Source organism: Mycoplasmopsis pullorum (assembly GCF_001900245.1).
GTDB lineage: Bacteria > Bacillota_I > Bacilli_A > Mycoplasmatales > Metamycoplasmataceae > Mycoplasmopsis > Mycoplasmopsis pullorum.
Genome location: NZ_CP017813.1, coordinates 576,714 through 634,384, shown reverse-complemented (window position 1 = coordinate 634,384; position 57,671 = coordinate 576,714). Strand labels below are relative to the sequence as shown.

Below are 57,671 nucleotides of genomic sequence, written 5' to 3'. Positions count from 1 at the left end.
GTTTTAAAATGTCTTTTTGCATTAGACCTAATGCACCTAAAAATGTGGTTAAATTAACATTTTTGTTTTTATCAATTTTGATTTTAACTGAGTCAACGTTTGAAGAAGTAACCTTGTGAGAGATTTCAATTCATGATCCAATACGCGGTAAAACTTCGACTTTATTGAACAAGTCATCAGATTGTTTGTTACGCACACCACGTCCAAAGTATGCACCTGGTGAACGGATTAATTGGCTAACAATAACTTTTTCTGAACCGTTAATTATAAAACTACCACCTGAAGTCATTAAAGGAATTTCTCCTAAAAGAACTTCGTCTTGTTTAACCTCACCAGTCCCGGTGATTTCACGTTTAAGAGTAATGTAAACACGCGAAGCTAAATTAATTCCCTTCGCTTTACATTTTTTAATTTCTTCACCTTCGCTAGTTGATTTTTTAAATGGTTGTTCAATTCTTAATGATTTTTTAACGTAATTAAGTTTGACTTTTTTATCAGCAGCTTCGATTGGATAGTGTTCTAAAAGAAGCTCCTCGATACCTTCTTTAAGAAAGTTTTCGAAGCTTTCTTTTGCTGTTGATAAAATGTCCATTACTGGTAAAGTTTGTTTAGTAACAGAATAGTCTCTACGTTCTGTAATTGGTCCAAATTTACGTAATTTGTAATTTTTTTGCGCCATTTATTCTCCTTGAAAGTTTATGCATTATTCAACAAAAATAGTAAAAAATACTTTAATGGTTAATAAAGCATATAAATTTTACTAAAAAGTAAATTTTTCATAAATATATTTTTAGAGTTTTTCATAAGATAAAAACTCTATAAAAAGCAAAAAAATCACTTAAAAAGTAAGTGATTTTAAGTTTGAGAAATGAAATTAGTCAATAGAAACTTCAGCACCAGCTTCAACTAATTTAGCTTTAATTTCTTCAGCTTCTTCTGGTTTGATGTTTTCTTTAATTTTAGCAGGTAAAGCATCAACTAATTTTTTAGCATCCATTAAACCGATGTTTAAAATGTCTTTAACTACTTTAATAACAGCAACTTTGTTTGATGCTGAATTTAATGTAACTGTAACTTCTGATTTTTCTTCAGCTGCAGCAGCAGGAGCTGCGGCAACAGCAACAGCAGCCATAGGATCTACACCGAATTCTTCTTTAAGTGCATCAACAAGTTCCATAATTTCTTTAATGTTCATTTCTTTTAATGATTCAATAAATGATTCTTTTGTTAATTTAGCCATAATATTTTTCCTTTCTTTAAGCAAAATTGAATTATTCAGATTTTCCTTCACTTATTAATTTAAGAGAAAGAGCCAATAATTGTAATGGTGACATAAGTGAACGTCCAAGAATAGCAAGTGCTTCGTCGTATGATGGAAGACTAGCAACATCGTTAACACCTTGAGCATCAACAACAACACCTTCGTGTGTACCAGCTTTAACAACCATGATTTTGTTATCAGCAGCAAATTTAACTAATAATTTAGCAGCAGAAACTTGATCATCTTTTGAAAAAGCAAAGATGTTTGGACCAACTAGGTGAGATGATAATTCACCGTAACCTAATTCATCAGCAGCGATTTTAAATAAACGGTTTTTGTAAACCTTAACTTCAACATTCAACTCTTTAGCTTTTTTACGTAATTCAGCAAGTTCAGCAACTGTTAATCCACGATATTCAGCAAAAGCTAAAGCTTGTGAGTTTTGAATTTTTTCTTTAATTTCACTAACTACATGTCTTTTAGCAATTTTAAGACTTGATTCAGCCATATTTTGCCCCCTTTCATTTTCCGTTAATTTTTAGGTGCAACACATCTTAAGAACTATACATTCGGTAACATTTTTAAGCTAAGCAGTTACTGTCTCTATGTATTGCCTGTTAATTATAAAATAAAAAAACTAAAATCCAAACAAATTTTAGTTTTAATTTTTAATTATTTTGAGCTCAGTTTATATTCTTCTAAAATACGAATCGCTTCTTTAGTCACTTCACGTGCATTGAGGTTATTTGTATCGATAATGGCATAATCGATTTTATATTTTTGACACAAGTTGATGAAGTGATCTTGATATGCTTGATGTAAAACTTTAAAGTATTCTTCATTTAAATCTCAGTTTTTAATTTCAACTGCCCGACCACGAGCAAAAAGTCGATCTTTAAAAGTGCTAAAGTCTAAATCAAGATATAAGACAAAGTTTGGTAACTGTTTTTTAGTCACAGCCACTTCAAATGCTTTTTGGTATGCATTGAAAAAACGTGATTGAGCGTTTTCAAAATTTATCATCGCAAAAATGTAATGTTCTAATGAAAAACGATCTAGAAAAATAAAATCACTATTTTTCTTCATTTTTAAATCGTGGAACTCTTCTAAGATTCGATCAACACGGTTAAGATGGTTTTCAACCACAAAACATTGAAAACCAAGTGAAATATTTTTTTTACCTGAATAAAGTCATTTTAAAAATGTATTAAAAACTTCATCATTTTCTTCATATTCATTAAGATATAAACAGTTGTCTTGATAGTGTTTTACTAAATTTTTGGTTAAAGTACTTTTACCACTACTAATCATTCCACTAATACCAATTAGCATTTTCACTCCTTAGTTATCAATAATTTAATTACTTAAATTCAATATCTAAAATTTCAATAGTGTATTTTGTTGGAGCTTCAACTTCAACAATATCACCTCTTGAACTTCCCAACATCGCTTCAGCAAGGGGACTTTCGTTTGAAATTTTGTTTTCAAATGGATTCGCATCATGCGATCCCATGATTGTCACAGTGCTAATTTCATTTGTTTTATCATTTTTAAAAGTAACAGTTGAACCAATCCCGACTTTTTCACGTGAGTTTGTTTCTTCAATTAAAACTGCACGGTCAATAATACTTTCAAGTTCGGCAATTCTACCTTCAACTACACTTTGACGTTCACGTGCAGCATCGTACTCGGCATTTTCCGAAAGGTCACCTTGTGCACGAGCTTCTTTAAGAGCTTCTTGAACTGCAGGACGTTCAACGTTAACTAAGTGTTCGTATTCTTTTTTATATTTTTCTAGTGTTTCGCTAGCTAAAAATATTTTGTTTTCACTAATGTTTTTTCTTGCCATTTTTTTCTCCTTGGATTTGAAAAAAGTAATTTAATTTTACATTATTTGCATATCTTATTTTTTTGAAATGTATAAAAATTTATTTTTGTGTCAAACTATCTCATAATTAACTTTTTCATTATTGAGATATTTCAGAAATTGATTTAATTCGGAACGTTTTTGAAACTTTTGATTAATAACTAGCATTCCATTATGATTCAATTGATTAAAAAAGTTTTTGTAAATTTCCAAATTATCCATTTTGGTGCCGTAAACTAAAACTAAATCAAGTTTTTGGTTACCATATGAAAGTGGTTTGATTGAAACTAATTTCGGATTTTCTTGAGTTACTAAATCATTTCATTTGTCAAAATCAAATTCACTTTCATAATAGAAAAACGGACGTTTACTCATTTCTTGCAGTCCAGCAAAAACATATAAGTCATCATTACTAATGCACAAAATGCTTTGGTAATTATTTAAATAAATAGTGTTTAAATTAAACTCAAAATCTCAATCATCTGTTTTTGACTTTAATGCGTTTTTAAGCTGAATTGGGATTTCACCAATATTTTCGCGAATTTTAAGTAATGTATGATAAGTTTCTTGTTCAGATTTCCGAACTAAATCTTTTTGCATTTTTTTAGCCTTATAAAATAAGATACCGTAAATACCAAAACCGATTATTAATGCGACAAAAATAGAAATAGTTAATGCTGTTCTCATATTTTAAAAATAATAATTTAAAAAGTCTTCCAAAATTAAGACAGCTGCTAACTTATCTTTATGTAGTTTTCTTTTTTGTCGTGTCATTCCAGCTTCAATTAAAACTGATTCGGCGTTTTTAGTTGAATTTTGTTCATTAATTAAAATTACTGGAATATTGAAATTTGATTCACTTAAGTGATTTTCGAGTTTAATTTTAAATTCTTCAACCATGACTGTACGTTCGCTTTTGGTTCCGTTCATACGAAGTGGATAACCTAAAATGATTTTATCAATCGTCTTATATTCAGATAAATATAAGAAAACTTTTTCAATAACTAGATTAAATGCATTCTCAGAAAAACGAAAATTTTCCAAAGGAGATGCAATAATGCACATTTCATCACTAATTGCGAATCCACATGTTCTTGTCCCGAGGTCCAATGCTAGCTTACGCATTTAGTAATTCCTCAAAATTAATTGAATCTAAATTAAATTGGTTAACTTTCCCCATAGATAGGATTGCATTCCCCCCTCCACGGCCGTTAAATAGTTTAAACAATTTTTGAGCGATTTTGTTTGAATCGTGTTTTTTCGATGCGACTGCTAACATTGTTTGATCAGTAACAATCACGACTAAATCTGGATGTGATTCTCTTAATTGAGAAGCTAAAATCTTAACTGCCACAGCATTAGCAACTTCAACGACTAAAAAGTTTTGGTCTGTGTATAGTTCAGTAAAATCATTTGCCGATTTTTCAATCATTTCTTTTTCTAATACTTTTCAGTCATCTCTAACTTTTTCAATGAGAGCTTTAATTTCTTTAATTGAAGTTTCCAAGTCTCCTTTTTGTGGAATTTGAATTTGATAATCTGAACTTAATTTTTGGTTTTTCTCTATATTTTTGTTTAATTCATCGATTAAATTTTGGTATTCATTTTCTAAAAATTCATTAACCAATTTATTTGATGAAATAGCTCTAATTCTAAATACACCGGCAGCTTTTTTCTCTACGTTTGTAATTTTGAAGTTTTCAAGTTTTGATGAATTGCTTAAGTGAGTACCACCACATAAGTCGGCGGTAATACCTTCAAAGTTAACAATCCGAACGTTTTTAGGATCCATGTACTCTGATTCTTCTAAAGTCATTATAGCTCCTAACTCCTTAGCTTCATCAGTAGTCATTTGTAAGTATTGACGATCGACTGCTCTTTGAATGTAACTACGAACTAATTGCTCAATTTTCTCAATTTCTTCTTCAGTTGGTTTAGTGTCCGCAGGTAAATCGAAAGTCAATCTTTCTTCATTATTATCTGAACCCAATTGGACAATTTGTGGTCCTAAAATATTTCTAAGTGCACAGAATAATAAGTGTGTACCACTGTGGTTACGTTCTAATCCCAGTCTAATTACTGGATCTACGTAACATTCAACCACGTCATTAACTTCTAATTGTCCCTTCACCTTGTGAATGTGGTTACCGAATTTGTCTTTAAACACATCTAAAATTTCAATTTTGTTACCGTTTTGTAAAATGTAACCTTTATCATGTCTTTGTCCACCACTTGTTGCATAAAAAGGAGTTTTATCAAGTACTACATAACCAATACCATCAATTGAATCTACTTGTTTTTCAGTATCTAATAAGAATAAAATGTTAGATTCAGAAGTTAATGATTCATAACCAATAAAGTGATCCACTTTACTCTTGACTAAGGTTAATGAGTTAATAACTTTGTCCATTCCGCTAGCTTTTTCACCTTTTGAAGCTTGGATGTGTTTATTCTTAGCTTCTTCAAATTCTGCTCAATTTAAGCTAATTTCGTTTTCTTTTAAAATTTCTTCGGTTAATTCAATTGGAAAGCCGTAGGTTTCAAATAATTTAAAAGCGACTTCGCCAGAAAAAGTTTTTGTGTTTTGGTCGATGTGAGAATTTAGAAGTGTACGTCCATTTTCAATTGTTTTTGAGAATAATTCTTCTTCATCCTTAATCGCATTTGCAACTGGTTCAATATCATATTCATAAGGCAATGTATCTTTAACTACTTGCACTAATTTATAAAGGAAAATAGGTTCTTTAACTCTTAATTGCATTGCTTTATAGACACTTCTTCTAATTAATCGTCTAATGATGTAACCACGTCCAACATTTGAAACTTTGGCACCGTCAGCAATTGCATTTACAACTGTACGCATGTGGTCAGCAATAACCTTAAAATAGGAATTAATGTTTCTTTGTTCATCTTCTTTAGTGAAATAATTGTTAATGTCGTATCTATAATCAGTAAATTCTTCGATTTGATGAATAATAGGTAAAAATAAATCAGTATCAAAGTTAGTAGGTGCATCTTGTAAAATAGACACAATTCTTTCTAAACCAGCACCGGTATCGATATTCTTTTGTTTTAGTTCTGTGTAATTTCCTTCTCCATCTGAATTATAGGTAGAAAAGACAATATTTCAAATTTCAATATAACGATCGTTTTCAATATCGTTTTTTAAAAGTTCAATTCCACGCGAATCATATTTTTCTCCACGATCATAGAAAATTTCGGTATTTGGTCCACATGGTCCAGAACCAACTTCTCAAAAGTTTGTATCTTTAGTACCTGGAATTAAATGATCTTCGCCAAAACCGTGTGACATTCAATAATTCTTAGTTTCTAAATCTTCATAATAATAAGTAAAATACAATTTTTCTTTTGGTAGTTTTAAAACGTTTAATAAATATTCAACTGCAAATTCAATAGCTTCTTTTTTAAAGTAATCACCAATTGAAAAGTTTCCTAACATCTCAAAAAATGTGTGGTGACGAGCAGTAATTCCGACATTTTCAATATCGTTTGTTCTAATTGATTTTTGAGAATTGGTTAATCTTTTGCTAGGTGGTACTTTTTTACCTGAAAAATAATCTTTTAGAGTTGCCACACCAGAGTTAATTCATAGTAGTGAAGGATCATTAACAGGAATTAAGCTTTTTGAAGGTACGATTAAATGCTTTTTGCTTTCGAAAAAATCTAATCAGCTTTGTCTAATTTGTTTTGAGTTCATAAAATCTCCATTTTTTATACATAATTAATTTTTTTATTATCGTTGTAAATTTCTTCGATGATTCCACCACCTAAACATTTATCACCATCATATATTACAACTTGTTGTCCAGGTGTGACTGCTTGACTTTTTTGTGGATAATAAACAATCATTTGGTTATTATCTAATAATTCAATAGATACTGGAATATCTTCTTGACGATATCTAAATTTTGCAGTTAAATTCTTATGATCGTAGTCATTGTTATTAAAATTAACGCTTGATGCTAGTAACTTGTCGCTATATAAAAAATCTTCACGAGAAGCAGGTGCGACATAAATTATATTTTTAAAAACGTCACGTCCACACACATAATATGGTTCACTCATCCCACCTAAATTCAACCCTTTACGTTGTCCGATCGTGTAGTAAAATGATCCCACATGTGTCCCTACTTTCTGATTGGTCACAATGTCCACAATGTCCCCATCTTGTGCCGGAATGTAATTTTGTAAGAACTGTGTAAAGTTACGTTCACCAATAAAACAGATACCAGTTGAGTCTTTTTTCTTTGCTGTGACTAAATCTAAATCAAGTGCAATTTTACGAATTTCGCTTTTTTCTAAGTTTGCTAGTGGCATTAATACTTTGCTTAATTGCTCGTGTGATAGTTGAGCAAGAAAATAAGTTTGATCTTTATTCTGGTCTTTCGCACGATATAAATGACCGTTTTCAACTTTTGCATAGTGTCCCATCGCGATGAAGTCGGCCTTAAGTTCGTTAAATGCATATTTTGCAAAAGCATCAAATTTGATGTACTTGTTACACAAAATGTCTGGATTAGGGGTACGACCTTTCTTGTATTCATCAATGAAATTTTGAAATACATTGTCCCAGTATTCCTTGACAAAATCCACACGGTATAATGGAATATCTAATTTTTGTGCAACAAGTTGAGCGTCCCTATAATCCAATTCTTGGGGACAAACATCTTGTGAAATACTTTCATTACCTAAAATATCATTATTAAGCATACTGTCCCAGTTACGCATGAACAGACCAACAACTTCGTATCCTTGTTCTTTTAATAAATAAGCAGCAACAGAAGAATCGACTCCACCACTCATACCAATTACAACTCTTTTTTTATTCATTTAATATTATTCCTTATCTATTTCTAAATATTTCTGGATTGGTTTATAACTTTTTCGATGCTCGTTTAAAATACCGTTCTCTGTTATTTCTTGCTGATGTTTTTTCGTACCGTATCCCTTATGTGTTCCGAAGGTATATTTAGGATACTTTTTTTCTAAATTTTGCATGTGTCGGTCCCGAGTGACTTTTGCAATGATACTTGCAGCAGCAACTGAAATGGAACATTGATCACCTTTTTTCAAGTTAATTTGATTTGCAGTAACATTTTTCAATTTTTCAAAATCAGTAACTATTAAATCAATTTTATGATTTTTAATTTTTCTAAAAATAGTCTCCATCGCTTGAATTGATGCAGTTTTGGGATTAAGTTGATCGACCAGATGGGATTCAACAAATTCAACAACGATTTCTAAAGCATCTTTTGTGATTTGATCAAACACTTTATCACGTTGTTGGGGACTTAATTTTTTAGAATCATCAATTAAGTCATTTTGATAATTTTTTGGTAAGACCACTCCTGCTACCACTATTGGACCAGCTCAAGCTCCCCTTCCTGCCTCATCAAGTCCCAGAATGTGGTTATTTTCTTTTCAGTAGTCTATATCATAATTAATTTCGAGCATCTAAAACCTTTTTAAAATTCTAATAAATAATTATAAATTTTCTTTAATGAGTTATGGATTTTACCAAATGGATAAGAAGTCCAATTTTTCTTTTGAGTGTCATAATCAACAATGTAATTTACAAATTTTTGATATGGATATTCCCCAGCATTGTTTCTTGAAACTTCTACAATTTCTTGTTCAAACTGTTGGTAACTAGAATTTAAGTTATTGAACAATTCAACTGTATCACTATCGGATTCGTTTAAATATTTGTTTTTGAACCTAGCAATAAAATCTCGAATTTCTGTTCGTGCATTTACGTTCGAATTTTCATTAACTCGAGCATCCACAGTTACATAAACTCACTCTCTCAAAACATTAGCCAAGCTATGAGTGTGGTACTGTTTTAATAATTCTTGATATTCAGAGTCCCCACTGTCGCTGTTAGTCTTTAAATAAGCAGCAATTAATTGATAATTCACTCCGATATCAAAATGGTTATACCATTGTTTTAGGTATGAATGTTTAGTGTCAGGACATTTGCAGTCGTTTTCTTTTCGAAAATCTTTAATGTTTAAGATTTTTTCAATTAAATTATTTTTTTCAATTTCTAGAGATTCAGCGTCAGTTAAAGCTAAATTTAAGTCATTTAAAATAATCGAATATTCATTTACACTTGAATTATTTCAACCACTCTTACGTTCTTTGAGAATTGATAAAATATCTTGATTAATGTAGTCCATTTTATTAATTCACTCATCACGTGTTTCGTTGTTTAATAACTCAGAATATTTTTGTGAATTTTCACTTAATTTATTAATAAAAATACGGTAATTTTGAATTAAATCTAATCCTTTTTGAGCTATTTTAAGATAGTATGTGTCAATATTTTGATATTCATTAGCACTTTTATTATTTAAGAAATCACTAATTTTACTCATTTCTGAAACAATAATTTCTTTTTCGACGTTGATTTTACTTCTGTATTCATTAAATTTCGAGATAACTGTTTTATTAAAACCACCACAACCTGAAGCGGAAAGAATTGTCAAAGGTGTAAGTGAAGAAATTAAGGTTAAACTAATTCATTTTCTTTTTCAATTTTTCATCTTGTGTCCTTGTTAGAAGTTTTAACATTTTTACTTCTTTAATCGTTAAACGACGATACTCACCTTCAGGTATTTTTTCAACAGTTATACCAGCATACTCAACACGTTTTAGTGAAACAACAGTCTTGTCAAAATAATTGAACAATTCTTTAACATGGTGATAAGTCCCGACAGTTAAAGATACCAAATAAGATTTGGTGTCTAGTTTGTAGACACTTTGGATTGATTCGGTACCATTGACTGGGACAGGTTGATTAATTAATTTAAGCTCTTTGTCACTTAGCGGAGTATTTAAACGAACTCTATATCTACGAATTATTTCATATCTAGGATGTGTTAGTTTGTTTGATAAATCGCCATCATTAGTTAGCAATAGTACTCCAGTTGTATCATAATCTAAACGACCAACCGGAAAAATTTTATAAGGAGTATCAATTAAATCAGTAACTAATGTACGATCAAAATTGTCTTTGAGTGTACAAATTGTGTTTTTAGGTTTATTAAGAACAAAATATACTTTTTCTTCACGTGCAATCGGTTTGCTATCAACTAAAATTTGATCCTTAAAACTTGCTTTGTCCCCTAGTTGTGCAACTTTTCCATTAACCTTTACACGTCCAGCTTTAATAATATTTTCAGCTTCACGTCGTGAAGCAATTCCTGCTTGTGAGAGCAGTTTTTGTAATCTTTCATTCATTCTTTACTCCAATATATCTAAATATACTTTTTCTTGTTCTTTACTAAAGATTGTTCCTTTTTCTTTAGTTTCAAAATCATAAACCCTTTTTACAACTGCTTTAAATCCTAAATCTAAATTCTCGTGTGCTAATTCGCGAATTTTTTGAATACCAGGGAACTTTCTACCATCACAAATTTTATCAGAGATATAAAGTATCTTGTCCAGCTCACTCAAGCTAGCATCACCTTTAAAATTTAGTGTTGTATGAATCAAAATAGCGTGTAATACAGATGCATCTGGATATTTATAAACATTTTTTAATCATAAATAACCACATGTCTGATGTAATTCATGTTTTTTAAATTCAGATTGATTTCAACCACATGTTTCAATAAAGTTTCGTGATTCTTCTTCGCTTCATTCTTTAGCTAAATCATGAAATAAACCAGCATAATATGCATCTTTTGCTGAAATATTGTGTGCTTTTGCAAGAGAAGCAGCAAATTCAGCCGCTTTAACACAATGTTTGGCTCGTTTAGCACTTAAAATCTGATGAATAATTTCAAAAGCATATAACTGTTTGGTTCCGATATATTCCATAACTTTTTCATCAACAGAATCTAAATAACCTTTTTTAAATTCTGTTGATGAAAAATCTTCTAACTTATTATTTAATAAAATACCGTTAAATCGCTTAATATTTACTTTATTGACATTTTTATTTCTACGAATAAATGTTAATTTAACAATTTGTGAAAGTTCCTCAATGTCTTTTCATTTTGGTAATTTAGGTAAATTATCCGTTCCAATTAACATGAAAATTTCATCATTTGGAAATTTATTTTTAAAATAACGAGCAGTATCAATTGAAAAACTGGTACCTCCGCGATTAATTTCAAAATTAGAAATTTCACACTTATCTGGTAAAACCAATTTAATCATTTCAACACGATCTTCGTTGCTTGCATATTTGTTTTTCAATTTAAAAGGTGACTTATTTGCAGGGACAAAGAATAATTTATCTAAATTTAATTCTTTAATAGCTTGTTGTGCTACTCTAATGTGTCCCTTGTGGATTGGATCAAATGAACCACCAAAGATTCCTATTTTCATTTTTTCTCCTTATTCTTCAAAAAAATCATCTTCTAAAAAGAAATTTTGAACGTTTTTTTGTTTATTTTTGCTCTTTAATTCAGATAATCGAGTCACATTTCCGATTCCGACTTGTTGAGCGACTGATGCTAATATATCACTAATTTTATTCCTATCTTTTTGAAAATTATCAAAAAGATTTAATTGTTTATTAATAATGTTGATGTTCTGTAAATTTGTGACTCGCACACCGACACCTAAAAAATTATCATCAAAATAAAGTTCACTTAAGATTGGTAAAGCATGTTTATAAATATCATTCGCTTCATAAATAAAATGATCAATTTTATGTTGTTTAATTTGTCACTTTTTCTCAAAAGAACGCACCAATACAACAACAACGTCCCCAGCCAAGTTACGATTTTTTAGACGCAAAGAAACTTTGTCACACAAATCTTTTAAAATTTGAGTTGTCCCCTCTCAGGAATAAAAAAATTCTGGATCCATTGTTACTTCATGTCCAATGCTTTTAAATTCATGCAGTGAATTATCCACAACCGCACGTCCATAACCATTAATATCGTCAAGCAATTTGTTTCCATGTGCTCCTAAAATATTATTGATTTTTTCAAAACTAATGTTTTTTTGGTACAAATCTGAATATTTGTAATAACCATGTTCGTTCAATTTTTGAGCGGTTTTGTTACCAATTCCGTGTACCTTATTAAGGTCTAAATTGCCAAATTTAGTTAAGATTTGATCAAAACTGGTGTATTCTAAACCAAAAGGTTTAAAGCAGTTGGTGGTCATTTTAGCAAGAAATTTAGTATGTGAAATCCCAATGGTACAAGGAATATCAAATTTCTTTAATATATGTTGCTGAATTTTTTTTGCTAACTGAATCGCCCCCTGGGTATCGCTTACAATTTCACTTACGTCCAAGTAAAATTCATCAATTGAAGCTACTTCGATTTTTTTACAATAATTTTGAGCAACAAAATTAAAAATTTGACTCGATAAATTTCTGTACTCTTTAAAATGTGGTTCTACAATAACCACATCTGGGACAATTTGACGCACGTGGTAGACTTTATCTGTTATCTTAATACCTTTGTTTTTTAGTTCGTAACTTACTGAAGTGACGGCACCTTTAATTGAATTAGCAGCAATACCAACAGGTTTGTTTTTTAATTTAGGATTTAATTTACGTTCAACACTAACAAAGTACGAATCAAAATCAACATGAAAAATAAATTTATTAGATAAGTTTTGATTTAATTTCATTTGCAGAAACTAATGCACAATTTACTCGATTAAGATGAGTTTTGACATTGTAAAATACTCATAAATCACTAATTTGTGACAATTCTTCATCATTTAATTCTCTTTGTTGGTTTACAAAAATTTGAAACAATTCAATAATTTTTAATGCTTCTTCAAAACTCTTGTTTTGAATTAAGTCGAATAAGATTTTTGTTGATGCTAAAAAAATTGCACAACCTTTTGCATTAAAATCAATTTTACTAATGTGTTCGTCTTGAGTAGTAATTTCGTACATTAATGTGTCCGCACAAGAATCTGAATAAACTGTAGTTGGTTGATTTAAAATTGTTTTATTTTTTAATACATAACTATAGTTATTCATAATAATTTCTCGTGCTTGATTGGGATTAAAATGCATAAAAATCACCACCTTCCTTAAGTTCTTTTATTAATTTATCAATATCTTCGAAAGTATTATAAATTCCAAGTGAAATTCTTAAAAAAGAATGTTGTGATTGAATATTGCGTAAGTATGGAGCACAAAAAATACCGGCAATTGTATAAATATTTTTAGTCCCTAAATATGTTGCGACATCTTGAGCGTTAACGTTTTTGACATTAATTAAAGTGATGCTGTCCCCGGGGGCAGTGTAAATTTCAACATTCTCTATTTTCTTTAATTCTTGATGCAAATATAAACTTAATTCTTTTAATATTTCTTGCGTTTGTTCGTAACCTACAGTATTTAAGAAATCCAATGATGAATTAAACATAAATATTCCAGCTAAGTTTTGTGTACCGGGTTCATAAATTTGAATCCCTTTTTTAGGTGTCCAATTAGCATTTTGATCAATTGCACTAAGTGTCCCACCACCGTACTCGACAGGTTTAATTTGTGCAAGTAATTGTTTTTTAATTGCTAAAACTCCTAAACCGGTTGGTCCATATAATTTATTGGTACTAAATACCAAAGCATGTGCATATTTTAAGGATGATTTTTCATGTGCAATGGATTGAGCTGCATCATTTATGAGTAAAGCATCATTTTCTAAACATTTTTGATAAATTTTCTTGATATCAAAATTAACATTAAAATTGTTAGTCTCTTGTGCAAGTGCAACGATTTTAACCTTTGGATTGATGTCTTTTTCAATATTTTCAGAAAAAATGATTTTCGCTTTCTTAGCTTTTGCAAGTTCAATTCAAGGAATCATGTTTGAACTGTGATTGTACGAACTTAACAAAATCACATCATCTGTATTCACAATTGGCCCTAACATTTGAGCTAAAGTGTTTAAAGATTGAGTGGTCCCGCTAGTAAAAATTATTTCGTCATTTTGAGCATCAATTAAATCTGCTGTTTTTTGTCTGGTTTCGTGTACTTTTTGATTGATAAAGTTACCAAGTGGAGTGTCTTGTGTACGTGAAGAAATTGAAAAATTTGTATAAAACTCATTTGAACTATCAATTGCACATTGGGGTTTAAGAACTAAAGCTGCCGAATCAAAATAAGTTATGTTTTTAAGTATTGGAAATTGACTTCGAATTTTAGAATTATCCATAATTAATATTGACCTTTCTAGTTTAGAATTTTTAACAACTTGATAATGTACTCATTATGATTAGGTGTATTTTCAATATTCTTTAAGAATTTATAATAGTATTTTCTTTTCACATGGTCTAAATCAATATGGTCATATTTTGTTTTTGACTTAAAATAAGGATTGTTACGAAAAACACGACTATAAATTTTCCGTTTGTAAAACTTCTTATAAACTTGTAAAATAAAAAAAATAAAAAAGTTTTTTAATAGTTCTTCATTTTCTTTGTTTGAAAACACTTTGATCGACTCTCGAATTGATATGTTTCAGCTTCGTTTGGAATTGATTTTAAGATTTTTTTGGAAAGTTTTATAATCAATTACTGCTAAATTGTTAATTTGAAAGAAATTTTGTGATAACTCAAAAGCCTTATGATATCAAGAAGTTTTGAAATTATAAATTGTCAAATAATAAATACGTTTTATTTTTTTAAAGAATTTCGAATTACGAAAATAATAAAATGTATTTTTTTTATTTTTGTTGTTTAGCAAGTTCTTTTGATTCATAAATTACCAATAATTTATAGATGTTTTGTAAAACAGCATTTACAAATTTAGCATATTTATTCACTTCCAATGATTCTGGGATAAAGAAACTTTTAACCATTTCGATTGCTTCATTAATTACTATTTTTGGTTGTGAAATTCTGAAAAACTCAACACAAGCAACCAATAAAATTGCACGAACAACTGGATCAATTCTATCTCATGGTCAATTTTGGTCACAAAATTTAATAATTAAATTTTGGAAAAATTGTTGGTTATTTTCGAGATATTTTAAAAATTCAATTTGTTCACGATCTAAAAAATCAAATTCTTCAAAAGCTCTTAAGTGGTTAACTTTTTCATTAAACAACATAAAACTATAAACAACTTGAACAAGCTCTTTTCTTAGTTTTCTTCTATTTTTCAATTTTGGTGCGTTAGACATAATGTCTCCTTAATATTTATTTTGATAATTCGATACGTAATATTGGTCTCTTAAAATTGCGAAAGGTACCATTAGAGGGGCTAAAATTAGTACATAAATAGGAATAGTAAAAAGTGATTTAAACATAAAGCGGTACATTCAAATTAAATAATCAGTCCCTATTGTTTTGAATCTACGTGGTTCTTTCATTGAATTAATGTAATTATAAAAAGTAATGTATGCATATGGTCCGTAAATTCAGCGGAAAACGACAATTATTAATACAACAATTGAGATTGAAATAGCAATATAATTCAACTTCTTATTTTGTTTTTTATGAGCAAAAAATGATAATAAACAAACAGAAATAGTCAGAAGTGTGAATAATATGAAAAAGATGATCAAAACTCAATAACTAACTTTTGTAAAAACAAAAGTCTTTGAAATTGTAATCAAGGTACTTTTTTCAAAATCGATTAAACTGATTTGTTTTGCTAATACCACAGCGAAAAGCAAGGTTGATAGCACCATAACAATTGATGGTAAAAGTAATTTGATTCATTTATATTTTGAGCGAAGTAAGCTAAAGAAAATAAATGCACACAAAGTAACTAAAAGCGGTGTAATAGCATAGACTCAGTGATAAGTTCCGATTGTTCCGGAGATAAACAGACTCAGAAAATCACACAGAAAAGCAGTAATCATTGCAGGTATTAAAGTAAGAAAAAAAGCGACAATAATATAAAAAATATATTCGAAACTGATGTTAATTATTCTTAAAGGAGTAAAAGTTAAAATTGCTTTTAATATCAAATACATCGCTATTAAAAAGGAAGATAAAATGATATCTGATATTGAAAAAGACACAGAATTAATTAAGATTCGATAAAAATTATTTTTTCGCCTTTTCTGTTCAAAAAAATTGTTCAAAATTTCATTAGGTTTGTTTAAAAAATTAAAAAATCGAGACATATTATTTTCCTTTCAAAGAACGAATTTATTTATATTAATTAATTTTATCAAACATTCAACTAAGCGAATAAGAAAATAAAAAGAAACGCGCATTTTTTACGCATTTCTTAAATTATTCGAATTTGTCTTTTTTGATAAACAACTCTTGAAGTTGTTCAGGTGCAATTGAGCTCGGTGCTTCGGTAAAGACGTCTTGATTTTTTGCGTTTTTTGGAAACGGAATAACATCACGAATAGTTTTATTGTTTGATAAAATCATCACTAAACGGTCCATACCTAAACCAATCCCACAGTGTGGTGGAATACCATAATCAAATGCTTTTAAGAAGAAACCGAATTTTTCTTGTTGTTGTTTAGCGTCCATACCAATTAGATTGAACATTCTTTCTTGAATTTGTTTGTCGTAAATTCTGGCTGAGCCAGAACCTAATTCAAAACCATTAAGAACTAAGTCATAGCTTTTTGCACGAATTTTTTCACGTGGTAAAGTTTCTAATTCTTCTAAAGTATTATCAAATTGAGTAAATGGATGGTGTGCAGCTTGTCAACTATCATTTTCTTCATCATATTCAAACATTGGTCAATTTACGATTCATGAGAAATTGTACTCGTCACGAGCTCAGTTATATCAACTATTTAATTCAACACGCAAAGCACCTAATGCTTGAGAAGCGTTTTCATATTTATCTGCAACTATTAAATAGGTACCTGATTGATAATTTTTGGATTTTAATAATTCTTCAACTGCTTCAGGAACTTTGTTTGCGAAGTTAGTTGATTGAATTTGTTGATCATAAGTAAAGTAAAATAGTGATTTTACTTTGTTTTTCTTAGCGATTTCTTCTAATTTCTTAAATTCTGATTTTGAAATAATTTCATCAATGTGAAGTAGTCTTTTTGATGGTTTGTCTTTAATAATATTAAAGTCGCTATTAGCACAAAAGAAATCAATATCATCAATTGTTTTATCAAATCTTAAATCTGGTTTGTCACTACCATATAAACGAATACAGTCGTCAAAATTTAATCTTTGAAAAGGAATTTGAATTTCAATCCCAATTTTACGCATAAAGTGTTGAAACATTTTTTCGATAATTTCTTGGAATTTTTCAACACTTAAGAAACTAACCTCGATGTCTAATTGTGTAAATTCAGGTTGACGGTCTTTTCTTGAATCTTCATCACGGAAACATCTAGCAAATTGGTAGTAACGTTCAAATCCAGATACCATTAATAATTGTTTAAATAATTGTGGAGATTGTGGTAATGCTCAAAATTGATCATAGTTACGTGTTGGAACTAAAAAGTCACGTGCCCCCTCTGGGGTCGCTTTAGCCAAAATAGGGGTTTCTAATTCTAAAAAGTCATTTGATTGTAGGAATTCACGCATCCCTTGAAAAATTTGGTTCTTTAGAATAATTCCTTTTTGCATAATTGGTCTTCTTAAGTCTAAGAAACGATATTTTAATCTTAAATCTTCTTTGACTTCAATGTCATCACGAATTGAAAAAGGTAATTCATTAGCGGTTGAGAGTACTTTGTATTCTTGAACAATAACTTCAATGTCCCCGGTGTTTAAGTTGGGATTTTTATCTTTACGTTCTGCGACTAAACCTGTAACTTCTAAGACTGATTCTTTTGAAAAATGAATTTGCTCTTTGAAAACTAGTTGAGTTACCCCGTAACGGTCCCGCAAGTCCACAAAGTTCAATTCTCCGAATTTTCTTTTATTTGCGACTCAACCATAAAGTGTCACAGTTTCCCCAATGTTGGTTAATCTAAGTTGGTTATTATTAATTGATTTATTCATATAATTATTCCTCATCATCAAGTTCTGACATTTTTTCTTCTTCTAAAGCTTCAGATTTATATTGGAAAACTTCTAAAAAGTCTATAGCGCTGTATAATAATTCTTTATCTTCTAAAGTTTCATCATTTAGATTAATTTTAGTTTTTTTATCATTAACTAAATTGTGAATAACAGCAAAATCGCCTTGGTCATAAATTCAGAACATTGGATTAATCTTTTTAACAATATCGAAAGCTTTGTTTTTTTTCTTTTTACTGTATTCAAAAATAATTGGATATCTAACGTTGTTATCAGCATAATTAATTGATTCAACATTTGCCATGAAAACATGTAGATCTATATATAAATTAAATAAAGAATTTTTATTTTTTTCATCTTCAAAACTAATGTAAAATGAACATTCACGTTCATAACTACTTAATTTTTTATAAAATGTTTGATCATCTTGTAAAATGTCGATGATACGGTCAATCCCAATTCCAAAACCAATACTTGAAACTTGTGGTCCACCAATTTCAGCGATTAAGTTCGAATATCTACCACCACCAATAACGGCTGACTTAGCACTCTTTTTGTTTTGCACTTCGAATTCGAATACTATTTCATCATAATAATCAAGTCCCCGCACTAAAGACAAATCAATCTCGAAATCGATATTTTGTTCATTCAATAATTCGATTAAAGAATTAAAATAATCATAACTTTCTTGCGAAAGATAATCAGAAATTCGTGGAGCTTTTTTCATGAATTCTAATTTAGAATCGACTTTGTCATCCAAAATACGCAATACTTTTTTATCTTTTAATCTTTGTTGAGAGTTTTCTGATAATTCAGATTTATGTTTGATTAAAAAGTCGTAAAGAGCTTTTTCATAATTCTCACGAGAATCTTTATCACCAATTGAATTGATTTTTAAAGATACTGAAAGACCTTTACGATAGTTATATAAAAACTCATGAGCCAATTTAATCACCTCAAAATCTTTGTAAGGATCTTTTTCACCAATAAATTCAATTCCAGCTTGGTAAAATTGTCTATAACGACCTTTTTGAGGTTGTTCGTAACGAAACATCGGACCAAAGTAAGCGAATTTTTGGAATTGAGCAGCATATGAGAATCATTTATTTTCTACATAAGCGCGTACAAACGAAGCTGTCCCCTCTGGTCTTAAAACGATTGAACGATCACCTTTATCTAAAAATTCATACATTTCTTTGTTTGCGATTTCGCTATTTTCTACTGCTCTTTTAAACAAGCTAGCACTTTCAAGAATAGGGGTTTCAACCATTCTATATCCAGCATTAACCACTATTTTTCTAAATTTTTCGTACATTTGATTTTTTACAGATTCACGTGAAAAATCATAGTCAATTGTACCTTTAACTTTGTTAAACATAAATTATTCTTCGTCCTCTCATTGGAATTCGTAACCGTAAATTCTGACAGTGTCCCCTGGGGCAATGTCGTTTTTAATTAATTCGTCCCAAACACCGATTTTTTTCAAAATATTATTAAAACGCAATAAGTTGTCGTAACTGTTTAATGGAATTTTGTGATACAACTCTTCAACTTTTTTACCAGTAATTTCAAAGTGTCCCCGGTATGGGATTGAAATTTCGTAGTCCGGTTCGTATTCAATAGTAATTTCAGGATCTTCTTGTTCTTCAACTGGTGTAGCTTTATTTTCAATAATTGCATTTCATAATGCATCTTTTACAGAATTAATATTTTCTTTATTGATTGCAGAAATCTTAATTACTTTTAAATCTGGATATTTTTGACTAAATTCTTCAAAATGCTTTTCAAAACTTGGTAAATCGCTCTTATTTGCAATGATAACTTGTGTTTTTTTCTCAAGTTTTAAATCATAGTTTTTTAATTCATTATTAATTACTTCATAATCTTCAATTGGATTCTTTTCTTCTGATCCAAAATCAATAATGTGAGCAATAACACGACAACGTTCAATGTGTTTTAAAAATTGAATTCCCAAACCTTTACCTAAACTAGCACCCTTAATTAATCCCGGTAAATCGGCTACAGTGAATGAATTTTCATGGTATTCAACCATTCCTAATTGTGGTACTAATGTAGTAAAATCATAATCGGCAATTTTTGCTTTTGCATTAGAAATTACAGATAAAAAAGTACTTTTTCCCGCACTTGGTTTTCCTACAACACCAACATCAGATAGAATTTTTAGAACAATTCTTGCTTCGTATTTTTCCCCAGGTAAACCATTTTCACAAATACGTGGAGCAGTATTACGTGAAGTTTTGAATTTTGTATTTCCACGTCCACCTTTACCACCGGCTGCAACTAGATAAGGTTTGTTTTCTTCAATAATATCAGCGACCAATTTGTTTTTGTTATAAACTAAAGTACCAACTGGTACCTTAATGTAAGTATCTTCGGCGTTGGCACCATATAAGTTTTTTGGTCCACCTTTAATACCGTCTTTTGCAGTAATATGTTTGCTTTTGTAAAAGCTTAATAAAGTGTTTTTTCCCGGATCAGCAACGAAATAAATATTACCACCGCGACCACCATCTCCACCATCAGGTCCACCTTTGTCCACATGCGCTTCGCGACGGAAAGAAATCATTCCATCACCACCTTTTCCAGCCTTTAATTGTATATAAACTTCATCAATAAAACGTGCCATATTTCTCCTATTTTAATAAGTATATAAATTATATAAAAAAGTATTTTTTTATTAAGTATGTAATTGAATTTTTGATATGACAAGTCTTTTTAAAATGAAAAATAAACTATTCAGATTATGACTCTGATTTAAGTTTATTTAACACATTTTGAAGTAAATAATAGTCTTTTCAACTTTGTTTAATATCTTGATTTTCTCAGTCGATAACTCTTTCAAGCTTATCATCAAATAGCTCATCAATTTGTTTTACATTTGTAACAATATTAAATAATCTTTCTTCTGTAAATTTTTCTTTACGAGTGAATTTCATAACCTCATTAACTTTGAAAGTCAAGAATTTGAAAAAGAAAGAATTTAATAAACATAAAAGAACAAAACCATCAATTTGATTTAGATTTTCAAAATAATTTGGTTTTAATAATAGATTCAATTCAAAGAATATTAAATCATCTTTAGCTTGATTTTTTCTTGAGTATCAATATGCAATTTTTAAATCATCAACATCTTTAATATTGCTCTCATAAACATAAAGACCGTCACACTTTTTATCTTGTTCAATTAATGTAAGTTCATTATTATTTTTTGTTAAATCAAAATTTGTATTTTCGAGATTTTTACAGTAATTGTCAATTATTTTCTTTCTAAATTCTCTATTTTTTTGAATTTGCAAAGGAAGAAAAGCAACGATTTTGCGGGATAAAATTCCTCGTTCATTTTTCATTAATTCGCTTGTAAAAATTCGTCTAACTTTATTTAACTTCAAAAGTTTTTCGAGATTAACAGTATTTAAAATAGAGTTTTTAAATTCTTCGTTTGCAAAATTTAATCTATAAGAAAGGATATAATTTCATCCTTTTTCTTGAACTAATTTAATATTTTCTGGTTTTAATAATTTTCGATCACCTACTATAGTAACATCTTGAATTTTAAATATTTCTTGAGTTTGAGAAATAAAATACATTAAATCGTTAAAACTGTAGCTTGTACGATCGAAAATTTTATAATTCACAGGAATGTTGTTTTCGTTTGTCGCAACAACAATAATTTTATTTTCCTGATTATATGAAAAATTCTCTTCGAAGTTTAATTTTTCTATTATTGGTTCGCTAAACGTTTGAAAATCAGTAACTTGTGTTTCATATCAGAATATATTCAGTTGACTTTTTTGTTTATTTGCGAGAAAAGTATTTAACCTTCTTAATATTTCATCTTTGTTTTTAAAAAGATAATCAAAAAGTTTGAATAAAGAAAGATAAGAATCTGTTTTATTATTATGAATTTGAGGAATTTTAGAACGATTAGAGAAATTAATTTGTTTTTGAACAAACAAATTAATTTGATTTTTCATAGCTGTATTTATGTTATTTAGCTTCAGTTGTTCAGGATCATTAAAAATGTCAAAATGATTCAAAAAGTCACAAACCAATTGAAATCCAATATGCTTTTCATAATATTGATAAAGAATTACATCATTATTTAAAAATTTCTCTTTTACCAATTTTAAAAGCTCGTCAACTTCTACTGATATTGGTATATGTCTAACAAATTTTCTAATTTTTTTAACTGCATCTTTTTGATATTTTTCAAACGTATGAGCGTAACCTAAACCAGTTCTAACAGAAAATTTAGGACCTTTTTATCTTAAATATCCAATTTGAATGTATTTACCTCTTTTTAAATTAGAAATAGTTAAAATTCAAAATCTTCTTTTTCTTCTCTTAATCTTTTTCTTTAGCATAACATAAATTTATTATATATAACAAATAAAAAAATAAATTAAATTATGAAATTTCAGTTATAGATACTTTTTCAAAACCCCAACACTCTATATATAGAGTGCTTGGAGTTTTTCAATCATTTTTCGATGAAACAAACCATTTTATTAGGTTTGTTTTTATTTTGTTATTTTTTAGGTCAAATATACCCCCGAAAAAAAATTGATACCGAAATTTATTTAATCTAAAGCAAAAAAATAAAAGGAAAAAACAGTATGCAAAATAAACAAGGTTTTAAGTCAGTTACGGAGCTGATCGAAGACTTCAAAAATGGAGAAATGAAATTTAATGAGAAATTAGAAAAAACCAATTTTTACTTTATCGACCAAATTGCTAACGGAATGCAAAAAGGTCAATTGGTCGTCTTAGGTGGACGGACCGGAACAGGTAAAACGGCGTTAGCTTTAAATATAATCGACAATATTGCAATAAATACAAATGATGATAATGGAATATTTTTATATTTTTCGCTAGAGATGACAAACGCTGAGCTAGTTAATCGGTTAATGTCTAAGAATATGCATGCACCAATATCATCAATTTATCAATGGCGATATAAATTGCGAACCAAACAATTATCACCAGAGCAAGAAAACGAATTCTCAAAATTATTAGAGAAATGTAGACGTGGAAATTTATGGATTATTGACGAAACTTATAATCTTGAGCAAATTGTCCAAGTTATTAAAAATTTTGTGAATCAAAACATCAAAATCAACGGTATTTGTATCGACCATCTTCAAATCTTAAGAACCGAGATAAAATCTAAATCCAAATATGACCAGATAGCTCACATAACGCAAATATTAAAGGAAGAAGCTAAAAAGCTTAATATCAATATCTTTCTACTGTCACAACTTTCTCGTGAAAGCGCAAAAAATAAAAAACAAGAACCAGATTTATATGACTTACGTGAGAGTGGAACCATTGAGCAGGATTCAGATGTAGTTTTTTTAATTTATAACAACGGAGAAAACGAAAACGGTGAACGGTTTTTAAATGTCAAAATCGCGAAAAATCGAAATGGAAAAAGTGGCGACGTTTTCCCTTTATTATTCATGCCGCGTATTAACAAATTTTTAGAACCAATTGGAAAGGATCTTAATGGAAACAACTAAATTAATCAACTCAACAGAATATACTGCTATCAATGCTGTCACCGTCAGAGTTGAGGGTGCAATTAAAAAAATCACCGACGGACTTTATCAAAACGGAGGTGAATGAACAAGAATTTTAATACATAACTTACCAATAAATACAAATAAAAGCACTTACCTTTTTGTGACCTTTAGCGGTAAGGAAGTAGAAAAGTTTAAAAAGCTTAACGCAATTAATGGTGACAAAATTGAAATCTTAGGAACCTTAAATATTTCATATAGTAAGGAAACCGACAAGACATTTATGACGATAATTCATCCTAATATTTTGAAATTTGAACCAGTAAGAGATTCGGACCGTCCAAATACCGCGAAAACATTAGATGAAATTAGCAAGATGATAAACTCCGAATTAAATACGATATTAATTCAAGCTGGACAATTTAATAACGAAATTAATACTAAAGCAATTCGAATTATTAAAGGTGTTGGAGAATTAGGAGACTCCTTTGAAGTCACCGACCAAGCACAATCGATAATAACAAATGTTTTTGAGCATATTGGTAGATGAAATCAATTTTTAAGTGATATTAAAAATACGTATAACGTCTCAAGTTTTCAAATCAACTATAAACCTACATATCCAAAATTATTAAGAGATTTCGTGAATTCAGTTAAATTAATTACTGATTATATGAGATTTAACCTACGTGAAAAAGTTGAGCCTTTGGATTCTATTTTGAACGCTTTTATTTCGTTAATGAATGTCTATTATAAATATCACTTTAATCTAATCAGATATATTGAAACTAATAGCAACGAATTTATATTCACTAAGGAAGTTAATTTTAACGAACCGCAAGAGTTAACATATGAACAAGCGAACCAAGAAATTAAAAAAATACCTTACGACGAAGCTTTATTATCTCCGCAAAAAGGTAGGGGACCGATTCAAGTGGAAAAATTTAACGTAAAGGAATCTAGCGATTTAGATTTAACAAATTTATAAAATGCCTAAAATCGAACTTTTAGAACCCCCTATCTTTACAGAAGAAACTTTATATAAAGCGGTACACTATACCGACAGCGACAAAAACCCAATGTTTGAAGCTTTTAAATCTGACTCGTTTTATGAGATTCATACAGGAGCAAAAGGAGTCTCTAAATCTTTTAGTGGTGCAATTATTACTATTTATCGTTTAGTTAATGAAAAAATATTTTGTTCTGTTTGGTGCCGTAATCAATATAACCATATTAAAAATACTTTGCGGCCAATGTTTAGCAAAGTATTAGACTTTTTAGCTGAAGTTTACGACTTGGATTATCGTCCTTATATCGTCATTACTGAAACGGGATTATATTGAAATTATGACGATGGTGGAGCTGGTAGATGTGTTTTATTCCAAAACTTTGAAAAAACACAAGCATTTCAAGGAATTACATTACCAAAAAATTCATTCCGTTTTGGTGAATTAGTAATTGATGAGCCAATTGAAGACCCTAACGATTCGGGAAAAACCACCTTTCAACTTCGTGAGTTATATGAACTTCAAGAAGAAAAAATACCACTCTTAATGGCTAACACAATTTTAAGAAACCCAGCACCGGACGGGTTTAAATTAAAAATTAAATTCTTTTATAACATTTTTACCACTGACCATTTCCTAATTAATAATTTTCATATACACGCTATTCCTTTTGTTAATGAAAGCGGACAAATCAATAATGATGTAATTAATGAGTTGACTGAAAAAACTTTTATACAAAAAGATTTAGAAACCTTTGAAGAGAATTTAGGTCTAATCGTTTCAATGTATAGTAAATTTTTCATCCCAAAAAAGGAAATTTCAAACGTGCAGCTCAAACAATTCGAAGCACTTAAACAAAAGAATTATCGTTTATGAGTTATAACCGTTGCTGGTTTTGCATTCAAAGACCCCAAAAATCAAGATAACTTTTATTTAAGACCTTATATTTATAATGAGTCTGGACAACTAACCGAAAATATCGAGTTAGTTAGTGAAGCAGATTTCGAAAACGCTTTATTAAACGGAACGATAAACGGTATTTTTGACGGTTTTGATCCCGGTAAAAGCGACAACGCGAGTTGAGTGCGTGTCGCTATTGATGAAGATGCGAATATTTGAATTATTGACGGGGTTGAAGACCTTAAAAAATTATTTAAGACCAAACCGAGCAGAAACGACATAAATAAGGTTTTAATTCAATTAATGAACGAAAGTAACCAAAGAATTAAAGAAGTTTTAAACCGTCCAATGCGGGTTATAAATTGAGATTTTAATAATACGAATTTTAATTCGTTAGTTTTAACAGATAACGACATAATTATGGAAATGTTAAACATTGAACTAGAACGTCAAAATAATAATGATATTAGTGCTTTGATGGCTATACGAAAAGATACCAAAAGCGAAACCTTTGGAATTCTAAACCGTCAAGAGTGGATAAAATCTATCTTATTAAATAAATTGATAAAGGTAGTTCCAACGCAGCAAACATTAAAATTATTTGACAATTTAGCCAATCAATTTATACCACCAAACGAAAAGAAAAGGGACGAAACTGTTAACCCTAAAATATACGACTTTATCAATGCATTTGAAAATGCATGCTCATATATTTATAAAATCCAATTATTTAAGATTTATGAAAATCTAGAAAGGGAATAATATGTCACTTAATTCAGCAGATATATACGTGAGATTCATGAGCGAATTGAAAGGTCACGCCCCACGTGACGGGTTATATAAAGATGGTAAATATACCAAACCAGACTCAAAAACACAATTTTTAGAAGACGGTGCTAATGTTCAAGTTATTAGTTTAGCAACTGATACTCCAAAAGTCACGGTATTAGACAATGAACAACTAACGCAACAGTTACGTGACTTTTTAGATCAACAAGGGTTTTTGGAGTTAATCCAAAAAATGGAATACAAGTTATATAAGCAAGGTATTCAAGCATTAGGTATCCGTCAAAATGGCCGTATTGTTCTTGCAAATGTAGTGCGTTATGAAACTGATGAAAATAATGAATTAACTAAATTAACTGTACATATCGAAAATGATGATAATAACAATCCAAGCGATTTAGAAAATTTTGAAGAATGGGATGTATCAGATAAAAGCGATAAGATTAATAAAAGAGTTCTTATTAAATCAAAAAACGAAGTGCATGATTTAGAAAAAATAACCGGTCAAAAATACGAATACAAACAATCTAAAAAAATCCCTTACGTTATTTTTAAAAATGACGCTAATGCAAGAAGTGATATTCAAAAAGTTAATGATGAGTTTTTTGAATTGTTAAACGTTAAGCTTGAGAGTTTGCTTCTAGATGTATTTTATTCGCTTCCTATTCCAGAAATCATTTCAAACCAAAAAGGAAGTGCAGGAGAAAAGACAACTCGTGCAATGTTTTCATTAGATACTGATCGTTTAATTAAGTCTAGCACATACGAGACTAGAATGACAAACGGAAGCACTTTTGATATTCACCAAGCAAATACGCAAGCACTCCCTATTTTGCAGACAATTGAAAACATTAAAACATGAATTAAAAGCTCATTGCAATCTAAAAAAGATAGTTCTGATTATGGAACGAAAAACATGCATACCGCAGAAGTACAAGGGCTAAATTCAGATTTTGAAGATCTTATTGAAAGTAAAGCGAATTTACGTCAAATTTATTATAAAAAACTGATGCTCTTAATTTGTGAATTTATATTTAACCAAATCGCAAAAATTGATGTAATGGTAGTTGGTTCAAGCAAATGACTTGATGAGCAAGCTAACAAATTGCAAGCTAATCAAAACGGTGTCAACATTACCAACCCTAACGCAGCACAAACTATAAATGAAGCAGGTAAAAAATGAATTTAAAATATGATTCTTCGAAAAATGTAAATCAAACTGGAGTAGAAGAATGATTAACTCAAGATTTTTTTGACGAACATCAAGCCCATCAGGAGATGCCAGTTAGTTCTTTTTCTTTGCGAAGTTGAACAGACCTTACCTTTAAAGAAGATGGTTATAATTTTGCATTTGTTAGACCACAAAATTACGAGGGTTTTACATATAAAAGACACGAAAACGTTTTTATTATTTTGTCTAAAAATTATGAACCAACTTTTAAAACGAATGAGCAAGGGATTCAATCATTAACATATAGTTTGACAATTGAAGCTTTATGTCCATTTGGCATACACGTTGAGAGAAAGAATATTTTTTCTCTTTATATGCCAAGAAAATTTTTTTATGATAATTGAAATGGTTCAAATGTACCTATTGAAGTCCCCCTTAATGCTTTTTTATATGTTTCTAATGCAGAGCCTGTTACTCAAATCGATATGTTAGGTTACGATGAATTGCAAGGTTATGAAGGGTGATACAAGGTCACCTTAAAAACTTTTGACACACTGCCTGAATTACAAAATTTAAAATTAAAACTTTTTATGGTACCGACAATAAATTCAAATTTTGATATTGAATTAATTAAAAAAATAACGTTTGGATTCAAACCAAGTTCACTAATTTCCGCTATAAATATAAGTCAACACGAGTCTGCAGAACTTTATAAACCTTGAGACGATTTAGGGACGACCGAACTTAATCGAAAAAAATTAATTCCAGTTATTGTTAATACATTAAAAAATAATGAAAATTACGATTCTTATTATTTTTGAAGTTTAGACGCGAACAATAACCCTAACATGAATGAAGTTTTACATAATACTAATGCAAGTGACCAAGCTTTTCAGTTAAAAAACTTTTTAGGCCCGAGTGAACTTGCAAGCGAAGTGGAGCAAACAATTTTTAAACTTCTAGAAAATACTCGTCTGTTTCAAAGTGGATTCGCAGGTTTTACCGACGAAGAAAAAGCGACATGATTTTTAAATAACGGAAATATAACAAATTTACAAGATTTAAACGATTGAATTGTAAGAAAAATGCTATCAAAATTAGAATTATTAGAGGAGCGAGATTTATATATAAAGTTTAAACAAGTTATATTAATGCTTTCAAGTCATATAAAAAGTTCATACGCTTTTAAAGGTGGTTTAACTGACGAACATAAAGCAGCTCAATACCTTTATTTAATTGCTTTTTATGAGAAAAATGATTTTAAATTATATACCGCGTCTTCTCTTCTTTCATTGTCAACAAAAGTAACTAGAGGGAAACCGTTATCCAAACGTAATAGAGAAATAATAGAAATGTTAGGAAAAGAAATAAATCCTAATTATGTTTTTGAAGAAACTGAATGAACAAGCGAAAAAATAGATTTTTCTTTTTCTATTGCCCAAACCGCTTTTTTTAATAATGGTACATTTTCGTTCTTAAATTCTTGTTTATCTTTTCCCATTAATAATTGAAATGAAGAACCGCAAAACATTTCGCAAAACCCTTTAGACTTTAACAATTTATCTAAAACATTTAATTACGTTTATTTTCTGCCATTAGAAGCAGAAAAAATTAAAAATCTAACCGGTAAATTAAAAGAAACAAAAACAATAGAGTCTCCTACTGAAGTCAGAAGAATTGTTATAACAAAAAAAGACAAAGTCCAACCAACTGCTGAAGAAGTTAAAAGACTTTTAGCGAGTGGTGATGTTCCGATAAAAGAAGAAGAATTAAAAAAATATGCTTTTTTTGTCAGAAGAGTGAGAATTCAACCATGATACTTATTATCCTATAAGACAACATACTGGTTGAAAATATGTTTTTTTAGTAACTGTTAAAAAAGCATCTAAAAAAATCGGAACCTGACAACTTAACACTATGCCAATTTTTCACAACGCTGCGGGATTTCAAAAATATCTATTAGAAAATGAAGTAATAAACGATCCAAATCGCTACACACACATAAGTTTTGAACCGAATAAATATTTTAAAGAATTAGGAAAAATTGAAATAAAAGGTTTGTGATTAGAAGATGCTTTTATAAGTTTACAAGGTCCTTTTGTTTCTCTAGGTAATGAATGAGCTTTCCCCTTACCAAAAGCAACAAAAGACCACTATAAAATCTATTTTTGATTTTAATCAAATGACGAATTAACGCGTCAAAGAAAGGAAAATTTTTATGTTATTTTTAGAGAAAATAGCAAACAAATTAAATATTGACTATTCAGAATTTTTAAAAGCTTTAGAAATTGAAAACGCACAAGATATCAAAAACGTCCTTAAAGGTTTGGATGTATATGGTTTATTTCAAACAAAGGAAGAACTAGAGAAGTACATTCATTCGAAATTAGCTAACAAGGAAAAAGAAATCCAAAATCTTAATGAACAAAAACGAGACTTAATTAAAAATATTTTTGATACTATCGATTTCAAAAATAAAGATGTTTTTAATGAATTAGATTTTAATGACATTGATATTAAAGATGTAAGAAATTCAATTTTAAAACAAGCTAATAAAAATAGTTGAGACATCAATATTCAAGAAACCCCAACCGAAAAAGTAGAATTAACCAACGAATCACCAAACATTCAAGGAAAGATCATTAACGGGGTTTACGTAAGAAATTAGGAGAAATATGGCAGACATTACACTTAAAAAATTAACAGCGTCGCAATTTCAAGTTGCGAGTGCTGGAACAACCGGAAAAAAATTAACATTAAATGAACAACAAGGAGCATTATTAATGGCGATGGTTTCAGATCGTTCGCTATTAGGAGACTTTACAAAAGGAGTTAGAACCTTAACCACTAACGAATTAGGTATCCAAGTCCAAAGATTGCAAATTCCTGCTATTAGCTTAAAAACTGGTGTAGGAGCAGGAACACCTGGAAAATTTAGAGTATCAGCTCCAGTGGTAGTAAATTGAAACCAACCATTTAAAATGTATGAAGCTTATACAGCGGCGGAGAAAACTTTAGGAAAAGTTGCAGCAGCATCGTCAAAATTAGAATTAATGCTAAAAACTTTCGCGAGAGCTTGTGAACGTTCTGGATTTGAGCAATTAGAGCAAGCTATCAAATCTGAAAATGCAGCGGAAGCGTTTGATTGAACAACCAAACCGGCAAACGAAATCTATTCAAAAATTGTTGATTTAGCTACTGAGATTACTGAGCTTTATGATGCAGAGCAAGGGATTGATTTAATTGATCGTGAAAACATTGTAATTCACGTAAAACCAAGATTATTTGACAAAATTGCACAGGCCGGAATGATTGGAAACCGTGTGGATGTTTCTTATGAATTAGGACAATATGGAGTATCGACAATTGGTGGATATGTTATTAAAGCAAATCCTTTCTTAAGAGATTACGAGGCTATTATTGGAGCGGACTTCGCAGCAGCGGAGGGACGCAAGGTGCTTGCAGCTAATGCGGGTTCTTTAGGTGATTTATCAAACGATGAAGGTGCTTATTTTGAAGGACTTAACGCGTTTGGTGTGATTACTAAAAAGGTTTTAAAAGGTATTTACAAAACAGCAAACAAAACTACATCTAGCGAAAATTATTTAGTAACTGCACCTAAAAATGCACCTGCTATTAATGACCCTGCTTAATTCGAATGATAGTATATAGTGAAACAAAAAGAATATTCCCAAATTTTAACAAACCAACACAAGAAAAGAAAAGACCCGCGAGCTTTTGGACAAGTCTATTCAAAAACATCGCTAGGGTCTTTTTTGACATAGTTATAGAAATTGCTGCGGATGCTATTTTATTTTTTATGCCAATTGGTGGATTTGCTGCACAATTAGCTAAAATCGGAGCAAGATTTGTAAAGGACGTTATATTGGACTTGATTTTTGACAATGAGATTAACGCAAAAAGTATTTTAATGAACCTAGCTTTTGCGGTTGGTTCAAGCATTGGACGTCTTGGTGTTAATACATTAGCTAAAATCAAAAAATACAAATGAGTATCAAAAACATATAAAACATCAAAGGAATTAATTGAATTCTTTAAAAAACCACTTTTAGACAAGATTGTTGACGTAGCAAAAAAGTCTAGTGAGTTTTTTGCTAAAACAAGTAAAACAAGTAGCACAATCATCACAAAGCTCTTTAGCTCCGCAACGATTTCAAAGATTGATAAAGTAGTTAAAAAAGCGGTTCAAATCTATAAGAATCCACTTTCAGTTATTGCGACTGGTCAAGAGTTTGTAACGCAAAAAATTAAAAATAAAGTTCAAGAAGTAGCACAAAAAACTAGAACTAAATTTTTTGTTAAGATGCTTCAAAACAAAAAATTAAATGGTGTTAATTATCAACGCATCAATAAATGAATTACTAAAAGCAATAAAGGGATTATATTACCGCCTAATGGTAGCAGTTGAATTTGGGGTATAAAGCTTTATGACTCTGATTGGTGAGATAATAGCAAATGAGTAGATTTTCGCATTTATTTTAAGGATGAAGCGACTAGCACCGGCAAAAGTAAATTAAGACGAAATGGAACAAAAGCAGGAAAAGCACCAGTAGAAATTATGCGGTGCAGTTTTGATAAATTCCAAAGGTTTCTCAATTCAAAAAGTTGGGGAAAATTTTATCTAAATGAATTCGCTTGGGGTTGGGGAGTTGGAAAGCTAATTCGCGAAAAAAAGGAATTAAGCTTCAAAGATCTTTATGAGTTAGAAGCTGCAAAAATTGACCTTAAGAAACTAGGGATATCTTATGGTGATTCATCTGATAGCGAAAACTTTGAATTATTTGATAAATACGTCAAACAACACCGTACAAGCAGGAATAAAATTGCAAATTTAACCAAAAATAATGGGACTTATAATTTGAGTTTCAAAAATAAATTTAATGAAGTCAAAGCGGGAAAATATAACCGTTTTGCAGTGCGTAGAATTAAAAGGAGATAAACATGTCATTAGATGTAAGAAGATTAAACCCGTCCGATATAGGAATTACTTTAGAAGATTTTAAACAATCACCACACTTTTTAGGTAAAGATAAGTTTAAACCACCTAAGGATTTGCTCGCTCTTTTAAGAAAAGATATTAATTCATTTGAAAATGAATATTTTGAAAAAGTTGCGTCCGCATGTATTTATGCAGCGGATGCGTTAACTAATAATATGATTTCACGTCTTTATTGATTTGCTGGTGGTGGAAGCGGTTTTATTAATTTAATTACCCGACCACGTTATCACTTAATTAAAGAAGCGATATATATGGAAATTAGCTGGAGATGTGTAAGTGGTAAGATTCCCGAAACATATAACCGGACAATATTAGCAACTAATGGAGTGAATATCATTGGTAATGAAAGGGACTTTTTGATTACTGAGCAATTCCTTAGTCCTGTTGCTCTTAGAACACTTTTAAATGCCGGTTTAGAAGACTTTATCTCAACTTTAGACACTGATAAAGTCACCGACCAAGTTGTATTGCTTTCAGATTGAAAAGAGGCAAAAAACTCATTAACTTCATCTATACAATCAAATGCTAGGTCAATTGGCAGCGTTTCAAATGTTGCTAATGAAGCAAAAAGCAAAGCAGATGACGCTGCTAGAGCTGCGGAAAATAATAAAGGAAATATAAACAATAACCGTAGTGAAATAACACGGATTGATAATTTAGCTAATTCAATCAATTCAGATTTACAAGAGACCAAAAATCAAGTTAATACGAATAAAAGAAATATAACAACTAAACAAAATAAATTACCGGATTCAAATGGTGCAAAACTAATAAAAGTAAGCAACGGCACCGTGACATACGAAAGTGTCAATAATACTGAAGACACGAATTTTATTCAAGTTAAAAATAAATTAGCTGAAATGGAAAATAAAGCACAAGAAATTAAAACATCATTAGATCAAAATGTTCAAACCACTCAAGAGATAAAAGGTGATGTTGAGAACTTAAATGCTGAATTAACTGAAGCTAAAGCACGAACCGAAGCAGTTGCAAAAAATTTAGGTCAAAGTAATTTAAGAATACAAGCACTAGAAAGGTCTGGGGTCGGCGCTGGTGGTCGAATTGAGCTTCCTAATTCTAACGGTGCTAAATTAATTAAAGTTGATGATTCAGGGAATGTATCTTATGAAGACGTCCCACAAGTATCACAAACACTGAATCCTGTGGTTAATATTAAAAGTAATGTCAATACCGATATATTTACTGGTCAATATTTCAACGGTTTTCCTGTTTATGTTCTTGTAGACACCTTTAAAATAAATTCATTACCTGTTAACTGATCAATTTCCGACGTGCGTGATTTATTAAATTGACATGTTTGAATTTTAAGAGAGGTATCTCATGATGACCAAGAACATGCACCATCTACAAGGGGTGCAGACATAATAGAAAATATCACTCACATTTGTCCATTTTACAGATTTAAGCCCCAAGCTGAATTTTGAATTCACTTAGACAACAAAAAATATGAGGGTGCAGATTTAAAAATAATGATTTTCTATACATCAACAACCGATGAAGCTATAAGAAATATACCAACTCTTACTGTCAAAGACTACAAAGACTTTTTGCGTGCTGCCGGTAGATATAAAATGTGGGAAAGTTTAAACGACACCGTAAATGAACTACAGGATAAAGTTGAAGAGTTAGAGGACCGAATAAGTTAATTTCCCAAATTAATAACAGGATAAATTATTTATTTAATAGAATAACAACCTTTAATAAAAGCAGATGAGTTACAATTGGTGGAACATCATAAAGACCATTTGATTAAACCCATTAATAAGGGGATGGGGTTATCAGTATTGAAGCGTCACAAAAAAGAAAAGGAGGTAATTTATGAGCGAAGCACTTAAGTTTATCGGAGCTGGTGGCGTAGGTAGTTTATTAGTTTTAATTGCTTTTATTGTTTATTATGCATTAAAGAACCGCAGAATTAATAAGCAAAAGCATCACAATACCAGCATTACCGGTATAGGTAACAGCATAACACTTAAGGAAGCAGAAAAACACACGGATAGCGAAAATTTGTTAACTATTTTAAAAATGTTAAACGAGACAAATAATCGTATTAGTGAAACAAACCAGCAAAACGCGAAATTAATGAAAGCATTCAAAATATATGTCGATAATAACGGGGTGGACTCAAAAATTAAAAAAATTGTTTCTGATATTTTAGAACTTTAGGAGTGATATGCATTCATGATTTAGAGTATTAAGATGATTTTTCGCATTCACCAAAAAAAGCTGTTTAAGTTATATTATTTTTGATGATAAACTTAAAGCACATGAATTCGAATTATTAGAGCAAGCATATTACATGCAACGCAAAAAATTCAGAAAAAAATAAAAATTCTTATTAATTATTATATAATTAATAAGGACTAAGTCCATTCATTAAGTTTCCATTGTTATTTTTTTAGATTATTAGAATATAGTCAAATTAATTTCGTAAAATTCTTTTGCATACAAAAAAACCATTCAAAAAATAATATAAAAGCAACCTTTAAACTAGGTTGCTTTTTCTTTTGTATTCATCTAAATAAGAGATATGGATTTTATTGCTTTCTTTTAATTCCTTTTTATCAGTTACATCTCAGAAAAATCATATATCTAAAGTCGCTAAATTGTCCGGTATTGCAATTAAGGGGATTGCATTATGTTTTTGTGCAAACATTTTAAAACGCGTTAAATACGATTCATCTAGTTTGCTTGTTTTTGGTTTAACTTGGATAAAGAATTTTTGATCCTTATAAGTTGCAAATAAATCAACTTTATAAACGGTATCGATAAGGTCATTCGTAACCTGCACCTTAAACCCTTTTTCACTTAATCGCTTAAATAAGTTTAATTCCCTTTTATAGTTAAAAAATTGACTTTTAAAAATGATTTCCTTGTATTCGTTGATTTGATCTAAAGGAATTTTATTCTTTTCCATTCAACTAACTAAATACCTTTGTGTGCGTGGTCATAAATATAAATCAAATGTATCATATATTACGTATTTGTGAGTCCAAAGCTCTTTTTTTAAACTTGGTATCACATTCAAACCTGGCAGTTTTATTTTTTTCATTTTGCTAAAAAACCTTTTTCTTTAAATCTTTAATAATAGGGTTTAGTTTTTTAAATAAATAATCATGGAATTCAATTTTTTCTCTTAATTCTTGGTTTTCTTTTTCTAGTTGTGCGATTCTTTTTTTTGTGTTTGTCATTGTTTAATCTCTTTCATTTCTTTTTTTAATTGGTTAACTTCTCTTTTTAATTCTCTAGTTTTGTTTCTTAATTCATAAATTTGCTCATCATAAATCGAACTGAGTGTAACAACGTGTTCAATTAGGTTGTCAAGTGACGTTTTAAGCGTCATGGAGACGCTTTGAGCTGGTTGGTTGTGTGTTTGTGCGTCCTTGCTGTTAAAATTGATTTTAAGACCTTTTTTATTCATTTTATACGTATTCCTTAAATAAAACCATTTGTATTATCATAATATTCATCAATTTTGTTTTTTAGCTCTTGAAAATCTAATGTAATAACTTGGTTAAATTCACGTCACATAATTGAGTGGTATTTATCTACTTCGTCACATATTTCGTTATTTGGAATTTCAAAATCTGCTCCGGTAAATAACGGGAATTTAGAAAGAACTTTCTCTAATTGAACATACGAATAAGCAGGAGCAAAAACTGGTGTATTTGTTTGAATATTTTTCAAACTTGAATAAAATTTCACATTATTATTGATCACAACCCAAACGTTTCGAGTTGTCTTAATACTTATATTCTTAAAACGAAAATGTTTTTGAATTTCCTTAATTGCTTTGTGTTCCTTTTTTAGGAATTTCAACCATTTACATTTACCTGTTATAGTCGCTTTAATTTCTTCTATTTGTTTGTTTAATCTTTTGACTTCTTTTTTTAAAAGCGGTTCAAATTCTAAATATAAATAATAATTTTGTGCTAATTCTTTTTCTGTCATGTTTATCCTTTTATAAATTCGCTCTTTTTTGCATATCACTTACAATGTCTAATATTGCTTTTTCAATTTCTGCTCGGTTTTGAGTTACATGATTCTTATATTTATCTCAAACATCAGATGCTGTTAGTTGAACGTATCTATTAACCGATAAGCTGGATTTGTGACCAGTTAATTTAGAAATTTCAAAAATTGAAAAACCATCACGCACCGCATTAGTAATAAATGTTGTTCTAAAACAGTGTAGGGTTTGATGTTCGAATTCAGGTTTATTAAGTTTTTTGCTTAATGTTCGCATTAAGGTTTTGAATCTTATTCCCAATGCATAATATGTAATTTTCTTATTAAAGAAATCTTGAAAATTATGGTTATATTGTTGTGGTATTTCAAAGACTCTTAAGTTACCACCTTTTAGGGCAGAAATGAACGCTTTATATGTTTGCGTTTCTTCATAATAATTAAAATCACTTGCGTTTAAATTAAGCATCTCACGAACACGACAACCATTATGAATTAAGAAATTAAATCAGAATGAATATTCATCTCTACGTCGATTAATGACGTTTTTAATCTCTTCAATTTCATAATCTGTAAAAGCTCTGCGTTTAGTCGGAACTTCTTTAATGTGTTTGAATTTTGATGTTTTAACATCTAAACCGTGTTTATCATGCAAATACACATAAAAACTCTTAAGAATTCTTGTGTATATTCCTTTTGTATTTTGTGCTAAATCTGAGTTTTTAATAGTTTCAATTTGTTCTAAATAGTCTAAATTATCGACATATTTATTTAATATAGTTTTAAAATTCTTTTTGGTAATTGGATTCTCTAATTGATTAATATATTCATTAATTAACTCTGTAATATTTTTTTTTAACATTGTCCACTTTCCCGCAGGGAAAATATTTAAAAAATTTATTTGCAGTTCATTAATTTACACTATAATAATAATGCTCATCTAATGAGCTACAACCCTGCGTCTCACTTAAGGGGTTGTATTTTTTTATACCTTTTTTTATTATGATGTAAGAAACAAAAAAGGAAACTCATAAACGAGTTTCCCAAATTAAGACAAACCATATAAAACCTAATATATAAAATTAGTTTTTTAGTTTGTAACAAAACGGTCTCACTCGTTCCTTACAAAAATATTCTAACACACTTTTTTTAAAACTCCAAAATATTTTTTTAAATTTATGTTTTTGTGCTTATTTTCTCATAGTTAAAATTCTTGATATTTTCAATTCACTAATATTTTAATTATGGTACAATTGATTACTATTATTAATATATATAAGTATTAATATATATTCTTATTATTAATATATTTAATATTAAAAAATAAAAATTTTTATTGGTAAAAAATTTTTATTTTTTTTAATAATTGATAATATATATAAATATTTAAATATTAATTAAATAATCGGAATATATTAATATATTTAATAATTATTATTTAATTTAATTAAAAAACGTAAAAACACCTTTATAGTGCTTTTTACGTTTTTTTTAAATATATTGAATTTTAAATAAAATGATTGTTATTTTATTATTGTAAAATATTAGTGTAAATGAATATTTATGCTTGAGATGTTTTGGAAAGTTATTTTCATAACTTTCCAAAAGGATAGCGGATATGCTCGATATCTCAATTTATTTCGCTTGCTGACGACAAAGCTCAATAAATTTCGATATCTCACAATCCGCACACTTATTCTCATGTTATGAAAATAAAATAAATTTTGGTTTAAATTTTGTCGGAATTGACCAAAACTTTAACACTCTATATATAGAGTGCTTGGACTTTTTCGTTGATTTTTCGATAAAAGAAACAGCATTAAAGTTTCAGAAATTTGGTTATTTTTTTGGTCGAAAAATATGAAAAAGATACATCGTAAAAAAGAATAATAATTTATTTTTTAATAAGGTTGTGCACAATAATAGTATTTTATTAATATGGAAAAATATATTTTACAAAAGAGAAGCAAACCGGAAAGAACCACTCTTTCAATAACATTATATAAAGAGCCTGGTAAAGGGTTAGGAAGCTGAGTTGATTTAAAAGAGATTGTGAAAACAAATACCTGTTGAAAAAACCGTTGTTAAAGTTATTTAGACAGCAGAGACTTGTGAATTTATGATTATTAAAAAACACTTTTAAAACACAAAAATACAATTTTCAAAAAAATAAAAGAATTATCAAAAACAGATAATCATTTAATTTACTTCGATAAAAGAGTTGTTGTTCTTAGTTATGTCGAAGATGATGATTTAGAATGAGATTATGAAGAAAAAATTCAAATAACTATGTCAGTTCATGGTAGCGGAATATCTATTCACTATAAAACACTCGAAGAAAAAATAGTTATACCAAAAAGTTTATAACAATGTCTTAACGAGATGAAAGAACTATATAAATCTAAAGATACCCCGAACATCGTTACTAAAAGAACTTTTAAAGAAATGAGATTAAATTCTCAAACACACCAAAAGGAATGAAAAGATAAAGATGCTTTTATACTTTTAAGAGATACTATTCAAGCTGCACCTGCCTTAACAAAACTCAATATATTGAAATGCATATATTATTGTGTTTCTTAGTTATCGTTGTATTAAAATATTCTTTTTATAAGTTAAATGAGTTTTACAAAAAAAGCAAAGAACAAAAGAGACCGACCAAAAAATTTATGGAAGCATTAAATATGGTAAAAGTTATTGAACAAGCTATTCATTATAAAATTGTAGAAAAATTTGATGTCACTAGAAGTTGCTTAGATCCTGAATTGATGGAAATGTATAATAATTTCAAACACATTGTTGAAAATATGTAACTATAAGCTTAGAATATTAATACTCGTATAAACTACAAAATTTTCTATACATTTTGTCTAAGTTTGACACTTTTAAAACTAAAAAATAGCGAATAACCCTACAAAACAGAGTCCTTCCTGTGTTTCCAAGTTAAAATAATAAAAAAAGCAAATATACCTATAAATAAGACGTATTTGCTTTTTTTATTATTTAAGTTACAATGATAGATTAATTAAATATCCAAAATCTTTGTGTATTTTGTTTAGTTCTTCATGTGATAGATCTGAGTTGTCTGTAATTGTGCTTACAAATTTATAATTAACTCATTTTCTGCTTATTGTTATAAGTCTTAATGCATCTAAAAACATATCCATTGTGAGTTTTTGAATTTCGCCATTATCTTTATAGAATTTTTTTAATTTATAAATTGAGTATTTTATAACAATAAGGGATAAGAAACATAAAAATACATGAGCTTGAATATGTTCATCTTTGTAAACATACATAGGTCTAATTTCAATTGATGATTTTAAAGTTCTAAAACCTCCTTCTACCTTTCATTGCTCTTTATATATTTTGCTCGCTTCTCCAGACCATAAGGAAAATATCAAAATTTATAAAGACTTTTTGGTATGCATGAACTAAATTTATGTATGTAATTTTAATACTAAAAAAATAAATATGCTTTTTTATAGGTATATTTATTTTTGTAACATTTGAAACTTGGAAACTCAAGGTACAAAAGTACAAAACTTAACAAAAAATAAAAAAAGACCCTCAGCGGGCCATGTTCTCTGAAAACTGAATAGTATAATCAAAATTTACTAAAATGAATTGACTTATTATCTCACTTTTAAACCTATCAATTTATTAGTAATGGTCAGCTGAATGTATTACTACACGTACACTTCCATCCTATCAACCTCGTAGTCTACAAGGAATTTCAAGGGAATACTTATCTCTGAGGAGGCTTCCCACTTAGATGCTTTCAGCGGTTATCCTTTCCACACTTAGCTACCCTGCTATGCTTCTGGCGAAACAACAGGAACACCAGCGGTGTGTCCACTCCGGTCCTCTCGTACTAAGAGCAGCTCTCATCAATATTCCAACGCCCACATCAGATAGGGACCGAACTGTCTCACGACGTTCTGAACCCAGCTCGCGTACCGCTTTAATTGGCGAACAGCCAAACCCTTGGAACCGACTCCAGCTCCAGGATGCGATGAGCCGACATCGAGGTGCCAAACCTTGCCGTCGATGTGATCTCTTGGGCAAGATAAGCCTGTTATCCCCAGGGTAACTTTTATCCGTTGAGCGACTGCCGTTCCATGACGTACAGCCGGATCACTAAGTCCTGCTTTCGCACCTGCTCGACTTGTAGGTCTCGCAGTCAAGCACACTTCTACCTTTGCGCTCTGCATACGGTTTCTGACCGTATTGAGTGTACCTTTGAACGCCTCCGTTACCTTTTAGGAGGCGACCGCCCCAGTCAAACTACCCACCACGCACTGTCCTCCCACCGGATAACGGCGGCAAGTTAGAAACTCAACATACCAAGGGTGGTATTTCAAGGTTGACTCCTTTATGACTAGCGTCATAATCTCATAGTCTCCCACCTATCCTACACATGTTAGGCCAAGTTCCAATACGAAGTTGTAGTAAAGCTCCATGGGGTCTTTTCGTCTTGATGCGGGTACCCAGCGTTTTCACTGGGACCATAATTTCACCGAGTCCAATGTTGAGACAGTTGAGAGATCATTGCGCCTTTCGTGCAGGTCAGTATTTAGCCGACAAGGAATTTCGCTACCTTAGGACCGTTATAGTTACGGCCGCCGTTCACCCGGGCTTCATTCCAACGCTTCGCATAAGCTAACGCATCCATTTAACCTTCGGGCACTGGGCAGGCTTCACCCCCTATACATCACCTTGCGGTTTAGCAGAGAGCTGTGTTTTTGATAAACAGTTGCCCCTCAAAATTTACTGTGGCCCATCAAAATGGGCGCCCCTTCTCGCGAACTTACGGGGTCAATTTGCAGAGTTCCTTAACATTGGTTTTCTCGCTCGCCTTAGAATACTCATCTTGGGAACGTGTGTCCGTTCTCGGTACAGGTACCTATAATTTTATAACGCTTAGAAACTTTTCTTGGAAGCATGGAATCACAAAATTCGTGAAATAAATCACTATGCATCACAAATCCCGGTTATACAATGCGCATTTAACTACATTGACCAGTCGTTGCTTACCCCCAAATCCAATAATGGGTATTGTTATCCTTCTCCGTCATTCCATCACTAATTATAGATAGTACAGGAATATTAACCTGTTATCCATCGGATACGCTTTTCAGCCTCTCCTTAGGTCCTGACTAACCCTGGGTGGACGAACCTTCCCCAGGAAACCTTTCCCAATAGGCGTCGTGGATTCTCACCACGAATCGTTACTCATACCGGCATTCTCACTTCCTAACGCTCCACTAATCCTCACGGTTTAGCTTCACCGCCCTAGGAACGCTCCTCTAACGTACAGATGTACCCGTAGCTTCGGTATCGTGTTTGACTCCCGTTACATTATTGGCGCAAGATCTCTTGACTAGTGAGCTATTACGCACTCTTTAAAGGATGGCTGCTTCTAAGCCAACCTCCTAGTTGTTTATGAAATCTCACAACCTTTCTGACTTAACACGATTTTGGGACCTTAGCTGACGATCTGGGTTGTTTCCCTCGCGAGCCGGGACGTTAGCACCCCGGTTCCGACTGCATGATAATACACAATGGTATTCGGAGTTTGATTATAGTCAGTACCGCTAGGCGCGGCCATTCCATATTCAGTGCTCTACCACCAAAGTTTAACATCACACGCTAGCCCTAAAGCTATTTCGAGGAGAACCAGCTATCTCCAAGTTCGATTGGAATTTCTCCACTATTCACAAGTCATCCGGGCACTTTTCAGCGTACTACGGTTCGACCCTCCACTTGGGGTTAGCCAAGCTTCAGTCTGCTCATGAATAGATCACATGGTTTCGGGTATATATCAACATACTAAACGCCCTATTAAGACTCGATTTCTCTGCGGCTCCGTTTTTTTTCCACTTAACCTCGCATGTTAACATAACTCGCCGGTCCATACTGCAAGATGTACGCCATCACCCATTAACGGGCTCTGACTAATTGTAAGTAAATGGTTTCAGAATCTATTTCACTCCCCTCCCGGGGTTCTTTTCACCTTTCCCTCACGGTACTAGTTCACTATCGGTGTCTGGTTAGTATTTAGCCTTACCGGATGGTCCCGGCAGATTCAGACAGGGTTTCACGTGCCCCGCCCTACTCAGGATACAATCAGAAGTCCATACCATTTCGCATACAAGGGTTTCACTTTCTATGCCAGAGTTTCCCAACTCTTTCTGCTATGATATAGATTTGTAACTTCATATAGATTGTCCTACAACCCCAACATTCGTTGGTTTGGGCTCTTCTACGTTCGCTCGCCGCTACTGATAGAATCATTATTTATTTTCTCTTCCTGTTGCTACTAAGATGTTTCAGTTCACAACGTGTCTCGCTCAAGTAACTATTTTATTCATTACAAGGCAACCGAACATTACTTCGGTTAGGTTTCCCCATTCGGAAATCCCCGTTTCGTAGCTCATATCCAGCTCCACGAGGCTTATCGCAGGTAATCACGTCCTTCATCGACTTCCAGACCCAAGGCATCCACCATAAACTCTTACTTATTTAAAAGTACAATATTTTCCTATTGTTGATGTTTATTCAAGACATTTTAATAAATTATTTATTAATTTTAATTAATAATTAACTCGGTATCAAAACAAATAGACATTTGTTTTAATTGATGTCGTTGTTATATTAATTTTATTTAATATACTATTCAGTTTTCAAAGAACATTTTGAGAGATTGTTCTCTCAAAACTAGATATACACTATTGGACTATTTAACAATAGCAACATAACACAAATTTAAAAATAATAGTCAGTAAAAGTCGTTGATAACACTTAAAAGTGTTTTTTTGTACTCCGTAGAAAGGAGGTAATCCATCCCCACGTTCTCGTAGGGATACCTTGTTACGACTTCACCCCAGTCACCAGTCCTGCCTTAGGCAGTTGTCTCCGTGGTTAACAAAACCGACTTCGGGCATTACCAGCTCCCATGGTGTGACGGGCGGTGTGTACAAGACCCGAGAACGTATTCACCGTAGCGTAGCTGATCTACGATTACTAGCGATTCCGACTTCATGTAGTCGAGTTGCAGACTACAATCCGAACTGAGAACGGTTTTTTGAGATTTGCTCCACATCGCTGTCTTGCTTCTCTTTGTACCGTCCATTGTAGCACGTGTGTTGCCCCGCTCGTAAGAGGCATGATGATTTGACGTCGTCCCCACCTTCCTCCCAATTACTCGGGCAGTCTCCTTAGATCATCTAACTAAGGACAAGGGTTGCGCTCGTTGCAGGACTTAACCGAACATCTCACGACACGAGCTGACGACAACCATGCACCATCTGTCATTCCGTTAGCCTCCACTATATCTCTATAGCTTTGCGGAAGATGTCAAGAGCGGGTAAGGTTCTACGCGTATCTTCAAATTAAACCACATGCTCCACCGCTTGTGCGGATCCCCGTCAATTCCTTTAAGTTTCACTCTTGCGAGCATACTACTCAGGCGGATGATTTAATGCGTTAGCTGCGCCGATGAGTTCCCCATCAGCTAATCATCATCGTTTACGGCGTGGACTACCAGGGTATCTAATCCTGTTTGCTCCCCACGCTTTCGTCTCTCAGTGTCAGTGTATGTCCAGTAAGCTGCCTTCGCCAAGTTGGTGTTCTTCCTTATATCTACGCATTTCACCGCTTCACAAGGAATTCCGCTTACCTCTACATAACTCTAGTTTGCCAGTATCCAATGCAATTTGGGGTTGAGCCCCAAGTTTTCACACCAGACTTAACAAACAACCTACAGACGCTTTACGCCCAATAATTCCGGATAACGCTTGCAACCTATGTATTACCGCGGCTGCTGGCACATAGTTAGCCGTTGCTTTCTGACAAGGTACCGTCAAGATCATAGCATTTCCTCTATGATTTTTTCTTCCCTTATAACAGCAGTTTACAACCCGAAGGCCGTCATCCTGCACGCTGTGTCGCTCCATCAGACTTTCGTCCATTGTGGAAAATTCCCTACTGCTGCCTCCCGTAGGAGTCTGGGCCGTATCTCAGTCCCAGTGTGGCGGATCAGTCTCTCAACCCCGCTAAACATCATCGCCTTGGTGAGCCTTTACCTCACCAACAAGCTAATGTTACGCACCCCGATCCTCTAGCGAGGCAAACGCTTCTTTTATATATTAATCATGCGATTAACATAAGTATCCGGTATTAGCGACCATTTCTAGTCGTTATCCCAAACTAAAGGGTACGTTAAGTACGTGTTACTCACCCATTCGCCGCTAAGTTCCGAAGAACTCCGCTCGACATGCATGTATTAGGCACACAGCCAGCGTTCATCCTGAGCCAGGATCAAACTCTCGAAAAAATTGACTGTCATGTTTTGTATATCTAGTTTTCAAAGAACAATTTTGCATCACCTAAAGCGGTTTGCTTAAATATGATAACACAAAGAGAAAAAACACAAAATATTTTTTCTAAAAAATAAAATAAAAATTGTTTTTTTAAACTTTTTATAAAAAAATTAAAATTATTTATATAAGGAGAGTTGAATATGAAATTAAAACCTATGAGCAACACGGCTAGTATTAATATAGTAGACAACAAAAATGTTAATAATTCATTAAATAGGAATCAATTTTTGGACAGAGATCCAAAAGGACAGTTACCTCCAAGCACATTTAGAATAATTAAAAAAGAAAAAAACATCAGAATTATTAGTATTATTTTTTGGTTAGTTGTTTTTTTATCATCTTTATTGGTTGTTTTATTAACTAAATTTATTCCAACTTTAAAACAATATAGCGCAGCTGGTATTTTTATTTTATTTGGTATTTTATTATTTATCAGTTTTATTTTATTAGTTAAAAATTCAATTGATTATACAAGTTGATCGAGAGTCGTGAAAAATTTACGAGAAAGTTTTTCAAGTGGTGACGCGAGTGCTAACGTTTTATTTCATAAAACATATCATAATTTAATAATTAAAAACGTTCGTTTAATGTGATTAGTAATTTTCTTTGAAACTTACTATGGTCTTTTTACTTTAATTACATTTTTACTATATCGTTATTTCATTGCTGATGAAGCAGGTAGTGGAAAAATTGTTGTTGGTTCACCAGAATCACAACTATATTTTACATTCGATGTAAGACAATTCTTAATGAGTTTCTATAATGGATCGCCATTTTTATTTTTAGTCTTTTCAATTATTGCTTTATTATCCGCTATTGGAATATATACATTTGTGTGAATGTATGATCGAAAAAGACAAAATGATTTAATCAACTATATTGGTGAATCTGCTCACGAAATATTTGAAAAAGTCAATCTTTCAAAAGAAAAAGAAAACAAAATGTGACTAAAAATCTATATTTTTACATTTTGTATTTTAGTAATATTGCCGCTATTTTTACTAATTTTATTCATTTGAAAAAATATTATCAGAAGGAAAAAATAATATGAACATTCTTGTCATACTACATAATAATTTTAATGAAACTGAATTAGTTTCGACCATTGCAGTTTTATCTAAAACCAACAAATGCTATTTTACTTATTACAATCCTGATTATAAAATGATTACCGGTTCAAATAATCTAGTAAAAATAGAAACTGTAAACGAAATATCAATAGATGATTATGACGCTGTTTTTATTCCAGGTGGTCCTGGAGCACAATTATTAAGACATGATTCAACTTCTTTATCTATAATTAAGAAATTTAAAAACAAAAAAATATGAGCTATTTGCGACGCTCCAAATGTTCTATATGAACATAAAATAATTTCTGATACTCAAAACTATAGTTCTTTCCCTTCAATTGGGGAAAATAAAAGTTTTGATTCTTGCGGAAAAAATCGTAATGATGATTATGTTTCATTTGACAACTCTATTTTTGAACTCATAACCGGGAAATGTGCTGGAGCTAGTGTTGATTTTAGTCTTAAAATTGTTGAAATTAATTTTGATAAAGAAACTTTTGAAAAAATCAGATACAACTTTTTAACCAAATAGTGAATTGGTGAACGATGTAAACTAATGACATAAAGCAAGTCAGTAACGACTTGCTTTTCATTTTACGAAAGGAGAGAATTATAAGCTCAATTCATCCTGAGCTTCCAACTTTGAAACTCAGGTTATTTAAATTTTATAAGCAATAATTTCCAGATTATTTTATTTCTTATTTTTTAAAAATTTTTCGTTCTTTGACTCGTTTATAGTCGAAATAAATAGAAAAAACTTTTGTTCAATTTTATATAGAATTTTTCATTTATTTAAATGTAAAAAAAGTTGATAAATGGTTTTTAGAAATCGCATCTTTCATCAAACATTTCATAAAATAAAAAAAGAAAGAGTCAAGCGACTCTTTCTTTAACTTTTGTTGTAATAAAAATTACAGCTAAACGAATTTTTAATAGCGTACTTCAAATAAAGGTTCATTTACTTCTACAGATTGCTCAGCATTTAATTCGGAAATAGGTGAAATGTTTAATTTTTCACTGTCTGGTAAAACTAATACCATAATGTCAGAAATTAAATTTTTCTCTTTTAAAACGTCTAAATTTATCTTGGCAATTAAATCTCCAGCATTAATTTTACTTTTTTCATTAACAAACACTTCAAAACCTTTACCATCTAAAGTAACAGTATCAATCCCCATGTGGATTAATATATTACTTTTTTTATCTGAAGAAATTATTCCAATAGCATGTTTTGTAGGAAAAATATTATCGATAGTTCCAGAAATAGGAGAAAAAACCGAAACTACTCCTGAATCTTCATTAAATCTAGTTGCAAAACCTTGTCCCATGCTTTTCGACGCGAAAACCGGATCACTTACATTTTCGAGCGGAACGTATTTTCCTTTAATTGGTGAAACTAGTAAAACTTGACTATTTTGCTGTTTTGATTTAAACAAATTTGAAAAAAATGACATATATGAATCTCCTTATTTACTTATTTTGAGTAAATTATATTATTTTTAAACATTAAATAAAATTAATTGATCAGTTTCATTAACTTGTTCAAAAACACCTAAGTCACGCAATGATTTCATTTGAGTATTATTAACCAATGTTCTTTTTTTGAAATCATTAACTGAAATAAATTCCCTCTCATTACGAGCATCAACTATAGACTTAGCAACACTAATTCCTAGACCATCAATTGTTGAAAATGGTGGAATTAATTTTTTAGCTTCACGATCTACCACTCATTGTGTATCTAATGAACGATGTAAATCAATATTAGAAATAGAAAAACCTCTTGCGTACAACTCTCGAGCAATTTCAAAACATGGAATTAATTTATTTTCCTTAGTTGTTCGATCTTTCATATCTTTATCTAATATTTCTTTAATTCTTTGTTGAATTTTAGTTGCTTTTTTATCATCATTAATCATAGTAGCTATTTCAAAGTTTTCGATTCGAGTTGTTAAATAGGTTGCATAATATTCTAAAGGATAATAAACTTTAAATCAAGCAATTCTTCAAGCCATTAAAACATAAGCTGTCGCGTGAGCTTTAGGGAACATGTATTTAATTTTTTTCATGCTGTCAATGTATCAATCAGGAACAGAATTTTTCACTAACTCTTCTTCTTGTTCAGCACTAATCCCCTTTCCTTTACGCACTTGCTCCATAATCTTAAATGAAAATAATGGATCAATCCCCTTATTAATTAAGTAGTCCATGATGTCATCCCTACAACAAATAACATCTTTTAAAGAGAAATTTTTTTCCTTAATTAATGACTGTGCATTGTTTAATCATACGTTTTCACCATGACTTAAACCTGATAATGATACTAAATCTGCAAAACTTTGAGCATTTGCTTCTTGTAACATCTTGCGAACAAACTGAGTTCCAAATTCGGGGATACCCAGTGCCCCAGTTTTGTCCCCTCCTATGTCCTCTGGTTTCACTCCTAATGCTTCTGTAGAAGTAAAAATAGACATGACTTTAGGATCTTTTTTCGGTATATCTTTTTTTACATTTATCCCTGTTAAGTTCTCTAGCATTCTAATCGCGGTTGGATCCACATGACCTAAAATATCTAGTTTTAAGACATTATCGTGAATTGCATGGAAATCAAAATGTGTGGTTTTTCAATCACTACTTGGTTCCTCTGCAGGGAAATTTACCGGAGTAAAATCCTCTACATCAAATTCCTTTGGAATAATAATTATCCCGCCGGGATGCTGTCCCGTGGTACGCTTTACACCTTCTATTTTTGATGCTAAATACTCCACAAAAGAATCTGAAATTTTTCACTTTTGTTCTTCAACCATTTCTTTAACAAAACGATATGCTGTTTTTGCTGCGACAGTCGAAATTGTCCCAGCTCTAAAGGTGTGTTTCTCCCCAAATAAACGACGCACTTCAGCATGAATAGTTGATTGATATTCCCCAGAAAAGTTTAAATCGATATCCGGTACTTTGTCAGCATTAAAACCTAAAAATGTTTCAAAAGGAATGGTTTGACCGTCTTTATCCATAATTACATCTACACAATTTGGACAATTCTTATCATCTAAATCGAATCCACTTTTAATACTTGGAATATTTGCTAATTCAAAATGTTTACATTTTGGACATATATAATGTGGTTCTAAAGGATTAACTTCTGTAATACCGCTTAGAGTCGCTACTAAAGAAGATCCTACCGATCCACGACTTCCAACTAAATAACCATTATCAACTGATTTTTTAACTAATTTGTGCGAAATTCAATATACAACATCAAAACCGTATTTTAAAATCGGAGTTAATTCTTTTTCAATTCTTTCTTTAACAATTGTCGGTAAATTTTCACCATATTTTTCGTGAGCTGTTTTATAAACCAAATCATGTAAATTTTGTTTTGAATTATCAAAAACCGGTGTATATAAGTCTTTTTTGATAACTTCAATTTCTTCTACCATATCTGCAATCTTATTCGTGTTATTTACAACAACATCCTCAATAATTTTTGAAGATGGTAAAAATGAAAATTGTTGTTTCATTTCCTCTGTTGTTAAATAATTTTGCATTGGAATGCGAATATTATTTTTTCGTTTACGCTCAAAAAGATAGTGTACCTCATTACCTATCCCTTTTGAATGAACTAAAATCTTATGCAAAATTTGATCTTTTTCATCAACATATCTAACATCACCGACAGCAACAGGAATTTTATTTCATTGAACTGCTTTTTTGTATAAATGTAATAATAAATTTTCTATTTCTACTTTAGTAAAATCACCATATTCAATTTTGTGATTGAAATCCTGAACTGGAGGTATTTCAATGTAGTCAAAAAACGGCATTAAACTATCAAGTTCCTGCTCGCTCGAATATAATAAAGCGTCAATTAAATGACCTTTAAGTGCACCAGATCCAATTAATAAATTTGGTGATTTCTTTAGATCACTAAAAAATAATTTCGGTGTATTGTAGTATCTAGTTGTTTGTGCTAAGGTAACCAAATCAAACAATTCTTTTAAACCTTTTTGATTTAAAGCGATAACTGTAACTTCTTTAAGTGATCATTTTGAATATGATTCTGGGGACTTATAATTATATAAGTCTTCAAAAGTATTAATATTAATATTGCTTAACTGTGAAAGTGAAGCTCTTCAAACTTTCCCCAAAACCTCCGCATCATAATCAGCTCTGTGAGCCTCATTTTCATTGTAATCAATTCCTAAATTCTGACAAAATGAACCTAATGAGTGACTTCTTTTATAAGGAAATAAGATTCTAGATACCATTAATGTATCTAAAAATGTAGTGTTTGGTAAAGGGATATTATTTTGATTAAATTTTTCAAAAATAAAGTTTTTATCGAATGAAACGTTGTGAGCAATCGCGACGTTATTATTCAAAATTTCATAAATCCGTTTAAGTCCCTTGTCTAAACTAATCCCCTCTTTTTCTAAAAGTTCGTCATTAATTTTGGTTAACTCATAAGTAAAGGCACTCAATGGTTTTTGAGCTTTAATAAAAAACTGCTCTTTATTAATAATTTCATTATCTTTAATAAAAACAGCCCCAAATTCAATAATCTCATGAACTTTTGGGGACAATCCTGTAGTTTCAATGTCGAAAGCAACATAATCATAGTCCCTTAAGGTTGAATTTGGAAAATTAGATGTAACTGTCCCCAAATTCTCGAAAGTTGTCTTAAAGGAAACACCATAAATTGGTTTGACACCGTGTTTTTTAGAACTACTATAAAATTCAGGAAATCCTTGAACACCGTCAGAATCCACTAATGCAACTCCCTTGTGTCCGAATTTTTTAGCTGCTAAAACAATTTCTTCAGGTTTTAGTAAACCGTCCATAGTATTCATTTTGCTTCTAACAGATAACTCAACTCTTTTCAAATTCGCATTATCTTCGCGAGTTTGCACATCACCATCCGTAATGACAATGGAATCAGCATAAATTTGTTTTGCATTATTATAATTTTTATTTACCGTACCAAAAACTTCAATGTATTTACCAACAGGAATTAAACCATCAGGATTTGGTTCTCTAAAAAAATGTTTAATTTCAATCGCATCAGTATGATCAGTTATACTGTATGTGTAAATATGGAAACCTTTTTGAGTTACAGTATAATCATTTTTAAAAATTAAACCTTTAGTATTAACGAAAAAGTTGTTAGGTATTTCTTCCTCTTCGTTGATTTTGCTAATTTCTAAATTAATATACTCTTTGCTTTTTCGACTTCTAAAATCTCATTTGTTTTGTGCAACTTTTTCTTTAAGTTCATTTTCATTTTTGCTTTGTTCCAAATGCTTCAAGAAATCTATATCTTTATTCATTTCGATTGAAGAAATTTCTTCAATAGTTTGGAGATTTTTTTGTTCAACGCTCATTGAAAAATCAACAAATCCGCTGTTTCGAAGCATCTTGCTAATTTTTGCAACGAATTTATCAATATCTTTGAAATTAGAAATATTAGTTACCAAAGTTCAACTTTGACTTTCATCACTATAAAACAGTTCTGATTCAACTAAAGCATCCTTAAAAATTTTTGAAAAATTGAATAAATAAATAATAAAATCCTTTGTGATTGGTAAACTAGACACACTTACATTTGAATCAGTTTTAAAGCTAATATGTGGTACAATTTGAGGATTTTTTGAACTAATAAAGTTTAAAAAAGCGAACAAATCAGACGGTGTTGGCATCCTTTTTTCGTCAAAAATATAGTCTACATGGTAGTAGTTTTGTCCATCTTTTTCTTCTATTTCCATCTCCTCTTTCATGATAATTGAGGTAAAAGATTCTAAAAATGGTAAGTCAATATTTTGTGCAAAATTGCTAAAGTTTTGATCATTATATGAATATTTTTTAGACGACATAAAATGATTATACACGTAAAAAAAATACTAAATTTGAATTTAAAAAAATTCCATAAAAAATATGGAATTTTTTTAAATTAATTAGTACGCTTTAGCAAATAAAACGTAACGATTTGTTTTTCTATAGCATTGAGGCATTATACATTTGACTGATTTTTTAGGTTTTTTAAGTTTTTTTGGAATACATCTTGCTGTCGCACCTGTTTCTGCTTTAATTTGCATTTCAGCCTCATCTAAACAGCAAAATGGAATAATCACAAATTTATTTTGACTTACAAGTTTTTTGAATTCATCGTAATCATAAGCTCAAACGGTATTTTGTTCCAATCTTGCAAGTGCTGAATCGTATAAATTATTGTGAATGTGCTCTAAAATATTTTTAATGTGGTTTTTAACTTCTTTATAGTTAACCGTAATTTTTTCTAAAGTGTCCCTACGTACGATTGTAACATTATCATTTTCTAAATCACGTGGTCCAATTTCAATTCTAAGTGGTACACCTTGAATTTCACTATTCGCAGCTTTGTACCCAGGCGCTTTGTCAGTTGCATCGATACGGACTCTTCATTTTCTTGATAGAACTGTATTTAAGAATTGTGATACTTTTTTAACTTTAGGATTTTTTTCGGCAAAAAGTTCAATTAAATCAATTTGATAAGGAGCTACACGTGGCGGGATAATTACTCCGCGATTGTCCCCGTGTGTCATGATTATTGCCCCTAATAATCTTGTTGAAACACCTCAAGAAGTTTGGTACACATAAACGTACTCATTATTTGGATCTTTAAATTCAATATCATAGGCCTTTGAAAAATTTTGCGCTAGATAGTGACTTGTCCCAGCTTGTAGAGCACGACCATCTTTCATCATGGCCTCAATTGTATAAGTAGAGCAAGCTCCAGCAAATTTTTCATAAGGAGTTTTTTTACCAACAACAACCGGGATAGCTAAATAGTTTTTGGCAAACTTAGCATAAAGACGAATCATATCCTTGGTTAACTTACGAGCTTCAAAAGGATCGGCGTGAGCGGTGTGTCCCTCTTGTCATAAAAATTCACGACTTCTTAAAAATGGATTTGTTGTTTTTTCTCAACGTACCACATTGGCTCATTGGTTATAAATAATTGGTAAATCTTTATATGATTCAATTTCTTTTTTGAATACGTCCGCAAATAAAACCTCTGATGTAGGTCTAATGAAATAACGTTCACTTAGTTTTTTGTCCCCGACATGAGTAACTGTAGCTAATTCAGGATTGAATCCCTCAACATGGTCACGTTCAATTTCAAATAATGATTCAGGGATTAATAAAGGTAAATAAACATTTTGAATACCTTTTGATCTGAAAATTTCATTCATGTTTTTTTGAATCATTTCTCAAATTCCGAATGAATTAGGTTTAAAAACTAATGTACCTTTTGTAGGTCCATATCCAACTAAATTACCTTGTTTAACAACATCTGTATATCACTTAGCAAAGTCTTCTTCTAATGGAGTTATTTTCTCTAAAGTTTTCATAATTGATATTATACATATAAATAAATAAAAAGTAATAATAATGACTCAAAAATATATTAAATATCTTATTTTTTTAATATTACATTTTAGTAATATTAATTTAATAAAGTGTTATAATTCAACTATGAAAAAATGAAAATTAATTAATTATATTGTTTTAGGTTCTGCTACTGCTTTACCAATAATGATTTCAGCAGCATGTGGACCAACCAAAAAAGAAGAAATAATTGATCCACAACTATTAGAAATTAAACAACTATTTGAAACAGCAGATCAAAATTTGAAAGAAATAATCAATGAATACTTAAATAAATCAAGTTATCTAAATCCAAAAAAACAAGCAAATAAATATAATAATTTTTTAGTTTTATTTTATGGAAAAGACATTGATGAAAATTTAGTTGAGTCACAAAATAACTTAATTTCTTTATATCAAAAGTTAATTCAATTAACAAATGAAATTGAATTTGCAGGAAAAAATGAACTAATTCAGAACTTTAACGAAAAACTAATCGAAGGTAACTATTTACATAATATTAATAGTTTAAATTCACTAATCAACAAATACAATGGTACATATCGCTCAAATTCATTTTTAAAAAATATTATTTCGGATGCATTAAATAATCAACCAGTTTTAGATCAAAAATGACAGGAAAATATTGAAAAATATAAAAACCAAATTGAAATAGATATTTTTCATGCAGAGGAGTTTGAGGACAATCACGAGCACCACGACGATGACGAACATGACCATGAACATGACGAAATAGAAGTGCATGAAGAAGATGATGAGCAACACGGTCATAGTCACGCACTGACAAATTTATTAAGTGAAATTCAAAAAAATAACGAATCACTTTTAAGAAAACAATTTAACAAATCACTTTGACTTGCAAATGTCGAAAACTTAGAAAATATTGATCTAAAAAATCAAATTATTCAAATAATAGAGCAAATTGACAATATTATCAATAATATTGTGGAAAATTCATTTGAAGAAATGATCGATACATTACACGAAAAATCTAAATTGATCGTTGCAAATATTGATAAAATTGCTGAGATTAAAAAAGTTGATTAAAAAATATGCGATGTTTAAACGCATATTTTTTAATTAACTTTCGCTAGAATTTGAGCTGTTGTTTGATTGAAATTCTTTAAATTCGCTAACTGGGACTTTGAACTTACCGTCGTAAACATAAAGAGCGGCCTCGTTTTTTGAAATTCTATAATTAAACTCTACGTTTTGTTCTTTATCATTAATATTAATTGTTTTAACTTCTAATCGATACCCGTCTTTTTCTAAAGAATTTCAGTTAGTGTCCACAGTGTTATATTCAATAAAATTTGATGTATTCACTTTTAATTTTCCATATTCAATGTCTGATCAAGTTTGATATTTATCTTTTGGTTTAAATTTAATCTGATCACTTAAACTGTAAATTTTTTTGACAATTTCATTGTCAACATCTAAAATCTTTTGCGATCCTAAATTCATTTGGACTTTAGCATTATTATTGTCCGTAGTAGCAGCATAAATGTTTGATAAAACATCATATTTCACTTTTAGCGAATTATTCGCATTATCTAATTGTAAGTCTTCATATTTAACTGGGACACTTACACCATCATTAGCTATCCCTTTAAAAGTGAAAATTTTCTTAAGAATTTGAACTTTCTCGTCGGTGCTTTTAAGTGAAAAACTATCTAAAAATTCACCAACATTTAATGTTTTACTTTCCCCAAAACCATTTAAGTTAATTACGATAGTTGGATTTTGTGCAATATAACTAGCAAAAGGTTGTTTTGACTCTAGTTTTTTAAATCCGTCAAGAACATAATATTGAACTTTTTGATCTTTTGAATCATTTTTATTAGTAACTGTCATTTTCAAAATCAATTCACCTTTAAGGTCGTTAGCATATGATATAAACGAAAAAGTATAATCTTGTTTTAAAACATTAATAGGTGTTAAGTTTGCGGTTCTAAGATTAAATAATTTCACACCTTCATTACCAATATCGCTAATAAACAGCATATTTCGTCAATAATTGAACATATCTTGAGCTGTAGCTTTATTTTTAAAAATTAAATCAGTATCAGTGACATAATTTCCTGCATAATCATTTTTTAATGACTCAACTTGTTTTGGATCAACAGAAAAAATAAATGAATCTAGTGAAATTCTAGTTTCAAAATTCATTATTGTTTTATGATCTGAACCATTCTCAATTAACAAATCTTTATTTGTTAAATTTTTTGATCCATATTTATGATATAAAACTGATGAAACAGCTAAAGAAGCAAGAGAAGTTGTTAGAACTCCACTTCATAAAATTAATCTATTTTTAAATTTCATCGAAACTCCTGTTTATTAATGATTTTCAAATATTGAGTCAATATGATTTTGCAAATTCTGTATATTTATATTTTTTTCTGAAGAAACCATGAAATAGCTAACATCACCTATTTTTTGACTTTCTTCTTTAAAAGTTCGCAATAATTTTGACTTCTCTTTTTGATTCAACTTATCAATTTTAGTATAAACTAAACTAAAAACTATATTATTTAATCTTAAATATTCAATTATTTCTCAATCATTTTTAGTTATATTTGTTCTACTATCAATTAATAAAAATAAACATCTTATTTTTGTCGAAAAACGAAGATATTCATCGATCATTAACAACATTTTTTCCTTTTGACCTTTTGAAAGCTTAGCATACCCATATCCAGGTAAGTCGACAAAAACATAACCTTTTTCATTCTCAAAATAATTCAATAATTGAGTACGTCCTGGAGTTTTAGAAACTCTTGCTAATTTACCATTTTGTGTCAAAGCGTTTATTAAACTACTTTTACCAACATTCGATCTGCCTCAAAAACAAACCTCATAACCATGATGATCATATCAATTTTCACGAGAAGAAGACGATTTAACAAATTTATACATTTTTAAGTTTCTCCTTATGTCTTTCTAATGTTGAAGAAAATTTAATATCATCATAATTCGGGATAATTAAAATAGTTTCTAAATCTGGATTTAAAATTTTGTTACCAGCAGCTAATTCCAACTCATATGTGAAATCTTGAATATCACGACCACTGCGAATTATAAAATTAGAGTTTAGCTTTTTTGCTATATTAGCAATAAAATCTTTTTCATTAATTAAAACCTTTACATTTTTGATATTTTGTGTCTGTTTGAACACATTTTGATATCTTTGTTGAATGTTTCCTTGATTGTTTTTGTCAGGATTAATTGAAACTATTACGTACACAAAATCAAAAAGTTTTAAAGCTTTTAATAAAATTTGTTCGTGTCCCTGATGTCACGGATCAAACGAACCGGGATAAATAGCTATTTTACTACTCATATAATTTTAATGCATCTTGTGCGATTAATAATTCTTCATTAGTTCTAATTACATAAACAGGAATTGAACTTTCAGGTGAAGAGATAAGTTTAAAATCATCAATTTTACTGAAATTTAATTCGTTGTCTAATTTAATATTTAAAATATTTAATCTGCTTAAAACATTTTGACGCACATAGGGACTATTTTCCCCAACACCTGCAGTAAAGACGATTGCGTCAATTTTAGGTCCTATTTTATTTAAATAAATAGCTGTGTAATCTGCGATTTTTTGAGAATATAAATCCAATGCAAATTGTGCTTGTTCGTTACCTGAACGAGCAGCCCCTACAATGTCCCTCATATCACTTGAAACACCGGAAACTCCTAAAAGTCCAGATTTTTTATTTAAAATATCGGTAAATTCATTAATGTCAATTCCAGTCGCATTTAAGACAAATTGGTGAATTGATGGATCAATGTCCCCAGATCTTGTCCCCATCATAATACCAGCTAAAGGAGTTAATCCCATTGACGTATCAAATGATAATGAATCTTTAACAGCACATAAACTAGCACCATTTCCGATGTGTAAGTTAACAAAATTGACTTTATCTTTATTTAAAATATTTGATAATTTTTGTGTAATAAAACGGTGTGAAATCCCATGAGCTCCATATTTTTTAATTCCGTATTTTTCACTCAGTTCTCTAGGAATAGGATAGGTTGAATTAACTTTATTAATTGTTGTATGAAAAGCGGTATCAAAATTAGCTGATAATTTAGCATGTGGCATAAATTTTCTGAAAGCATTAATTGCCTGAACTGCTCCAGGATTGTGAAGAGGGGCATACATTGAAACTTTTTCGATCAGTTCAATTTCACGCTCCGACAATTTTGAAGATCTATCAAAATATGGTCCACCTTGGACAATTCTAAAGCCAATATACTCGATTTCATTAACTTCATTAATTACTTGCATTGACATCATCATGTCAATAATCACTTGAACTGCAACTGA

At 30.5% G+C, this 57,671-nt stretch carries 49 protein-coding genes, 2 rRNA genes and 1 pseudogene (2 of these 52 cut by a window edge); 15 read left to right on the top strand and 37 right to left on the bottom strand.

The genetic code is table 4. From position 1 onward, the window contains the following. The 22 genes from rpoB to BLA55_RS02485 all read right to left on the bottom strand — a co-directional run. Nucleotides 1-679: the 5' portion of a DNA-directed RNA polymerase subunit beta gene (rpoB, locus tag BLA55_RS02595; protein WP_073372537.1), read on the bottom strand. It extends 2,927 nt beyond the left edge of the window; 679 of the gene's 3,606 nt are visible here — the first part of the coding sequence; it begins with the start codon at nt 677-679; the stop codon falls past the left edge of the window. 195 nt (nt 680-874) lie between these two features. After that, a complete protein-coding gene (rplL, locus tag BLA55_RS02590) occupies nt 875-1,240 on the bottom strand; it encodes a 50S ribosomal protein L7/L12 (protein ID WP_073372536.1) in 366 nt (121 codons plus the stop codon). Between the two features lie 31 nt (nt 1,241-1,271). Further along, nucleotides 1,272-1,769, bottom strand: coding sequence for a 50S ribosomal protein L10 (rplJ, locus tag BLA55_RS02585; protein ID WP_073372535.1), 498 nt, complete (start codon nt 1,767-1,769; stop codon nt 1,272-1,274). 164 nt (nt 1,770-1,933) lie between these two features. Next, nucleotides 1,934-2,593 carry a deoxynucleoside kinase gene (locus BLA55_RS02580; protein WP_073372534.1) on the bottom strand — a complete coding sequence of 220 codons (660 nt, stop codon included), beginning with the start codon at nt 2,591-2,593 and terminating at the stop codon, nt 1,934-1,936. Nucleotides 2,594-2,621: 28 nt separating this feature from the next. Then, the gene (gene greA, locus BLA55_RS02575; protein WP_073372533.1) at nt 2,622-3,110 is read right to left on the bottom strand and encodes a transcription elongation factor GreA; all 489 of its coding nucleotides are present in this window, start codon (nt 3,108-3,110) and stop codon (nt 2,622-2,624) included. 54 nt (nt 3,111-3,164) lie between these two features. Continuing rightward, nucleotides 3,165-3,815, bottom strand: a complete 651-nt coding sequence (locus tag BLA55_RS02570) for a BC85_0335 family putative methyltransferase (RefSeq protein WP_073372532.1) — start codon at nt 3,813-3,815, stop codon at nt 3,165-3,167. A gap of 3 nt (nt 3,816-3,818) precedes the next feature. Continuing rightward, a complete protein-coding gene (ruvX, locus tag BLA55_RS02565) occupies nt 3,819-4,253 on the bottom strand; it encodes a Holliday junction resolvase RuvX (protein ID WP_073372531.1) in 435 nt (144 codons plus the stop codon). Continuing rightward, nucleotides 4,246-6,846, bottom strand: a complete 2,601-nt coding sequence (alaS, locus tag BLA55_RS02560; RefSeq protein ID WP_073372530.1) for an alanine--tRNA ligase — start codon at nt 6,844-6,846, stop codon at nt 4,246-4,248. The genes ruvX and alaS overlap by 8 nt, the downstream gene beginning before the upstream one ends. 14 nt (nt 6,847-6,860) lie before the next feature. Further along, nucleotides 6,861-7,979 (bottom strand): tRNA 2-thiouridine(34) synthase MnmA, encoded by a 1,119-nt coding sequence (gene mnmA, locus BLA55_RS02555; RefSeq protein ID WP_073372529.1) that lies wholly within the window; start codon nt 7,977-7,979, stop codon nt 6,861-6,863. Between the two features lie 6 nt (nt 7,980-7,985). Beyond that, a complete protein-coding gene (locus tag BLA55_RS02550) occupies nt 7,986-8,603 on the bottom strand; it encodes a ribonuclease HII (protein WP_073372528.1) in 618 nt (205 codons plus the stop codon). 11 nt (nt 8,604-8,614) lie between these two features. Continuing rightward, entirely contained in the window at nt 8,615-9,694 is a 1,080-nt protein-coding gene (locus tag BLA55_RS02545; protein WP_073372527.1) for a hypothetical protein, read from the bottom strand. Further along, entirely contained in the window at nt 9,666-10,391 is a 726-nt protein-coding gene (locus tag BLA55_RS02540; RefSeq protein WP_073372526.1) for a pseudouridine synthase, read from the bottom strand. The genes BLA55_RS02545 and BLA55_RS02540 overlap by 29 nt, the downstream gene beginning before the upstream one ends. A 3-nt stretch (nt 10,392-10,394) precedes the next feature. Beyond that, the gene (locus tag BLA55_RS02535) at nt 10,395-11,486 is read right to left on the bottom strand and encodes a nicotinate-nucleotide adenylyltransferase (protein ID WP_073372525.1); all 1,092 of its coding nucleotides are present in this window, start codon (nt 11,484-11,486) and stop codon (nt 10,395-10,397) included. A 9-nt stretch (nt 11,487-11,495) separates the two neighbouring features. Beyond that, entirely contained in the window at nt 11,496-12,749 is a 1,254-nt protein-coding gene (locus tag BLA55_RS02530; protein ID WP_073372524.1) for a Y-family DNA polymerase, read from the bottom strand. Next, complete coding sequence (locus BLA55_RS02525; RefSeq protein ID WP_167542431.1) at nt 12,724-13,110, bottom strand: iron-sulfur cluster assembly scaffold protein; 387 nt, start codon at nt 13,108-13,110, stop codon at nt 12,724-12,726. The genes BLA55_RS02530 and BLA55_RS02525 overlap by 26 nt, the downstream gene beginning before the upstream one ends. Nucleotides 13,111-13,135: 25 nt before the next feature. Next, complete coding sequence (locus BLA55_RS02520; protein ID WP_073372522.1) at nt 13,136-14,290, bottom strand: aminotransferase class V-fold PLP-dependent enzyme; 1,155 nt, start codon at nt 14,288-14,290, stop codon at nt 13,136-13,138. A 510-nt stretch (nt 14,291-14,800) separates the two neighbouring features. Beyond that, nucleotides 14,801-15,259, bottom strand: a complete 459-nt coding sequence (locus tag BLA55_RS02510; RefSeq protein ID WP_073372520.1) for a transcription antitermination protein NusB — start codon at nt 15,257-15,259, stop codon at nt 14,801-14,803. Between the two features lie 9 nt (nt 15,260-15,268). After that, on the bottom strand, nt 15,269-16,057 hold the full coding sequence (locus BLA55_RS02505) for a hypothetical protein (RefSeq protein WP_157089913.1): 789 nt from the start codon (nt 16,055-16,057) through the stop codon (nt 15,269-15,271). Between the two features lie 265 nt (nt 16,058-16,322). Continuing rightward, the gene (aspS, locus tag BLA55_RS02500) at nt 16,323-18,020 is read right to left on the bottom strand and encodes an aspartate--tRNA ligase (protein WP_073372518.1); all 1,698 of its coding nucleotides are present in this window, start codon (nt 18,018-18,020) and stop codon (nt 16,323-16,325) included. A 4-nt stretch (nt 18,021-18,024) separates the two neighbouring features. Further along, on the bottom strand, nt 18,025-19,416 hold the full coding sequence (gene hisS, locus BLA55_RS02495) for a histidine--tRNA ligase (RefSeq protein ID WP_073372517.1): 1,392 nt from the start codon (nt 19,414-19,416) through the stop codon (nt 18,025-18,027). 3 nt (nt 19,417-19,419) lie between these two features. After that, nucleotides 19,420-20,685 (bottom strand): GTPase ObgE, encoded by a 1,266-nt coding sequence (gene obgE, locus BLA55_RS02490; RefSeq protein WP_073372516.1) that lies wholly within the window; start codon nt 20,683-20,685, stop codon nt 19,420-19,422. A gap of 115 nt (nt 20,686-20,800) precedes the next feature. Beyond that, on the bottom strand, nt 20,801-22,183 hold the full coding sequence (locus tag BLA55_RS02485) for a transposase (protein WP_073372515.1): 1,383 nt from the start codon (nt 22,181-22,183) through the stop codon (nt 20,801-20,803). Between the two features lie 492 nt (nt 22,184-22,675). Between BLA55_RS02485 and BLA55_RS02480 the strand changes: the two genes are divergently transcribed. From BLA55_RS02480 to BLA55_RS02430, 11 genes are all read left to right on the top strand, one after another. Next, complete coding sequence (locus BLA55_RS02480) at nt 22,676-23,578, top strand: DnaB-like helicase C-terminal domain-containing protein (protein WP_073372514.1); 903 nt, start codon at nt 22,676-22,678, stop codon at nt 23,576-23,578. Next, a complete protein-coding gene (locus tag BLA55_RS02475; RefSeq protein WP_073372513.1) occupies nt 23,565-24,566 on the top strand; it encodes a hypothetical protein in 1,002 nt (333 codons plus the stop codon). Before BLA55_RS02480 ends, BLA55_RS02475 begins: the two co-directional genes overlap by 14 nt. Before the next feature lies 1 nt (nt 24,567). Next, nucleotides 24,568-26,247 (top strand): hypothetical protein, encoded by a 1,680-nt coding sequence (locus BLA55_RS02470; protein WP_073372512.1) that lies wholly within the window; start codon nt 24,568-24,570, stop codon nt 26,245-26,247. Nucleotides 26,248-26,284: 37 nt separating this feature from the next. Further along, the gene (locus tag BLA55_RS02465) at nt 26,285-27,460 is read left to right on the top strand and encodes a hypothetical protein (protein WP_157089912.1); all 1,176 of its coding nucleotides are present in this window, start codon (nt 26,285-26,287) and stop codon (nt 27,458-27,460) included. Continuing rightward, nucleotides 27,451-29,319: a hypothetical protein gene (locus BLA55_RS02460; RefSeq protein ID WP_073372510.1), complete on the top strand. Its 1,869-nt coding sequence runs from the start codon at nt 27,451-27,453 to the stop codon at nt 29,317-29,319. The genes BLA55_RS02465 and BLA55_RS02460 overlap by 10 nt, the downstream gene beginning before the upstream one ends. A 40-nt stretch (nt 29,320-29,359) precedes the next feature. Then, on the top strand, nt 29,360-29,620 hold the full coding sequence (locus BLA55_RS02455; protein WP_073372509.1) for a hypothetical protein: 261 nt from the start codon (nt 29,360-29,362) through the stop codon (nt 29,618-29,620). 40 nt (nt 29,621-29,660) lie between these two features. Next, complete coding sequence (locus tag BLA55_RS02450; RefSeq protein WP_073372508.1) at nt 29,661-30,110, top strand: hypothetical protein; 450 nt, start codon at nt 29,661-29,663, stop codon at nt 30,108-30,110. Between the two features lie 7 nt (nt 30,111-30,117). Beyond that, nucleotides 30,118-31,095, top strand: coding sequence for a hypothetical protein (locus BLA55_RS02445; RefSeq protein WP_073372507.1), 978 nt, complete (start codon nt 30,118-30,120; stop codon nt 31,093-31,095). A gap of 5 nt (nt 31,096-31,100) precedes the next feature. Beyond that, nucleotides 31,101-32,402, top strand: coding sequence for a hypothetical protein (locus BLA55_RS02440; protein WP_157089910.1), 1,302 nt, complete (start codon nt 31,101-31,103; stop codon nt 32,400-32,402). Nucleotides 32,403-32,404: 2 nt separating this feature from the next. Further along, the gene (locus BLA55_RS02435) at nt 32,405-34,129 is read left to right on the top strand and encodes a coiled-coil domain-containing protein (protein ID WP_073372505.1); all 1,725 of its coding nucleotides are present in this window, start codon (nt 32,405-32,407) and stop codon (nt 34,127-34,129) included. Nucleotides 34,130-34,301: 172 nt separating this feature from the next. Beyond that, nucleotides 34,302-34,649 carry a hypothetical protein gene (locus BLA55_RS02430; protein ID WP_073372504.1) on the top strand — a complete coding sequence of 116 codons (348 nt, stop codon included), beginning with the start codon at nt 34,302-34,304 and terminating at the stop codon, nt 34,647-34,649. Between the two features lie 319 nt (nt 34,650-34,968). Here the strand turns inward: BLA55_RS02430 and BLA55_RS02425 are convergent, their stop codons facing one another. From BLA55_RS02425 to BLA55_RS02410, 5 genes are all read right to left on the bottom strand, one after another. Then, nucleotides 34,969-35,400, bottom strand: a complete 432-nt coding sequence (locus BLA55_RS02425) for a PDDEXK family nuclease (protein ID WP_073372503.1) — start codon at nt 35,398-35,400, stop codon at nt 34,969-34,971. A 139-nt stretch (nt 35,401-35,539) separates the two neighbouring features. Then, nucleotides 35,540-35,674 (bottom strand): hypothetical protein, encoded by a 135-nt coding sequence (locus BLA55_RS04490; protein ID WP_256373870.1) that lies wholly within the window; start codon nt 35,672-35,674, stop codon nt 35,540-35,542. Beyond that, a complete protein-coding gene (locus BLA55_RS02420; RefSeq protein ID WP_073372502.1) occupies nt 35,641-35,904 on the bottom strand; it encodes a hypothetical protein in 264 nt (87 codons plus the stop codon). The genes BLA55_RS04490 and BLA55_RS02420 overlap by 34 nt, the downstream gene beginning before the upstream one ends. A gap of 14 nt (nt 35,905-35,918) precedes the next feature. Then, nucleotides 35,919-36,434 (bottom strand): hypothetical protein, encoded by a 516-nt coding sequence (locus BLA55_RS02415; RefSeq protein WP_073372501.1) that lies wholly within the window; start codon nt 36,432-36,434, stop codon nt 35,919-35,921. A 10-nt stretch (nt 36,435-36,444) separates the two neighbouring features. Beyond that, nucleotides 36,445-37,311, bottom strand: coding sequence for a tyrosine-type recombinase/integrase (locus tag BLA55_RS02410; protein WP_073372500.1), 867 nt, complete (start codon nt 37,309-37,311; stop codon nt 36,445-36,447). A 1,696-nt stretch (nt 37,312-39,007) separates the two neighbouring features. On the opposite strand from BLA55_RS02410, the gene BLA55_RS04285 reads away from it, so the two are divergent. Then, a complete protein-coding gene (locus tag BLA55_RS04285) occupies nt 39,008-39,262 on the top strand; it encodes a hypothetical protein (RefSeq protein WP_157089909.1) in 255 nt (84 codons plus the stop codon). A 195-nt stretch (nt 39,263-39,457) separates the two neighbouring features. Here BLA55_RS04285 and BLA55_RS02400 read toward each other — a convergent pair. From BLA55_RS02400 to BLA55_RS02390, 3 genes and pseudogenes are all read right to left on the bottom strand, one after another. Then, nucleotides 39,458-39,850, bottom strand: a pseudogene (locus BLA55_RS02400) (IS1634-like element ISMsy1 family transposase); the annotation flags it as partial. A 241-nt stretch (nt 39,851-40,091) separates the two neighbouring features. Further along, nucleotides 40,092-42,980, bottom strand: a 23S ribosomal RNA gene (locus tag BLA55_RS02395). 300 nt (nt 42,981-43,280) lie between these two features. Continuing rightward, nucleotides 43,281-44,787, bottom strand: a 16S ribosomal RNA gene (locus BLA55_RS02390). Together the 16S and 23S rRNA genes form the textbook arrangement of a ribosomal RNA operon. Before the next feature lie 186 nt (nt 44,788-44,973). On the opposite strand from BLA55_RS02390, the gene BLA55_RS02385 reads away from it, so the two are divergent. Together BLA55_RS02385 and BLA55_RS02380 are read left to right on the top strand one after the other, a co-directional pair. Further along, on the top strand, nt 44,974-45,879 hold the full coding sequence (locus BLA55_RS02385; RefSeq protein ID WP_073372498.1) for an MSC_0882 family membrane protein: 906 nt from the start codon (nt 44,974-44,976) through the stop codon (nt 45,877-45,879). A gap of 1 nt (nt 45,880) precedes the next feature. Next, the gene (locus tag BLA55_RS02380) at nt 45,881-46,435 is read left to right on the top strand and encodes a DJ-1/PfpI family protein (protein WP_073372497.1); all 555 of its coding nucleotides are present in this window, start codon (nt 45,881-45,883) and stop codon (nt 46,433-46,435) included. Nucleotides 46,436-46,832: 397 nt separating this feature from the next. Here BLA55_RS02380 and BLA55_RS02375 read toward each other — a convergent pair whose 3' ends face one another. The 3 genes from BLA55_RS02375 to proS form a co-directional block, all read right to left on the bottom strand. Then, nucleotides 46,833-47,357: a PTS sugar transporter subunit IIA gene (locus BLA55_RS02375; protein WP_073372496.1), complete on the bottom strand. Its 525-nt coding sequence runs from the start codon at nt 47,355-47,357 to the stop codon at nt 46,833-46,835. A gap of 45 nt (nt 47,358-47,402) precedes the next feature. Continuing rightward, complete coding sequence (locus BLA55_RS02370) at nt 47,403-51,773, bottom strand: PolC-type DNA polymerase III (protein WP_073372495.1); 4,371 nt, start codon at nt 51,771-51,773, stop codon at nt 47,403-47,405. A gap of 81 nt (nt 51,774-51,854) precedes the next feature. After that, nucleotides 51,855-53,291 carry a proline--tRNA ligase gene (proS, locus tag BLA55_RS02365; protein ID WP_073372494.1) on the bottom strand — a complete coding sequence of 479 codons (1,437 nt, stop codon included), beginning with the start codon at nt 53,289-53,291 and terminating at the stop codon, nt 51,855-51,857. 124 nt (nt 53,292-53,415) lie between these two features. On the opposite strand from proS, the gene BLA55_RS02360 reads away from it, so the two are divergent. After that, on the top strand, nt 53,416-54,375 hold the full coding sequence (locus BLA55_RS02360; protein WP_073372493.1) for a hypothetical protein: 960 nt from the start codon (nt 53,416-53,418) through the stop codon (nt 54,373-54,375). A 33-nt stretch (nt 54,376-54,408) separates the two neighbouring features. Here BLA55_RS02360 and BLA55_RS02355 read toward each other — a convergent pair whose 3' ends face one another. The 4 genes in view from BLA55_RS02355 to BLA55_RS02340 are tightly spaced (at most 15 nt apart) and all read right to left on the bottom strand, a layout consistent with a single transcriptional unit that may run on beyond the window. After that, on the bottom strand, nt 54,409-55,653 hold the full coding sequence (locus BLA55_RS02355; protein WP_073372492.1) for an MAG1430 family protein: 1,245 nt from the start codon (nt 55,651-55,653) through the stop codon (nt 54,409-54,411). A 15-nt stretch (nt 55,654-55,668) separates the two neighbouring features. Next, on the bottom strand, nt 55,669-56,247 hold the full coding sequence (gene yihA / locus BLA55_RS02350) for a ribosome biogenesis GTP-binding protein YihA/YsxC (protein ID WP_073372491.1): 579 nt from the start codon (nt 56,245-56,247) through the stop codon (nt 55,669-55,671). Beyond that, entirely contained in the window at nt 56,240-56,671 is a 432-nt protein-coding gene (gene coaD / locus BLA55_RS02345; protein WP_073372490.1) for a pantetheine-phosphate adenylyltransferase, read from the bottom strand. Before coaD ends, yihA begins: the two co-directional genes overlap by 8 nt. Then, nucleotides 56,664-57,671: the 3' portion of an acetate/propionate family kinase gene (locus BLA55_RS02340; RefSeq protein ID WP_073372489.1), read on the bottom strand. It continues 180 nt past the right edge of the window; 1,008 of the gene's 1,188 nt are visible here — the last part of the coding sequence; the start codon falls outside the window, past its right edge — the gene reads right to left on this strand; its stop codon occupies nt 56,664-56,666. The genes coaD and BLA55_RS02340 overlap by 8 nt, the downstream gene beginning before the upstream one ends.